Raw genomic sequence first — 57,671 nt, forward strand, 5'->3', positions numbered from 1 at the left:
CGATCAGCAGATGGCCCTCGGCGAGGAGCACCGTCAGGGACAGCCGCACCACCTCGGGCTTCCCCTCGATCACGCTCTCCACCGAACGGCGCACGCCGTCCGCGGTGGTGGTCAGATCGCTGAGGCTCACGTGTTCGTCATACGTCGTCACCCGGCCCATTCTTCATGGGTCGGCCGATTCCGTCACCGTGCGGGATCGATCAACCGTCCGGGAGCCGCCGTCCCGGGCACGGACGACGGCCCGTCCGGAGTCAGGCCGCGACCTCCCGCAGCCGCCCGGTGGCCACGTCGAAGACGAAGCCGCGGATGTCGTCGGTGTACGGCAGGAAGGGCGACCTGCGCAGCCGGTTGATCGACTGGCGCACCTCGTCGTCGAGGTCCTTGAACGCCTCCACGGACCAGGACGGACGCTGCCCGGACTCGGCCTGGAGTTCGTGCCGGAAGTCCTCGGTGATCGTCAGCATGCCGCAGCCGGTGTGGTGCACCACCACCACCGAACGGGTGCCGAGCGCCCGCTGGCTGATGGCCAGGGAACGGATCACGTCGTCGGTGATCACGCCTCCGGCGTTGCGCATGGTGTGGTGGTCGCCGAGTGCGAGACCGAGCGCCGCCGGCACGTCGATGCGGGCGTCCATGCAGGTGACGACCGCGACCTTGCGCGCGGGACGGGCCTCGAGGCCGGGGTCGGTGAACGCGGCCGCGTAACGGGCGTTGGCCTCGACGATGGCGTCGGTGACCCGGCCCTCCGGGGAAGCAGACATGGCGACGAGATTAGTCGCAGGCACTGTCGCGGCGCGCCGCGACCCCGCCTCCGGAACCCACGCCGGTCCCGCGGGAGACGCGCCTGACCAGTTCGTTGACCGGGGGATGCGGTGGACTAGAGTGACGCGCAGCGGGAGGCAGGAACACTCCCCGCATCCCGAATTCCCCCGCGTGCGCGGCGCGTACGTGCTCCCGGGAGCATGTGCGGCCGGCCGCGGAGACCGCCGGCCGGAGAGTGCACATGAACACGAACGAGCGTCATGTCCCGGTCATGCTGCGCCGTTGCCTGGACCTGCTCGCCCCCGCACTCGCCGAACCCGGCGCCGTCGTGGTCGACTGCACGCTCGGCATGGGCGGGCACAGCGAGGCCCTGCTGGAGACCTTCCCCGCCGCACGCCTGATCGGCCTGGACCGCGACCCGCAGGCCCTGGAACTCGCCGCGGAACGGCTCGCCCCCCACGGGGACCGGGCCACCCTGGTGCACGCCGTCTACGACGAACTGCCCGACGTCCTCGCCCGGCTCGGCACCCCCCGCGTGCAGGGCGTGCTCTTCGACCTCGGCGTGTCGTCCCTGCAACTGGACGAGGCCGAGCGTGGCTTCGCCTACGCCCAGGACGCTCCGCTGGACATGCGCATGGACCAGACCCGCGGCATCAGCGCGGCCGAGGTCCTCAACACCTACCCGCCCGGCGACCTGGTGCGCATCCTCCGCACCTACGGCGAGGAGAAGCAGGCCAGGCGCATCGTCGAAGCGGTCGTACGCGAACGCGACGCACAGCCGTTCGACCGCAGTGCCCGGCTGGTCGAGCTCATCCGCGACGCGCTGCCGCAGGCGGCCAAGCGCACCGGCGGCAACCCCGCGAAGCGCACCTTCCAGGCCCTGCGGATCGAGGTCAACGGTGAGCTGTCGGTGCTGGAACGCGCCGTCCCCGCGGCCGTCGACACGCTCGCCGTCGGTGGCCGGATCGGCGTGCTGTCCTACCACTCGCTGGAGGACCGCCTGGTCAAGAAGGTGCTGGCGGCCGGAGCGACCAGCACCGCGCCCCCCGGCCTGCCGGTGGTCCCCGAGCGGTACCAGCCCCGGCTGAAGCTCCTCACCCGCGGCGCCGAACTGCCCGCCGACGAGGAGATCGCCGCGAACCGCCGCGCCGCCCCCGCTCGGCTGCGCGGCGCGGAGCGCATCCGGGAGGTCCAGGAGTGAACGCCCAGCAGCGTCTCGCCCGCCTCACCCGGTCGGTCGGCGCCGGGCGCACGTCCACCGCCGCGCGCACGCCGTTCGTCCTGCTCGTCGTGGTGCTGCTCGGTTCGGGTCTGCTCGCCCTGCTGCTGCTGAACGCGTCCCTGAACAAGGGCTCCTTCCAGGTCACCCGGCTGGAGCAGCGGACCACCGAGCTGGGGGAGGAGGAGCAGGCGCTGGAGCAGGAGGTGGCGTCCTACTCCGACCCCGCCGGCCTGCGCGAACGTGCCCGCGAACTGGGCATGGTCCCCGGTGGCCCGCCCGCCTTCCTCGAACCGGACGGCACGGTCCGCGGCTCCCCGGAGCCCGCGACCGCACCGCCCGCGCCCCCGCCCGGGGAAGCCCCGGAGGAGGAGACGCCCGGACCACCCGCCGGGGCGGGGCCGTCCCCGGAGCCGGGAGCGTCCGGCGGGCCGCAGGAGCCCCAGCCGCGGGTGCAGCCGGAGGAGTCCGCGGGGGCCGCGCAGCAGCCCGTCCAGCCCGAGTAGTCGGAACAGGAGAACCGGTGAGCGAACGCAACGGGCCACCGCGCCGCGTACCCCGTCCCGGCACCGGCCGCACCCCGGGCCCCCGCGGGGGCCGCCCCCGCAAGGAGTCCCCGCGTGCCGGGGAACCCCGCAGGGACACCCCCCGGAAGCCCACCCCCCGGAAGGACACCCCGCGCAGGGAGGCGCGCAAGGAGGTGCGCAAGGAGGTGCCCCGCAAGGGCGCCGGGCCGTCCCGGCCGGACGCCGCGCGCAGGAAGTCGGGACGCGCCCCCACCGCCCCGCCGGCCCGCGGCACCCGCCGCACCCCCGGCGGGGCGCCCCCCTCCCGCTCCCGCCCCGCCGGCGCCGGGAGCCGCCCGGGCGGCAGACCGCTGCGCCTCGCCCGCCCCCAGCCCCGGCTCCGGCTGATCGGTGTCGCCGTCACCCTGGTGCTGCTGGTGTTCGCCGGCCGGCTGCTCCAGGTGCAGGCGGTCGACGCCGGCACGTTCGCCGAAGCCGCCGCGACCCACCGCTACGTCACCGTCTCGCTGGCCGCCGAACGCGGCACCATGACCGACCGCGACGGGGTGCCGCTGGCCACCACCGTCGACGCGTACGACATCACCGCCGACCCGCTGCTGTTCACCGAGGAGCACACGGACGTCGGCGACGCCCCCGCCCGCGCCGCCGAACTCCTCGCTCCCATCCTCGACGAGCCCGAGGCCGAGCTGGCCCGCAAGCTCTCCCGCGACGACACCCGCTACGTGCGGCTCGCCCGCCAGCGCACCCCGCAGGACTGGCGGCAGATCAAGGACCTCAAGAGCGCGCTGGCCGGCAAGGCGGCCGAGGGCGACGGCCCCAACGTGCTCGCCGGCGTCTTCTCCGACGCGCACGCCAAACGCGTCTATCCCGGCGACGAACTCGCCGCCGGCGTACTGGGCTTCGTCAACGCCGCGGGCGAGGGCTCCGGGGGCCTGGAGGCCAAGCTGGAGAAGAAGCTGTCCGGCCGGGACGGGCAGATCACCTACGCCCAGTCCGGCGGCCGCCGCATCCCCACCGCCGACGCCGAGGAGAAGCCCGCCGTCCCGGGCTCCGACGTCGAACTGACCCTGGACCGCGACATCCAGTGGGCCGCCCAGCGCGCCATCGGCGAGCAGGTGGAGAAGTCGCACGCCGACGGCGGCTACGTGGTCGTGCAGGACGTGCGCAGCGGCGAGATCCTCGCCATGGCCAACGCCCCCACCTTCGACCCCAACCACATCGCCCGCGCCGACAGCTCCACCCTCGGCAACGGCGCGCTCCAGGACGCCTACGAGCCCGGTTCGACGCTGAAGGCCGTCTCGATGGCCGCCGTGCTGGACAAGGGCGTCGCGACCCCGCGCACCCACGTGACCGTGCCCAACCGGCTGCCGCGCGCCGACCGCGCCTTCGCCGACGACATCGACCACCCCACCTGGTACCTCACCCTCAACGGGGCGCTCGCCAAGTCGAGCAACATCGGCACCATCCTGGCCACGGAGCAGCTCGCCGACTCCCGGTCGCAGACGAACAAGATCATGCACTCCTACCTGCGGAAGTTCGGTCTCGGGCAGAAGACCGGCCTCGACTTCCCCGGCGAGACGCCCGGCCTGCTCGCCGCTCCCGGCGACTGGTCGGCGTCCCAGCAGTACACGATCGCCTTCGGCCAGGGCGTGTCCCTCAACGCCGTCCAGGCCGCGTCGGTCTACTCGACCATCGCGAACGGCGGCGTGCGCACCGAGCCGACCCTGATCCGGGGCACCACCGGTCCGGACGGCGGCTTCACGGCGGCGGCCGAGCCCGACGCGCGCCGGGTGATCAAGGAGGAGACGGCGCGCACCCTGTCGAGGATGCTGGAGTCCGTCGTCTCCAGCGACGAGGGCACCGGCACCACCGCCCGCATCCCCGGATACCTCGTCGCCGGCAAGACCGGTACGTCCAACCGGGTGGATCCGCAGACCGGCCGCTACAACGGCTACACCTCGTCCTTCGCGGGTTTCGCGCCCGCGGACGCGCCCCGCGTCACCGTCTACTGCGCGGTGCAGAACCCGCGCAAGGGAAGCTATTTCGGCAGCGAGGTGTGCGGGCCCGTCTTCAAGGACGTCATGTCCTTCTCGCTCAAGTCGCTGGGAGTGCCGCCGAGCGGAGAGAAGCCCGCCGGCCTGCCCGTGTTCTTCGACCCGGAGCGCGAGAAGGACGACACTGGCCGGAAGGAGGGCGAGCAGGAGTAGCACCATCCGGGGGGATCGGCCCAGGGGCCGCCGCGACGGCCCAGCGAACGGAAGACCGGAGCTGTTACGTGGACACGATCACCGACGGCACGGGACGCCGCCCCGCACGGCGCCCGGCAAACCCCTCGCTTCGCGGCGACGACCGCTCGCCGGGTACGCTCACCGCCGTGCCACAAGCTGATCAGATCTCCTCCGCACCGCCTCGCCCGGCCCAGCTGAGCCCCGTACCTCTGAGCGAACTGGCCCGGCAGCTGGGTGTCGATGCGCCCGCCTCCGAAGCCGCGGCGACCGGTATCACCCACGACTCGCGCGCCGTGCTCCCCGGCGACGTCTACGCCGCGCTCTCCGGGGCCCGCTTCCACGGCGCCGACTTCGCCACCCAGGCGGCCAGCCTCGGCGCCGTCGCGGTGCTCACCGACCCCTCCGGCACCGAGCGGGCCGCCGCCACCGGGCTGCCCGTGCTCACCGTGCCCGACCCGCGGGCCCGGATGGGCGCCCTGGCCGCCTCGATCTACGGCGCCCCGGGCGACGGTCTGCTGCAGATCGGCATCACCGGCACCTCCGGCAAGACCACCACCAGCTACCTGGTCGAAGGCGGACTGCGCCGGGCCGCGGAGAAGGACGGCGGCGTCACCGGACTCATCGGCACCGTCGAGTCCCGCATCGGCGACGAGCGCCTGAAGTCCGAGCGCACCACGCCGGAGGCCACCGATCTCCAGGCGCTCTTCGCGGTCATGCGCGAACGCGGCGTCACCTCGGTCGCGATGGAGGTCTCCTCGCACGCCCTGGTGCTGGGCCGGGTGGACGGCTGCGTCTTCGACATCGCCGTCTTCACCAACCTCAGCCCGGAGCACCTGGACTTCCACCCGGACATGGAGGACTACTTCCAGGCCAAGCGGCAGCTCTTCACCAAGGCACGCTCCCGCGCCGGCGTGGTGAACCTCGACGACGAGTACGGCTTCCGGCTGATCACCGAGTCCGAGGTGCCCGTCACCACCTTCTCCGCCGAAGGCCACCCGGACGCCGACTGGCGCGCCGCCGACGTCGAGGTCGGTCCGCTCGGCTCCACCTTCACCGTGCACGGCCCGGACGGCCTCACCGTCCAGGCCGCCGCGCCGCTGCCCGGGCCGTTCAACGTCGCCAACGCGCTCGCCGCGATCGCCGCCCTCGTCGCCGCCGGCATCGACCCGCAGACGGCCGCCGACGGCGTCGCCGCGGTACCCGGCGTGCCCGGCCGCCTGGAGCGCGTCGACGCCGGCCAGGACTACCTCGCCGTCGTCGACTACGCCCACAAGCCGGACGCCGTGGAGTCGGTGCTCTACGCCATCCGCAAGGTCACCGACGGCCGGGTGCACGCCGTGCTCGGCTGCGGCGGTGACCGCGACCCGCACAAGCGCAACGCCATGGGCGCCGCGCTGGCCCGCCTGTGCGACACGGCCGTGCTGACCTCCGACAACCCGCGCACCGAGGACCCGCTCGCGATCCTCGCCACCATGCTCGCGGGCGCCGCCGAGGTGCCCGCTTACGAACGCGGGACCGTCCTGGTCGAGGAGGACCGGGCCGCCGCGATCGCCTCCGTCGTCGCCCACGCCGAGCCGGGGGACGCCGTCCTCGTGCTGGGCAAGGGCCACGAACTGGGCCAGGACATCGCCGGAGTGGTCCGCCCGTTCGACGACAAGCTGGTGCTGCGCGAGGCCATCGAGCGGACCCGTACCGCCGGTGCCCCGACCTCCCGGACAGACGACCAGATTTCATGATCCCCCTCTCTCTCGCCGAGATCGCCGCTGTCGTCTCCGGACAGCAGTGCGACATACCGGACCCCGACGTCCGTGTCACCGGTCCCGTGGTGAAGGACTCCCGCGAGGTCGAGACCGGGGCGCTCTTCGTCGCCTTCCCCGGCGCCCGGGCGGACGGCCACGACTTCGCGACCGGGGCCGTCGAGGCCGGTGCGGCCGCCGTGCTGGCCACCCGGCCGGTGGGCGTGCCCGCGATCGTCGTCGACGACGTGACGGCCGCCCTCGGAGCGCTCGCCCGCCATCTCGTGCGGACCCTGGGCGCCGAGGTCGTCGCCCTCACCGGCTCCGCCGGGAAGACCGGCACCAAGGACCTCATCGCCCAGCTGCTGGAACGCCTCGCCCCGACGGTCTATCCCGCGGGGAACCTCAACAACGAGATCGGGCTGCCGCTGACCGCGCTGCGCGCCGACGAACACACCCGGCACCTCGTACTGGAGATGGGCGCCCGCGGCATCGGCCACATCCGCTACCTCGCCGGCCTCACCCCGCCCCGTATCGGCGTCGTCCTCAACGTCGGCACCGCGCACCTCGGCGAGTTCGGCGGCCGCGAGCAGATCGCGCAGGCCAAGGGGGAGCTGGTCGAGGCGCTGCCGCCGGCCGACGCGGGCGGCGTGGCCGTCCTCAACGCCGACGACCCGCTGGTCCGCGCCATGTCCGCCCGCACCCGCGCACGCGTGGTGCTCTTCGGCGAGGCGGGCGAAGCGGACGTACGCGCCGAGAACGTGCACCTCGACGACCGCGGGCGGCCCGCTTTCACGCTTCACACACCCACCGGGTGCAGCGACGTGACCCTCCGCCTGTACGGTGAGCACCACGTGTCGAACGCGCTCGCCGCGGCGGCCGTGGCCCATGAACTGGGCATGCCCGCTTCCGAGATCGCCGCGGCACTCGGCGCGGCGGGCACGCTCTCGCGCTGGCGGATGGAGGTCAGCGAGCGCGCCGACGGAGTCACGGTCGTCAACGACGCCTACAACGCCAGTCCCGACTCCATGCGGGCCGCGCTCCGCGCGCTCGCGGCGATGGGCCGGGGGCGGCGGACCTGGGCGGTTCTCGGCGAGATGGCCGAGCTCGGCGACCAGGCACTCGCCGAGCACGACGCGGTCGGACGGCTCGCCGTCCGGCTCAACGTCCACAAGCTCGTGGCGGTGGGCGGCCGGGAGGCCGCCTGGCTCGACATGGGCGCCAAGAACGAGGGTTCGTGGGGTGAGGAGTCGGTGCACGTATCCGACGCTCAGGCGGCGATCGAGCTGCTGGGTGAGGAACTGCGTCCGGGGGATGTGGTCCTGGTGAAGGCGTCCCGGTCGGTCGGTCTGGAGCGTGTGGCGCTCGGCCTGCTCGAGGGCGAGGTTCCTGCTCGATGAGGCAGATCCTCTTCTCCGGGGTCATCGGTCTGTTTTTGTCGCTCATCGGGACCCCGCTGCTGATCAAGCTGCTCGCGTCCCGCGGCTACGGCCAGTTCATCCGCGACGACGGGCCGCAGAACCACCACAGCAAGCGCGGCACCCCCACCATGGGCGGTATCGCGTTCATCCTGGCGACGCTGATCGCGTACGCGGTCACCAAGCTGGTGACGGGCAGTGAGCCCACCTTCTCCGGCGTGCTGGTGCTGTTCCTCTTCGCCGGCATGGGTCTCGTCGGGTTCCTCGACGACTACATCAAGATCGTCAAGCAGCGCAGCCTCGGCCTGCGCGCCAAGGCGAAGATGGCCGGACAGCTGATCGTCGGCATCGGCTTCGCGATCCTGGCGCTGAACTTCCCCGACGAGCGCGGACTGAGCCCCGCTTCGACGAAGCTGTCCTTCACTCAGGACTTCGGCTGGTCGATCGGCCCGGTGCTGTTCGTGGTCTGGGCGCTGTTCATGATCCTGGCCATGTCCAACGGCGTGAACCTGACGGACGGTCTGGACGGCCTGGCCACCGGTGCGTCGGTGATGGTCTTCGGCGCCTACACCTTCATCGGCGTCTGGGAGTACCAGGAGTCCTGCGCCAACCCGGCCACCGCCGGCCCCGGCTGCTACGAGGTGCGCGACCCGCTCGACCTCGCCGTGGTCGCCGCCGCGCTGATGGGCGCCTGCTTCGGCTTCCTGTGGTGGAACACCTCACCCGCGAAGATCTTCATGGGCGACACCGGCTCGCTCGCCCTGGGCGGTGCCCTGGCGGGCCTGGCCATCTGCTCCCGCACGGAACTGCTGCTCGCCGTCCTCGGCGGCCTGTTCGTCCTCATCACCATGTCCGTGGTGATCCAGGTCGGCTCGTTCCGCCTCACCGGCAAACGCGTCTTCAAGATGGCGCCACTGCAACACCACTTCGAACTCAAGGGGTGGTCCGAAGTCCTTGTGGTGGTCCGCTTCTGGATCATCCAGGGCATGTGCGCGATCGTCGGCGTCGGCATCTTCTTCGCCGCCTGGGCGGCGGCGAAGTGACCGCCGCCCAGGGCCCGGAGGACTTCACCGGCCGGCGTGTCGTCGTGGCCGGGCTGGGCGTGAGCGGCGTCAGCGCCGCACGCGTCCTGGCCCGGCTCGGTGCCTGTGTCACCGTCGTCGACGGCGGTGACAGCGACGCGCACCGCGACCGTGCCGCCGCCCTCGGCGCGGACGACGTCGCCGTCCGCCTCGGCGACGGCGCCACCCTCCCCGAGGACACCGACCTGATCGTCACCTCGCCCGGGTGGAAGCCGGACAGTCCGCTGTTCGCCGCGGCCGCCGCGCACGACGTGCCGGTGTGGGGCGACGTCGAGCTGGCCTGGCGGCTGCGCGAGGGGCCCGGGCGGCACGCCGCGCCGTGGCTGGCCGTCACCGGCACCAACGGCAAGACGACCACGGTCCAGATGCTCGCCTCGATCCTGGAGGCCGCCGGGCTGCGCACCGCCGCAGTCGGCAACATCGGCACCCCGCTGCTGGACGTGGTGCTCTCCGAGGAGCACTACGACGTGCTCGCCGTCGAACTGTCCAGCTACCAGCTGCACTGGGCGCCCAGCGTCCACGCGCACTCCGCCGCCGTCCTCAACCTCGCCCCGGACCACCTCGACTGGCACGGCTCCATGGCGGCCTACGCCGCGGACAAGGGCCGCATCTACGCGGGCAACCAGGTCGCCTGCGTCTACAACGCCGCCGACCCGGCCACCGAGGAACTCGTCCGCGAGGCGGACGTCGTCGAGGGCTGCCGTGCCATCGGCTTCACCCTCGGCGCCCCCCGGCCCTCGGAGTTCGGCGTGGTCGACGGCGTCCTCGTGGACCGCGCCTTCGTGCCGGACCGGCAGCGGAACGCGCAGGAACTCGCCGAGGTCACCGACGTCGCCCCGGCCGCCCCCCACAACATCGCCAACGCGCTCGCCGCAGCCGCGCTGGCCCGCGCGTACGGCGTCGAGCCCGCAGCCGTACGCGAGGGCCTGCGGAGCTTCCGCCCCGACGCGCACCGCATCGAGCACGTCGCCGACGTCGGCGGCGTCGCCTACGTGGACGACTCCAAGGCCACCAACACCCACGCCGCCGAGGCGTCCCTGGCCGCCTACGACTCCATCGTCTGGATCGCGGGCGGCCTGGCCAAGGGCGCCACCTTCGACGACCTCGTCGCCCGCGCGGTGAAGCGTCTGCGCGGGGCCGTGCTGATCGGCGCCGACCGGGCCCTGATCGCCGAAGCCCTCGCGCGACACGCCCCGGATGTCCCGGTCGTCGACCTCGAACGGACGGACACTGGTGCGATGGCGGCCGCCGTCCGCGAGGCCACCCGCCTCGCCGGACCCGGCGACACGGTGCTGATGGCCCCGGCCTGCGCCTCCATGGACATGTTCACCAACTACAACACGCGCGGTGAGGCCTTCGCCGAGGCCGTCCACGCACTGGGCTCCGGCCCGGCGGCCGGCGACTGAGCCGCAGCCTCCCCGGGGCCGAGGACCGGGTGGGACGAAGGGGACGACGCGCATGACGGCCGACGCGACACCGCACCGCCCGGCGGGCACCACCCGTCGGCCGGGCCCGGAGGGGGCGCGGCAGGCCGCACGGGCCGCCGCCGGCGGCGGCCCCGCCACCGTCTACGCGGCAGGCGCCCGCACCCGCCGCCCGCCCGTGCCCCGCCGGGCACCCGCCACCAGCCGGCCCCCGCGCCTGCCGGGCGGTGAGGGAGGCCCCCTGGGCAGGGCGTACCGGCGCGCCCGCCGGGCGTGGGACCGCCCGCTCACGGCGTACTACCTGATCATGGGATCGGCGCTGCTGGTCACCGTGCTCGGACTCGTGATGGTCTTCTCCGCCTCGCAGATCGAGGCGCTGCGGTACGGGCTGTCGTCCACCTACTACTTCCAGAAGCAGGTCTTCGCCGCGCTCCTGGGCGCGATCCTGCTGCTGATCGCCGTGCGGATGCCCGTCGCGCTGCACCGCGCCTGCGCCTACCCGCTGCTCGCCGCCTCGGTGTTCCTCATGTGCCTGGTCCAGGTGCCCGGCATAGGAGTCGAGGTCAACGGCAACCAGAACTGGATCGGCCTCGGCGGCCCCTTCCAGCTCCAGCCCAGCGAGTTCGGCAAGCTGGCACTCGTCCTGTGGGGCGCCGACCTGCTCGCCCGCAAGCGGGAGAAGGGCCTGATGACGCAGTGGCGCCACCTGCTGGTGCCGCTGGTGCCCGTCGCCCTGCTGCTGCTCGGGCTCATCATGCTCGGCGGAGACATGGGCACCGCCATGATCGTCGCCGCCATCGCCCTCGGCCTGCTCTGGCTGGCCGGAGCCCCCACCCGCCTGTTCGCCTCGGTGCTCGGCGTCGGCGCGGTGCTGGCCGCCCTGCTCGTCTGGAGCAGCCCCAACCGGATGTCCCGGCTCCAGTGCCTGGGCGTGACCGACCCGGACGCCGGCGCGCTGGACCCCTGCTGGCAGGCCGTGCACGGCATCTACGCCCTCGCGTCGGGCGGCCTGTTCGGCTCCGGGCTCGGGGCGAGCGTGGAGAAATGGGGTCAACTGCCCGAACCTCACACCGACTTCATCTTCGCCGTGACCGGGGAGGAACTCGGACTGGCGGGGACGCTGTCGGTGCTCGCTCTCTTCGCGGCTCTAGGCTATGCGGGTATCCGCGTGGCCGGACGCACGGAGGACCCCTTCGTGAGGTATGCCGCGGGAGGTGTGACCACCTGGATCGCGGTGCAGGCCGGGATCAACATCGGTGCGGTGCTCGGCCTGCTGCCGATCGCCGGCGTCCCCCTCCCGCTGTTCTCCTACGGAGGCTCCGCCCTGCTGCCGACGATGTTCGCGGTCGGTCTGCTGATCGCGTTCGCGCGCAGCGATCCGGCCGCACGGGCGGCACTGGCCGCGCGGCAGCCCGCCCTCGGGGGACTCCTCCGCCGCGGCCGGGCTGGGCGTAAAGGGAAGACGATGAGACGGCGGTCCGGAAGGCCGCCGTCCGGAGAGCGGTGAATTTCGGTGCATGTCGTACTCGCCGGCGGGGGGACCGCCGGCCACATCGAGCCCGCGCTCGCCCTCGCGGACGCCCTGCGCAGGCAGGACCCCACCGTGGGCATCACGGCCCTCGGGACGGAGCGCGGACTCGAGACCCGGCTGGTGCCGGAGCGCGGCTACGAACTCGGCCTGATCCCGGCGGTGCCGCTGCCGCGCAAACCCACGCCCGAGCTCATCACCGTGCCCGGGCGGCTGCGCGGCACCATCAAGGCCGCCGAGCAGATCCTGGAGCGCACCAAGGCCGACTGCGTCGTCGGCTTCGGCGGCTACGTCGCCCTGCCCGGCTACCTCGCCGCCAAGCGGCTCGGCGTCCCCATCGTGGTGCACGAGGCCAACGCACGCCCCGGTCTCGCCAACAAGATCGGCTCCCGCTACACCCAGTACGTGGCCGTCTCCACGCCGGACAGCAAGCTGCGGCACGCCCGCTACGTGGGCATTCCGCTGCGCCGCTCCATCGCCACCCTGGACCGTCGTGCGGCGCGCCCGGAGGCGCGGGCCGCGTTCGGGCTGGACGCCAACCTGCCGACCCTGCTGGTCACCGGCGGCTCGCAGGGCGCCCGCCGGCTCAACGAGGTCGTGCAGTCCGTCGTCCCGCAGCTCCAGCGCGCCGGCATCCAGGTGCTGCACGCGGTCGGTCCGAAGAACGAACTGCCGCAGGTCGACCACATGCCCGGAATGCCGCCCTATGTGCCGGTACCGTATGTGGACCGCATGGACCTCGCGTACGCCGCGGCGGACATGATGCTCTGCCGCGCGGGCGCGATGACCGTCGCGGAGCTGTCGGCCGTCGGACTGCCGGCGGCGTACGTGCCCCTGCCGATCGGCAACGGCGAACAGCGGCTCAACGCCCAGCCGGTGGTCAAGGCGGGCGGCGGCCTGCTGGTCGACGACGCCGAGCTGTCGGCGGAGTGGATCCGGGACCACGTGCTCCCGGTCCTCTCCGACCCGCACCGGCTGCACCACATGGCCCGCGCCGCCGCCGAGTTCGGCCGCCCGGACGCGGACGACCTGCTGGTCGGCATGGTGCACGAGGCGATGTCGGCACGCCGTCAGGCGTAGGCACACCCGCCTCCGGGTGCGGTACCGCGCCCGGAGGCCGAGGAGAGGGCAGGGAGCGTGGCCGGACCCGCACAGGCCGCCGAGCGGCACACGGACGAGCGGCGGACGGGGGAGGACCCCACCGCGGACCCCGCCGAACCGTCCGTCCGGCGCCGCCTCCCCCGCCCCGGCCGCCGTGCCCTGCTGGTCCTCGTCGTCCTGGCGCTGCTACTGGGCGCCTTCGGCGTCTGGGCGCTCTACGGCTCCTCCTGGCTGCGCGTCGAGAAGGTCTCGGTCGACGGCACCCGCGTCCTGACGGAGCGCCGCGTGCTCGACGTCGCCGACGTTCCGCTCGGTGCTCCGCTCGCGTCCCTGGACGCGTCCGCCGTGGAACGCCGGGTACGGGAGGCGCTGCGCCGCGTCGACGAGGTCCGGGTGGTCCGCGCCTGGCCGCACGGCGTGGGCGTGCACGTGACCGAACGGCGCCCCGTGCTGCTGCTCCGCAAGAGCGGCGGCGACCCGGGGGAGGGCGCCCGGTACGTCGAAGTGGACGCCGAAGGTGTGCGCTTCGCGACCGTCGGCGAAGCTCCGGAAGGCGTTCCGCTTCTCGTCGTCGAACCGCGCGCCGACGCCCAGGCGCAGCAGCGCTTCAGCGCCCGGGCCCTGCGCCGGGCCGCGGCCGACGTCCTCGCCGGCCTGCCCGCCGGGGTACGCGAGGACGCCCGCACGGTCAGGGCCGCCTCCTACGACGCGCTCACCGTCGAACTGACCGGCGACCGCACGGTGCGGTGGGGGAGCGCCGAACGCGGCACGGCGAAGAACAGGGCGCTGCGCGCCCTGATGAAGGCTTCTCCCGACGCTGCGCACTTCGACGTCTCCGCCCCCACCGCCCCCGCGGCCTCCTCTTCGCGTCCTTCTCCGCCCTGACCCCTGACGCCCCCGCAGGCTGCCGCAGCCTCAACCGAGTTGACGTACATACCCGCAGGCCAGCACCCTGGTGGATCACCGGACGGCCTGATCACATAGGGTGAAAAGAAAAACGGGAGGTTCGGCGTGTTCGTTGAACACCCAGCACTTGTCGACTTAGTGTCCGTTGCGAAGAGTCCAGAGAAGTACGAGCACGGTTAACCCTAGACTTCAGGTTCGGGGTTGAGGTCGGCATTCGGACCGCCCAGCAGGGAAACGTAACTCGAGGCGAGAGGCCTTCGACGTGGCAGCACCGCAGAACTACCTCGCAGTCATCAAGGTCGTCGGTATCGGCGGCGGTGGCGTGAACGCCATCAACCGGATGATCGAGGTCGGTCTCAAGGGCGTCGAGTTCATCGCGATCAACACCGATGCGCAGGCCCTGTTGATGAGCGACGCCGACGTCAAGCTCGACGTGGGCCGCGAGCTCACCCGGGGGCTCGGCGCCGGGGCCAACCCCGACGTCGGCCGCAAGGCCGCCGAGGACCACCGCGAGGAGATCGAGGAGGTCCTCAAGGGGGCCGACATGGTCTTCGTCACCGCCGGCGAAGGCGGCGGCACCGGCACCGGCGGCGCGCCCGTCGTGGCCAACATCGCGCGTTCCCTCGGCGCCCTCACCATCGGCGTCGTCACCCGTCCGTTCACCTTCGAGGGCCGTCGCCGGGCGAACCAGGCCGAGGACGGCATCGCCGGCCTGCGGGACGAGGTCGACACCCTCATCGTGATCCCGAACGACCGGCTGCTGTCCATCTCGGACCGTCAGGTGAGCGTGCTCGACGCGTTCAAGTCGGCCGACCAGGTCCTGCTGTCCGGTGTGCAGGGCATCACCGACCTGATCACCACGCCCGGTCTGATCAACCTCGACTTCGCCGACGTCAAGTCCGTGATGTCCGAGGCGGGCTCCGCGCTGATGGGCATCGGCTCGGCCCGTGGCGACGACCGTGCGGTGGCCGCCGCCGAGATGGCGATCTCCTCGCCGCTGCTGGAGGCCTCCATCGACGGCGCCAGAGGCGTACTGCTGTCCATCTCCGGCGGCTCGGACCTCGGTCTCTTCGAGATCAACGAGGCCGCCCAGCTGGTCAGCGAGGCGGCCCACCCGGAGGCGAACATCATCTTCGGCGCGGTCATCGACGACGCCCTCGGCGACGAGGTGCGGGTCACCGTGATCGCCGCCGGCTTCGACGGGGGCCAGCCGCCGCCGAAGAACCGCGACAAGGTGCTCGGCGCCTACGGGTCCCGGGACGACTCCTCCTCTTCCTCCCGCACCTCCGACGAGGGCGGGGAGCGGCCCGCGCTCGGGGTGCTCACCCCGCGCGACGAGGAGACCCCCGCCCCGCAGCCGGCCGCCGGGGCCGACGTCCCGCCGCCGGCTCCCCAGGTGCCGCCCGCCCGTCCGTACCAGGACAGCCAGGCCGAAGAGCTGGACGTGCCGGACTTCCTGAAGTGATAGGCCTGCACGACACGCTGAGCGGCGCCCACTTCGCCTTCACCGACCGGTGGGGCGGGGTGAGCGCCGCTCCTCGTGACACCCTCAACCTCGGCGGAGCGGTCGGCGACGACCCCGCCGCGGTGCGGCGCAATCGCGCGCTGGCGGCCGGAAGTCTGGGGATCGACCCGGACCGGGTCGTCTGGATGAACCAGGTGCACGGCCGTGAGGTCGCGGTCGTGGACGAGCCCCCGCATCTCTCCGGACGCCCGGTGGCCGAGGTCGACGGCGTGGTCACCGCCCGCCGCGGCCTCGCACTCGCCGTACTCACCGCCGACTGCACCCCCGTGCTGCTCGCCGACCCCGAGGCCGGGGTGGCCGGTGCCGCCCATGCCGGACGCCCGGGGCTGCTGGCCGGCGTGGTGCCCGCGACGATCGAGGCCATGGTGCGCCTGGGTGCCGACACCTCCCGCATGATCGCGCGGACCGGTCCCGCGGTGTGCGGCCGCTGCTACGAGGTGCCGGAGGACATGCGTGCCGAGGTTGCGGCCGCCGTGCCGGCGGCGTACGCGGCCACCTCGTGGGGCACGCCGGCGGTCGACGTCGCGGCGGGGGTGCGCTCCCAGCTGCGTGCCGCCGGTGTCACGGCCCTGGAACAGTCCGCGGTCTGCACACTCGAGTCGGACGACCACTTCTCCTACCGCCGCGAGCGCGACACGGGCCGGCTCGGGAGCTACGTCTGGCTGGACGACTGAGGGAAAGATCACACCATGAACGACGACGCCTCCGTCCGCTCCGCGACCGGCGACCGGCGGGCCGAACTCGCCGCCGGCCTCGCCTCGGTGGAGGGGCGCATCGCGCGCGCCTGCGAGGCGGCCGGCCGTCCCCGGGACGCGGTGACCCTGGTCGTCGTCACCAAGACCTACCCGGCGAGCGACGTGCGGCTGCTGTGGGAGCTCGGTGTCCGGCACGTCGCCGAGAACCGCGACCAGGACGCCGCCCCGAAGGCGGCGCAGTGCACGGATCTGCCCCTGACCTGGCACTTCGTCGGCCAGTTGCAGACCAACAAGGCACGCTCGGTGGCCGGATATGCCGACTTCGTGCACTCCGTCGACCGCCTGCGCCTGGTGAGGTCCCTGGCCAACGCGGCCGCGCCGCGGGATCGCGAACTGGGCTGCCTGATCCAGGTCGGGCTGGACGCGGAGAGCGACGACGCCGGGCCGCGCGGCGGCGCCGCGCCGGACCGGGTCGCCGAACTGGCCGACGCCGTGGCTGAGGCCAGGGGGTTGCGTCTGGACGGAGTGATGACCGTGGCCCCGCTGGCGGGCCCATACGCCGGAAAGCCGGGTGAGGCGTTCGCGCGCCTGCGGGAAATCTCAACCTGCCTGCGCACGGCGCATCCTGCTGCGACGATGGTGTCCGCAGGGATGAGCGCGGACCTCGAGGAGGCGATTTCCGCCGGCGCGACACATGTCCGCGTCGGAAGCGCGGTACTCGGAGTCCGACCCCGGCTCCGGTAACGTCGCCAAGCAAGTCGGACCACAGCAGAAAATATGGTCATTCCGTCCTGGTGGACAGGCCGGCAGGCGGGAGGACCACGTGGATCCAAGGTCGCCGGCGACGGAGCCTTACGGCCTCCCCGCAGGAGGCAGGAGTGGGGTCTCCCGCCGAGGGCAGGGGAACCACCACAGAGCGGAGGATGCAGTCAATGGCCGGCGCGATGCGCAAGATGGCGGTCTACCTCGGCCTCGTGGAGGACGACGGTTACGACGGCCCGGGGTTCGACCCCGACGACGAGTTCGAGCCCGAGCCGGAGCCCGAGCGGGACCGGCGTCGGCACCAGGAATCCCCCCAGCATTCCCTGTCGCGGCACTCCCTGGAGAAGGCGGAACCCGAGGAGTCCCTCCGGGCCGTGCATCCGCCGGCCCAACGGGAGCGCGAGGCGTCGCCGACGCCCGTGGGCGCCGGCGAAAGCGGACGAGGCGGGAGAATTGCTCCCGTGTCATCCATCACACCTGAACGTCAGAACCTGGAGAAGAGCGCACCGGTGATCATGCCCAAGGTCGTGTCCGAGCGGGAGCCCTACCGGATCACCACGCTGCACCCGCGGACCTACAACGAGGCCCGTACCATCGGGGAACACTTCCGCGAGAGCACCCCGGTGATCATGAACCTGACCGAGATGGACGACACCGACGCGAAGCGACTTGTCGACTTTGCGGCCGGGCTGGTGTTCGGTCTGCACGGCAGTATCGAGCGGGTGACGCAGAAGGTCTTCCTCCTGTCTCCTGCTAACGTCGATGTAACGGCGGAGGACAAGGCCCGCATCGCAGAGGGCGGGTTCTTCAACCAGAGCTGAGACGCAGGACCGGAACACGCGGCCGGGAGGGCCGCACGAGCCAAGGGGAGAGGCACAGCAAGATGGCCGTCTGGCAGCAGGTGATCTACATCGCCTTGTGGTGCTTCATGCTCGTGCTGATCTTCCGGCTCGTGATGGACTACGTCTTCCAGTTCGCCCGCTCATGGCAACCCGGCAAGGCGATGGTGGTGGTCCTGGAGGCCACCTACACTGTCACTGATCCGCCACTCAAGCTCCTGCGGCGGTTCATCCCGCCGCTACGCTTCGGGGGCGTGGCGCTCGACCTGTCCTTCTTCGTGCTCATGATCATCGTCTACATCCTGATCAACGTCGTGGCCAGGCTGTGAACGATTCCTATGGTCTTGCCGATATGCCGACGAATACGTTGAGGTGAAGAGATGCCACTGACCCCCGAGGACGTGCGGAACAAGCAGTTCACGACCGTCCGTCTGCGAGAGGGCTACGACGAGGACGAGGTCGACGCCTTTCTCGACGAGGTCGAAGCCGAGCTGACCCGTCTGCTCCGTGAGAACGAGGACCTGCGCGCCAAGCTGGCCGCCGCGACCCGTGCCGCCCAGCAGAACCAGCAGCAGGGCCGCAAGCCTCCGGAGGGCCAGGAGCGTCCCGGCGGGGCGCCGGTGCCCGCCGCCATATCAGGACCGCAGCCGGTTCCCCCGGGCCAGCACGGCCCGGGCGGACACGGCCCCGGCGGCCCCGGCGGTCACGGCGGTCCGGGTGGACACGGCCCCGGCGGTCACGGCGGTCCGGGTGGCCCCGGTGGCCCCGGTGGACACGGTCCGCAGGGCGGCCCGCCCCAGCTTCCCGGCGGTCAGCCGCAGCTCCCGGCCGGTCCCGGCGGTCCCATGGGCCCCGGCGGACCCGGTGGACCCGGTGGACACGGACCGCAGGGCGGCCCCATGGGTCCCGGCGGCCCGCAGCTTCCCGGCGGCGGTCAGAACAACGACAGCGCCGCCCGGGTGCTCTCCCTCGCCCAGCAGACCGCGGACCAGGCGATCGCGGAGGCCCGGTCCGAGGCCAACAAGATCGTCGGCGAGGCCCGCAGCCGCGCCGAGGGCCTGGAGCGCGACGCCCGCGCCAAGGCGGACGCCCTGGAGCGGGACGCCCAGGAGAAGCACCGCGTCGCCATGGGCTCCCTGGAGTCCGCGCGCGCGACGCTGGAGCGCAAGGTCGAGGACCTGCGCGGCTTCGAGCGGGAGTACCGCACGCGCCTGAAGTCGTACCTGGAGAGCCAGCTCCGCCAGCTGGAGAACCAGGCCGACGACTCGCTGGCCCCGTCCCGGACGCCCGCGGCAGCTTCGCTGCCCCCGTCCCCGTCGATGGCCTCCGCGGGTGCACCCGGCGGCGGCACCATGGGAGGTCACCAGTCGATGGGCGGCGGCCAGCCCATGGGCGGCGGTGGCCAGGGCATGGGCGGTCACGGCGGCCCCGGGCACGGCGGCCACACGCAGGGCGGCGGTCAGAGCTACGGCGGCGGCCAGCAGCAGATGTCGCCCGCGATGACCCAGCCGATGGCGCCGGTCCGCCCGCAGGGCGGTCCGCAGGCGGCGCCCTCGCCGATGCGCGGCTTCCTCATCGACGAGGACGACAACTGACCGGCTGACACCTCACAGCCGACGACGACGGCGGCGGACCAGCGGAGGGCGATGCGGTCCGCGACGTCCAGCCCGGAGTTCTTCCGCGACTCCTGGATGAGCCGGATGGCGTCGCGCGCCAGCCCCGCCCGGCGCAGCTCGGGCGTGATCTCCAGGTCCAGGGCGACCGTGGCGCCGGAGTCGGAGGCCACGGACCATCCCTCACGCGGGGTCTCGGTGATGATGACCTCTTCCGGCGAGAGGGTCACCGTCTCACCGTCGACCTCCACCGAGGCCGTGCCCTCGCGCAGGGCGACGGACAGGGCCGCGGCGTCGGCCGCCGCGACGGCCTTGGCCACCGCCTGCGTGTTCTTGCCGAACCGCCGCCCCAGCGCACGGAAGTTGCCCTTGGCGCTGGTGTCGACCAGCGAGCCGCCGACGTCGGCGAGGGTGGCGATGTCGTAGACGTTGAGCTCCTCGGTGATCTGCCGCCGCAGATCCGGCGACAGCGTCGAGAAGCCCTGTGCCGCGACCAGCGCCCGGGACAGCGGCTGACGGGTCTTCACACCCGACTCCGCCCGCGTCGCCCGGCCCAGCTCGACGAGCCGCCGTACGAGAAGCATGTCGCCGGACAGCTCGGGGTCGATCGCGCCCAGGTCGGCCTCCGGCCACGTCGCGAGGTGCACCGAGTCCGGCGCGCCGGGCGTCACGGGCACCACGAGGTCCTGCCAGACCCGTTCGGAGATGAACGGCACCAGCGGGGCCATCAGCCGGGTCACCGTCTCCAGGGTGTCGTGCAGGGTGCGCAGCGCCGCCGGGTCCGCCTGCCAGAAGCGGCGGCGGGAGCGGCGCACGTACCAGTTCGACAGGTCGTCGACGAACGTGGACAGCAGCTTGCCGGCGCGCTGGGTGTCGTAGTTCTCCATCGCGGCGGTGACCTGGTCGGTCAGCGCGTGGAGTTCGCTGAGCAGCCAGCGGTCCAGCAGCGGGCGGTCGCCCGGCGCCGGGTCGGCCCCGCTCGGGGCCCACGCGCCGGTGCGGGCGTACAGGGCCTGGAAGGCGACCGTGTTCCAGTAGGTCAGCAGCGTCTTGCGGACGACCTCCTGGATGGTGCCGTGCCCGACGCGACGCGCCGCCCACGGCGAGCCGCCGGCCGCCATGAACCAGCGCACCGCGTCCGCGCCGTGCGCGTCCATCAGCGGGATGGGTTCGAGGATGTTGCCCAGGTGCTTGGACATCTTGCGCCCGTCCTCGGCCAGGATGTGGCCGAGGCAGACGACGTTCTCGTAGGAGGACCTGTCGAAGACGAGCGTGCCGACGGCCATCAGCGTGTAGAACCAGCCGCGGGTCTGGTCGATGGCCTCGGAGATGAACTGCGCCGGGTAGCGCTGCTCGAAGATCTCCTTGTTCTTGTACGGGTACCCCCACTGCGCGAACGGCATCGCGCCCGAGTCGTACCAGGCGTCGATGACCTCCGGCACGCGCGTGGACGTCCCGCCGCACGTCGGGCAGGGGAAGGTGACCTCGTCGATGTACGGGCGGTGCGGGTCCAGCGCGGACTGGTCGGCGCCGGTCAGCTCGCCCAGTTCGGCCCGGGAGCCCACGACGACCGTGTGCTCCTCCGCGCACCGCCACACCGGCAGCGGGGTGCCCCAGTAGCGGTTGCGGGACAGGGCCCAGTCGATGTTGTTGTTCAGCCAGTCGCCGAACCGGCCGTGCTTGACCGAGTCCGGGTACCAGTTGGTGCGCTCGTTCTCCCGCAGCAGCGCGTCCTTGACCTGCGTGGTGCGGATGTACCAGGAGGGCTGTGCGTAGTAGAGCAGCGCGGTGTGACAGCGCCAGCAGTGCGGGTAGCTGTGCTCGTAGGCGACGTGCCGGAACAGCCGGCCGCGCGCCTCGAGGTCGGCGACCAGCTTCTCGTCCGCCTTCTTGAAGAACGCGCCGCCGACCAGGCCGACGCCCTCCTCGAACGTGCCGTCCGCGCGCACCGGGTTGACCACCGGGAGACCGTAGCGGCGGCAGGTCGCCAGGTCGTCCTCGCCGAACGCGGGGGACTGGTGCACCAGGCCGGTGCCGTCCTCCGTGGTGACGTACTCGGCGTTGACGACGAAGTGGGCGTCCGGGACGTCCACCAGCGCGAAGGGCCGGTCGTACGCCCAGCGCTCCATCTCGGCGCCGGTGAAGCGCTGCCCGGTGGCCTCCCAGCCGTCGCCCAGGGCCTTCTCCAGCAGCGGTTCGGCGACGACCAGCTTCTCGTTCCCGTCCGTGGCGACCACGTACGTCACTTCGGGGTGCGCGGCGACGGCCGTGTTGGACACCAGGGTCCAGGGGGTCGTCGTCCACACCAGCAGCGCGGCCTCGCCGGCCAGCGGGCCGGAGGTCAGCGGGAAGCGGACGAAGACCGACGGGTCGACGACCGTCTCGTAGCCCTGCGCCAGCTCGTGGTCCGACAGCCCGGTGCCGCAGCGCGGGCACCAGGGGGCCACGCGGTGGTCCTGGACCAGCAGGCCCTTCGCGTGGATCTCCTTGAGCGACCACCACACGGACTCGACGTACTCCGGGTCCATGGTGCGGTAGGCGTCGTCCAGGTCCACCCAGTAGCCCATGCGGGTGGTGAGCTCGGCGAACGCGTCGGTGTGCCGGGTCACCGACTCGCGGCACTTCGCGTTGAACTCCGCGATGCCGTAGTTCTCGATGTCCTTCTTGCCGGAGAAGCCCAGCTCCTTCTCCACCGCCAGCTCGACCGGGAGGCCGTGGCAGTCCCAGCCGGCCTTGCGCGCCACGTGGTACCCCCGCATCGTGCGGAAGCGGGGGAAGACGTCCTTGAAGACGCGGGCCTCGATGTGGTGCGCGCCGGGCATCCCGTTCGCGGTGGGAGGGCCCTCGTAGAACACCCACTCGGGGCGGCCCTCGGACTGCTCAAGGGTGCGGGCGAAGACCTTGTGCTCGCGCCAGAAGTCGAGCACCGCGTGCTCGAGCGCGGGCAGGTCGACCTGGGCGGGCACCTGGTGGTACAGCGGCTTGTCGTGCTGCTGCGGCGATTCGGGACTCATCGTCGGTCGTCTTCCTCCGGCGGACTGGCGTGCTTCCGTCGGAGGGACGAGACGCGCCTGCAACGGCGCTCCCGCGGTACCACCCTCCTTGGCGGCGGTGTCGTGTCCGCCGCCCCCTCATTGGGGCCGCGCTGCCGGGTCTACTCGCCCGCACGCCTGGCGTGCGGACTTTCTTCCGGCGGCTCCGGGGTGATCTTCACGTCGCGCTCGTCCCCGGGCTCACACCGTCCCCGGGTCGCTCCTGACTGCCTGACGACGCTACTCGTCCCCATCCATGCCTTTCGCTGAACCCAGTGTACGGGCCGCCACGCTCGGCGCGGACCGGTTTTCCCCCGGCGGTGCGGGGCACAACGCCCTCGCAAGGCGTACGGAGACCGAGAGGACGGTCCGACCGGGCGACCGGAAGCGGCGCGTCCCGTTGCCGCCCACCCGAAGTCGATTTATCGTTCCGGTCACGATTCGCGAGCAAGATCACAGTATGTGAAGGGGTCGCGGCCATGGTGGCGAGGAAGACCGCCGCGAAGAAGTCTTCCGGCAGGAAGCCGGCGGCGAAGCGCGCGTCCGCGAAGTCGGCTGCGCCCGGGAAGACGGCGGCGCGGAAGACGGCGTCCCGGCGCACCGCGACCGACGAGGCCGTCTCCGGCGCGACCCCGGCGCGGAAGACGGCGGCCCCCCGGAAGGCCGCGCCGAAGAAGGCGGCGGGGGAGAAGGCGGCGGGGGCGGCGAAGAGCGCGGGGAAGAAGACCGCCGCGAAGAAGGCTGCTCCGAAGAAGGCGGCCGCGAAGAAGACCGCCCCCACCACGGCGGCCAGGAAGGCCGCGGCGAAGAAGACGACCTCCCCCGGAAAGACGACGGCGACGAAGGCCGCGGCGAAGAAGACCACGGCGGCGAAGAAGGCTGCTCCGAAGACCGCCGCCAAGAAGACCGCCGCCAAGAAGACCACCACGAAGAAGGCGACCGCCGAGAGGACGAAGACCGCGTCCAGGAAGACGTCCGCCCGGAAAGCCCCGGCCCAGCCCGCTCCTGCCGGCAAGAAGACCGCCCGGAAGATCCCCGCCAAGAAGACAGGAGCCCAGAAGGTGGCTGCGAAGAAGACTCCGGCGAAGGCCGCGGCGGTTCCCACCGCCCGTTCGGCCCAGGCCGCGCCCCTCACACCCGGTGAGCTGCCCGTGCGCCCCGGGGAGGACCCCTGGACTCCGGCAGAGGTCGAGGAGGCCCGCACCAACCTCGAGGACGAGGCGGGGCGGCTGCGGGACGAGATCCAGGCCTCCGAGGAGGCACTGAGCGGACTGCTGCGGGACGCGGGCGACACGGCCGGTGATGACGACGCCGACACCGGGACCCGGAACATCACGCGCGAGCACGAGATGTCCCTGGCCGCGAACGCCCGGGAGAGCCTCTACCAGACGGACCGCGCCCTGGAGCGCATCGAGGCCGGTACGTACGGCCTGTGCGAGAACTGCGGCAAGCCGATCGGCAAGGCGCGGATGCAGGCGTTCCCGCGCGCGACCCTCTGCGTGGAGTGCAAGCAGAAGCAGGAGCGACGCTGAAGCGGCGGTCGGGCGCACGGGTGACGGGGTGCGTACCGCTGTGTCGTACCCTCGTCACGTGAACGAGGTGGAGCGGGCGATCGAGACCCCGGACGAGGACGAGGCCGCGAGAGACCGGTCCGAGCCCACGGCCGACGGGCCGGAGGGCGCCGGGCACGCGGACGGCGCGTCGAACGACGCCGGACCCGCCGAGTCGGCCGAGGACACGGCGCAGACCGGCCCCAGGGGGCCGCGCCGCATTCCGATGCTGCTCGGCGTGGCCGCCGTGGCCTACGTCCTCGACCTGGTCACCAAGCTGATCGTGGTCGCGTACCTGGAGCACCGCGCGCCGATCGAGCTGATCGGCGAGTGGCTGCAGTTCGAGGTGGTGCGCAACCGCGGTGCCGCCTTCGGCATCGGCGAGGCGCTCACCATCGTCCTGACCGCCATCGCCGTCGTCGTGATCGTGGTGATCGCCCGTCTGGCCCGGAGGCTCTACAGCACGCCGTGGGCCGTGGCGCTCGGCCTGCTGCTCGGCGGCGCCTTCGGCAACCTCACCGACCGGCTGTTCCGCTCGCCGGGCGTCTTCCAGGGCGCGGTGGTCGACTTCATCGCCCCCCGGCACTTCGCCGTGTTCAACCTCGCCGACTCCGCCATCGTCTGCGGCGGCATCCTGATCGTGCTGCTCTCCTTCCGCGGCCTCGACCCGGACGGCACCGTCCACAAGGACTGACCGCCCGCGAGGACCGCGCCCGCGAGGACCGACCGCCCGGCGGACGGCCCGCAGCGTTCCGTCAGGGCCTGGTGACCCGCACCTGGTACCGGCCGCCGTGGTGCCCGGTGACCGCGACGGTGACGCCGCTCGCGAACGTGTGGCGCTCCCCGGGCCGCAGCGGCGCGTCACCCAGCTCGGCGAGTTCCTCCGGCGAACGGCCGGTGCACGCGGGCCCGCCGCGGCTGGCCGGGCGGCCGTCCACCACCCGCACCGGGCCCTGCCCGGTGGGCACCCGGGAGTCGACGGTGTAGAGCAGCACGCCCTCCGCGCAGATGCCGCGGTCCAGGCCGACCCGTGTGCGGGCTTCGGCCACGATCGCCGAGTGCTCGCCGGTCTTCACCACCGCCATCGTCGCCCCGTCCGGCGAGCCGACGGGCTTCAGCGTGTGCGTGGCCGAGCGGTCGGTGACGCAGGCGACCTGGTCGTCCGTGATCCACCCGAACTTCCACTTGTGCCAGCCCAGCAGGTCGGAGATGCCGGCCATGCTCATCGTGTCCCAGCCGCCCGCGTACTCCACCGAGGCGCCGCGCTCGACGTTGTACAGGTCGGGCAGGCCGTAGAGGTGGTTGGCCTCGTGCACGAAGTTGCCGCGCTGCCACAGGGCCGAGTCGTTGCTGCGTCCGAAGACCAGCGCGGCCGCACGGAGGGTGTGTCCGCCCGCGCGCAGCCCGTCGAAGGTGTTGGCCTGGGAGACCGTCGGGCGGGCCGGCACGTTGTCGTCGGCGACGACGTACACGAAGTCGGCACCGGCGAAGTCGGTGCCGCGTGCGACGGCGGCGTCGACGGCGTCCTGCACGTAGGCGCGCATCACCTCGGAGCCGATGCCGCGCTCGACGCCGTACGCCGACCAGGGTTTCGGCATCCGCACCCAGCCGCGGGTCGGTTCCAGTTCCAGCCGGTACCTGCCGTACGAGGCGAGGTCCAGGTACCGGTCGCCGTAGTCGGCGAAGAACGCGGCCCGCTCCCGAGCGGAGCCGGCCGCCGGGATGTCCTCGAAGTCGACCATGATCAAGATCGCCTTCTTGTGCCCGGTGGGATGGATGAAGTCCTCCGTCATCGGCCCCTCGCTGAAGCCGGCCGACCCGGCGATCGCGCAGTCCCCGGAGATGGCCGGAGCCGCGGAACCGTGCTGCGGGTCCAGTGCCATGACCACCGCGGTCAGGGCGGTTGCGGTGGCCACCGCGATGGATCTGCTGCCGGGTATCCGTCTGTGGCCGGCCGCTGCGGACATGGAGAGGCTCCCTCCGGGAGAGGTGTCCCGACGTAGTCACACGGTCACGAAGAGGTGGCGTCGGCGCATGCGGAGGGGGGCCGCCCGGGTGAGGTCCGGCCGCAGGCCGCGGACGGGCGGTCCGGCATACTCGAGCAGGTGAGTACGCTTCCCGAGATCCGCACCCTGCCCGTACCGAACGGCCTGGAGGGCGAGCGCGTCGACGCCGCGCTGGCCCGCATGTTCGGCTTCTCCCGCACCAAGGCGGCCGAGCTCGCGGCCGGAGGCAAGGTGCGGCTGGACGGTTCGGCGGCCGGCAAGTCCGACCGCGTCAGCGGCGGGGCCTGGATCGAGGTCGAGATGCCCGCTCCTGCCGCTCCGGTGCAGGTGGTCGCGGAGCCCGTGGAGGGCATGGACATCGTGCACGACGACGAGCACGTCGTCGTCGTCGCCAAGCCGGTCGGCGTGGCCGCCCACCCCAGCCCCGGCTGGACCGGGCCCACCGTCATCGGCGGTCTCGCCGCGGCCGGCTACACCATCACCACCTCCGGCGCGGCCGAGCGCCAGGGCGTCGTGCACCGGCTGGACGTCGGCACGTCCGGGCTCATGGCCGTCGCCAAGTCGGAGCGGGCGTACACCCTGCTCAAGCAGCAGTTCCGGGAACGCACCGTCGACAAGCGCTACCACGCGCTCGTCCAGGGCCACCCCGACCCGCTCAGCGGCACCATCGACGCGCCGATCGGCCGCCACCCGCAGCACGACTACAAGTGGGCCGTGACCGCCGAGGGCAAGCCGTCGGTCACGCACTACGACCTGATCGAGGCGTTCCGCGCCGCCAGCCTCCTCGACATCAAGCTGGAGACCGGCCGCACCCACCAGATCCGCGTGCACATGTCCGCCCACCGCCACCCCTGCGTCGGCGACCTCACCTACGGCGCCGACCCCACCCTCGCCAAGCGGCTGCGGCTGGGCCGCCAGTGGCTGCACGCGGTGCGGCTCGGCTTCACGCACCCGGCGGACGGCCGCTGGGTGGAGTTCGAGAGCGACTACCCGGACGATCTCGCGCAGGCGCTGGAGACCGTGAGGGCGGAGAGCTCGTAGGGGTGGACCAACTCGCCCTGATCTTCGCCCTGCTGCTCGGGGCGGTCGTCATGGTGCCGGTGTGGCCGAACGGCTCAGCGTCCCCTCGCCGTCGTGCCGGCCACCCTGCTGGTGCAGGGCCTCGATGAGCCCGGAGCCGGCCCGGAGGTCGTCGACCGCGTCCTCCACCAGCTCGACGTCCGCAGCTTCCGCGACCACCGCGGCGGGCGCGCTACGCGCGCCCGCCGGGCCGCCGGGCCGGGGTTCAGCCCTCGGGGGAGCCGTCGCCGTCCGGGGATCCGCCGCGTGCCCCCTGCGCCGGTACGGTGTGGCGGGCCCCGGTCCCGGCTGGGCCCCGGTGCCCGGCTCCCAGGGCCGGGGCGGTCGCGATCCGCGGCAGGGCGTACGGGTGCTCGCGCCGCACCCACTCCAGCAGCTCCTCCCGCACCCCGCACTGCAGCGTCCACCAGTCGTCGGTGTCCCTCGCCGACATCGCGGCCCGCACCTGGATCGTCGTGGGCGTGGAGTCCGTGACGACGAGGCTCCACGTACGCCGGTCCCAGTCGTCGCGGGTCTCCAGCAGTTCCCGCAGGTACTCCCGGAGGGCCTTGACCGGTGTCGCGTGATCGAGGTGCAGGTAGACCGTGCAGGTCAGTTCCGTGCCGCCGCGCGACCAGTTCTCGTACGGCTTGCTGTTGAAGTACGAGACCGGCATGGTCAGCCGGCGGTCGTCCCAGATGCGTACGGTCAGGAAGGCCAGGCTGATCTCCTCCACGACGCCCCACTCGCCCTCGACGACCACGGTGTCGCCGATCTTCACCGACGAGCCGAAAGCGACCTGGAGCCCGGCGAAGAGGTTGCCCAGCATCGACTGTGCGGCGACACCGGCGACGATGCCGATGACGCCCGCCGAGGCGAGCAGCGACGCGCCGAGCGTCCGCATGCCGGGGAAGAGCGCCAGGATCGCGACGGACCCCGCGACGACCGCGATCAGGAACGTCGCCACCCGCTGGATCATCGTGAGCTGGGTGCGGAAGCGGCGGATGCGCCGAGGGTCCCGCGTGTTGGCGGCGAACCGGGTCAGCGAGGTCTCGGCGATCGCGGAGGCGATGCGCACCGCGAGCCACACGGTGCCGGCCACGGTCACCAGCGCCAGGCACTTGAGGACGACCTTGTCATGGTCGGTGTCGATGCCCGACCAGCTGTAGGTGGCCTGGAAGACGCCGGTGACCAGCACCACCTGGAGCGGGATGCGGCAGCCGCGCAGCAGCCCCCACAGCGGCGTCTCGGGATGTCTGCGGTCCGCGGCGTGCAGCAGGCGGTCGACGACCCAGCCGACCAGCAGGGTCAGCGCGACCGTGCAGCCGATCACGATGAGCGGACGCAGCAGGGCCTCCATGAAGGACGCAGCTCCTCTCCTCGGCGGACTCGGACGGTTCGGGCCGGGCGCCCGCAGGGCGGGCCGACCGTCGTCCCGACGGACGAAACGCTAGCTGGCAGGATGAGAATGTACGAAGTCGCATGCCTGTGGGAAGAGACACGATCGTGGCAACCGTCCTGCTGTTCCACTCCGTCTACGGGCTGCGGCCCGCCGTTCATGCCGCCGCGGACCGGCTGCGTGAGGCCGGTCACACGGTGCACGTCCCGGACCTGTACGACGGCCGGGTCGCCGGAAGCGTCGAGGACGGGCGCGACATCGAGGAAGCGATCGGCCACGAGGAACTGCTGAAGCGGGCCGTGGCCGCCGCCGCGCCGCACTCCGAGGACGGTCTCGTCTATGCCGGGTTCTCGCTCGGCGCGGCCCTCGCCCAGAACCTCGCGCTCGCCGACGCGAAAGCCCGCGGCCTGCTCCTCCTGCACGGCACCTCCGACCTCACCGACGACGCGGCGGTCGACGACCTGCCCGTGCAGCTGCACGTCGCCGACCCCGACCCCTTCGAGACGCACGACTGGCTGAACGCCTGGTACCTGCGGATGCGGCGGGCCGGGGCCGACGTCGAGGTGTTCCGCCACCGCGGCGCCGGGCACCTCTACACCGATCCCGAGCTGCCCGACCACGACGCGGAGGCGGCCGAGGCGACGTGGCGCACCGCCCTGGGTTTCCTGGCGGACGTCTCCCCGGCCTGATCCCGCTGCCGGCGGTGTCAGGCCACCGGGTCGTCCGTACGCTCCAGGCGTCCGCCGCCCGCCGGCTTGCGGTACGAGCGCAGGTGCTGCGTCCCGGTGCCGGCGTCCGTCTTGTCGCCGATCGCGTAGTAGTCCATCTGCGCCCGCTCGGCGGTCAGGTCGAGCACGCCGTACCCGTGCGAGTCCATGTCCACCCACCGCACGTGCCGGTTGGCGGCCTTGACCGCCACCTCGGCGACCGTGGAGACGGTGTGCGGCGGGGCGTGCACGATGTCGTCGACGTTGTCCGAGGTCACCGAGGACACGACGAACTCGGCGGCCACCGGCTCGTCCCACGGGTAGGTCGCGGCCTCCACGGGCACGTCGTTGGCGAGGTGCATGTGGATGTCGCCGGTGAGGAACACCGTGCCGTCGATGCCGTTGTCGCGGAGGTGGGCGAGGAGCTCGCGGCGGTCGTCCGTGTAGCCGTCCCACTGGTCGACGTTCACCGCGAGCCCGCCCGCCGGGATGCCGAGCAGCTGCGCCAGCGGGCGCAGCAGGTAGGCGGGCACCGACCCGAAGGCGATGGGGGAGACCATCACGGAGGTGCCGACCATCCGCCAGGTCGCCTCGGACGCGCTGAGCCCGGACTTCAGCCAGTCCAGCTGCCGCCGCCCGGTCATCGTGCGGTCCGGGTCGTCGATGACGTCGCCGTCGCCCAGGGACGGCTGCGCGTCCCGGAACGACCGCAGGTCCAGCAGGTGCAGGTCGGCCAGCCGGCCGAAGCGCAGCCGCCGGTAGGTGGTGCCCTCGGTGGCCGGACGCACCGGCATCCACTCGAAGTACGCCTGCTTGGCGGCCCGTACGCGTGCCGCCCAGTCGCCCTCCGCTCCGGGCGTGTGGTTCTCCGCGCCTCCGGACCAGGCGTCATTGGCGAACTCGTGGTCGTCCCAGATGGCGATGAGCGGGTGCGCGGCGTGCATCGCCTGGAGGTCGGCGTCGGTCTTGTAGTGCCCGTGGCGGGCCCGGTAGTCGGAGAGGCTCTGCACCTCGTGGGTGGGGAAGATCTCGCGGATCTTGTCCTCTTCGAGCGGGTACTCGCCGGTGCCGTACTCGTAGACGTAGTCGCCGAGGTGGACCACGGCGTTCAGGTCGTTGCGGGCGGCCAGGTGCCGGTAGGCAGCGAACCAGCCGCTCTCCCAGTTGGCGCACGAGACCGTGGCGAAGCGGAGGTTGCCCGCGGTGACGTCGGCCGCGGGCGCGGTGCGGGTGCGGCCGGCGGCTGAGGTGACGCCCCCGGCGGTGAAGCGGAACCAGTAGGTGGTGTCCGGGCGGAGGCCGCGTACGTCGGCCTTGACGGTGTGGTCGGTGGCGGCGGACGTGGTCGCCGAACCTTCGGCCGCCAGGGAGGCGAAGGCGTCGTCCTCGGCGACCTGCCACCGCACCTCGGTGGCCGCGCCGCGTCCGGAGCCCGGTGTCGCGTCGGGGGAGGGGGTCAGCCGGGTCCACAGCAGTACACCGTCGGGCAGCGGGTCGCCGGAGGCGACACCGTGCCGGAAGGCGGGACCCTCGGCCGCCCGGGCCGGCCCGGATATGCCGAGCCCGAGGGGCAGCAGCGCGGCGGAGGCCGCACCCGCGGCGACGACGGTACGCCGCCGGGGTGCGTGCGCGCGGGATGCAACGGATCTGCGGGGAGTGGTGCTCTCTGCGTCAGTCACGCCCGCAGACGTTACCGTCCGGTACGGCCAACGGGCAGGCCGCCTTGAGAAGTTGGCCTGCCCGTCACCGTCACGTCAGGGTCGGCGACGCTGCTCCTCCGCCGTCAGTGGCTGTGGTCGTGGCCGTCGCCGTGGCTGTGACCGTCCCCGTGGTCGTGGCCGTCACCGCCGCCGTCACCGCCACCGTCACCGCCACCGAGCTTCTCCTCGATCAGCGAGGTGAACTGCTGCGGCATCATGGGCGGGCTCTGGCCGTCGACGGTCAGCTTCTTGCCGTCCAGCTTCAGGGTCGGGGTGCCCTGGATCTTCTCGTCCTGGAACTGCTGCGAGATCTTCATGGCCCAGGCGTCGTAGGTGCCGTTCTCGACGGCCTTCTCGAACTCCTTGTTGCCCTTCAGTCCGTCGACGTCCTTCGCCAGCTTGATCAGGTAGGCGTCGTCGCCGAACTTGTCGTCGGCCTCCTCCGGGTGGCCGTCCTTGGAGAACAGGACCTCCTTGTAGGCCATGAAGGCCTCCGGGCTCTCGTTCAGCGCCGCGCCCAGGGCGCTCAGGGAGTTCTTCGAGCCGGTGCCGCTGAAGGTCGGGTTGTCGTCGATGAAGGTGCCGAAGGTGTACGAGACCTTGTAGTCCCCGTCCTCCATGCCCTTCTTCACCGTCTCGCCGACGTTCTGCTCGAAGCCTGCGCAGACCGGGCAGCGCATGTCCTCGTAGATGGCGAGGGTGTGCTCGGCGGACTCGTCGCCGATGACGATGTCGGTGCCGCCTGCGCCCAAGGTGTTCTCGGGCGCCTTGTAGGTCACGCCGTCGGCGGAGGCGCCGGGGCCTTCCTTGGCGACCTGGGCCGCCGTCTCCCAGCGGCCCTCGCCACCGGTGAGGTTGGTGACGGCCCAGCCGATGCCGCCGGCCAGCGCGAGCACGGCCACGATGCCGCCGCTGATCGCCAGCGTGCGCCGCATCTTCTCCTTCTTGGCCTGCTTCTCGCGCTCGATGCGCAGCCGCTCGCGGGCGGCGCGCTTGGCTTCCTGGCTGTTGCGCTTGCTCATGTCGGGTTCTCCGTGCGTGGTGGGGGTGGTTGCGGACGTGCGCCGGTCAGGCCGCGAGGGCCGGAGCGACGGGCGGTCCGCGCCGCAGCACGGAGTGGAGGAGCAGGGGGAGCGGACGCGATGCGGGTACGGCGGCCGTGTGCCGCGGGCGTGCGGGAGCGGCCGGCGGCACCGGACGGGCCCGGACGGCCAGCAGCAGCGGCCGGAACGCGGTGGCCGCCGCCGCGCGCAGCAGCCGCGCCACCGCGGCCTCGCCGCGGCGCAGCCAGCCGGCGGCGGCGAGGCCGACGGCGACGTGCGCGGCGAGCAGCAGCCAGGGAGAGCCCTGCTGGAGTGTCCCGCCGAGGCCGGTGCCGCCGGAGGCCGCCACCTGGGCCAGCGGAGTGCCGACCTCGCCCCCCGCGCACAGCACGTCGATCCCGACCGAACGCAGCGGGCCGGTCACCGGCCCGCCGCCGGGGCCGTAACAGGCGTGCCGGCCGTTGGTGAAGACGGTGTCGGCGAACAGCTCCAGCGGGATCAGCAGCGCTGCGATGCGCCAGAAGCCGCGTTCCCGGCCGGCGAGGGCGAAGGCGACCAGGAACACCGCGACGCCGATCACGCCGAGGGTCACCGGCGGTACGGGGGAGCCGGACAGCAGCACGTGGGCGCCGCTGGACAGCGCGACGCACAACGCGGTGAAGACCGCGGCGCGCGTGGCGCGGAGGCCCGTCGTCGTCCCTGTGGTCGCCATGTCCATCGCGGCCCGAGTGTGCCACGCCGGGGCGTAAAGCGGCACTAAGAGAAGGACCCGATTGCGGATCGTGAGGTAAGGGGCAGGCCCACGGCGGGCGGACGGCCCGATTCACGCGCGTGTGCACGCGGCGCATGCCAACCCGGCGGGCCGGGCGCAGGGGCCCGGCCCGCCGGAACTGCGGTGGCTAGAGAGCCGTCTTGCTGGTCTCCTTCGACCACCAGACCGCGGCTACGGTGACGGCGGAGGCGAGAGCGGTGTACGCGGCGACCGCGTATCCGCTGTCGAACCGGCTGAGCAGGGCGACCCCGATCAGCGGCGCGACGCTGCCGCCGACGACGCCGGCGAGCTGGTACCCGACGGAGGAGCCGCTGTAGCGGACGGGAGTGGGGAAGAGTTCGGCGATGTAGGCGGCCATGGGGCCGTACATCGCTGCCTGCCCGATCAGTCCGACGGTGATCGCCAGAGCGGCGGCACCGGCTGACTCGGTGTCCAGCAGGGGGAAGAAGGCGAAGCCCCAGACGCCGACGATGACTGCTCCGGCAAGGTAGACGGGCCGGCGACCGACGCGGTCGGACAGCACGGCGAAGGCCGGGATCGCCAGGAGCTGGACGGCTGAGGCGATGATGACGCCGTTGAGCACGAGGGAGCGGTCCGCGCCGAGTTGCTGGGTCACGTAGGTGATGGAGAACAGGGCGAAGGTGTAGTAGGAGACGTCCGAAGCGATCCGCATGCCGATCGTGATCAGCAGCGGCCTGCGGTGATCGCGGAAGACGTCCCGCAGGGGATGGCGTTCGGGCGCCTGTTGCATGCTCTCCCGGAAGAGCGGCGACTCCTCCACGGCCTTCCGGATCCACAGACCGACCAGGATCAGCACGGCGCTGAGCAGGAACGGAACGCGCCAGCCCCAGGAGTCGAACTGCTCCTCGGACAGGACGGTGCCGACGAGTGCCAGGGCGCCCACCGCGAGGAGGTTGCCCATGGGCACGCCGATCTGGGGCCAGCTGGCGTAGAAGCCGCGACGCCTGGCGCCTCCGCTGGCCTCACCGTGTTCGGCGACGATGGCCACGGCGCCGCCCCACTCGCCGCCGAGGCCGAGCCCCTGGCAGAAGCGGAGGACCACGAGCAGCACGGGTGCGGCGACGCCCAGCGTGTCGTACCCGGGCAGCACGCCCATCAGGAAGGTGGACAGCCCCATCAGCATCAGCGTGGCCATGAGGGTGGACTTGCGGCCGTACCGGTCGCCCATGTGACCGAAGAGGACGCCGCCGAGCGGGCGGGCCAGGAAGGCGACGGAATACGTCGCGAACGCGAGCAGGGTGCCGGTCAGGGGGTCGAAGTCGGGGAAGAAGACCTTGTTGAAGATGAGCGCTGCGGCCGACCCGTAGAGGAAGAAGTCGTACCACTCGATGGTGGTGCCGACGAAGCTGCCCAGGATGGCCTTCCGGAGCCCTCCGGTACGGCCGTAGGAGGCGGGGCCCTTCCCGGGGGTGAGCGCCGTAGTGGGCTCTTTCATCGGACGTCTCCTTCGCACAGGACGGCGGCCAGCTGCTCGATGGCCCAGTTCAGGTCGTTCGGGTCCGCGACGAGTGGTGGGGCGAGGCGGATGGTCGCGCCGTGCGTCTCCTTGGCGAGGACACCACGGCGCAGAAGGGACGCGCAGACCTGGCGCCCGGTCGCCACGGCCGGGTCGATGTCCACGCCGGCCCACAGGCCGCGGGTACGGACCGCCGTCACACCCCTGCCGACCAGGGGCCTGAGCCGGCGAGCCATGTGCTCCCCGAGGTCGTGCGCGCGTCGCTGCGGTGCGCCGTCGCGCAGCAGGGCGATCACCGCGCGGGCGACGGCTGCGGCGAGGGGATTGCCTCCGAAGGTGCTGCCGTGCTGCCCGGGCTGGAGCACCCCCATCACGGCCCAGCTCCCCACGACGGCGGAGACGGGCACGATGCCGCCGCCGAGTGCCTTTCCGAGCAGCATCAGATCGGGACGAACGCCCTCGTGGTCGCAGGCGAAGGTGCGACCGGTGCGGGCGAGACCGCTCTGGATCTCGTCGGCGAGGAACAGCACGTTGTCGGCGTCGCACACGGCCCGGACGTCGGTGAGGTATCCGTCCGGCGGGACGATCACCCCGGCTTCGCCTTGTATCGGCTCTATCAGCACGGCGACGGTGGTGGCGTCGACGGCGGAGGCGAGGGCCGCGGCGTCGCCGAACGGCACCGAACGAAAACCGGGCGTGTAGGGACCGAAGCCGGTGGTGGCGTCCTTGTCGCCGGAGAAGGAGATGATGCTCGTGGTCCGGCCGTGGAAGTTGCCGTCGGCGACGACGATCGTGGCCTGGTTCTCCGGCACCCCCTTCACCTCGTAGCCCCACTTGCGGGCGATCTTGAGCGCGCTCTCGACCGCTTCCGCGCCGGTGTTCATGGGAAGGACGGCTTCAGTCCCCGTCAGCTCGGCGAGTTCGTGGCAGAAGGCTCCGAGCTGGTCGTGGTGAAAGGCCCTGCTGGTGAGCGTGACCCGAGCGAGCTGCTCGGTCGCCGCGCGGACGAGTGCAGGGTGGCGGTGTCCGAAGTTCAGGGCCGAATAGCCGGCCAGACAGTCGAAGTAGCGGCAGCCCGCGGTGTCGGTGACCCAGGCGCCCCCGGCTTCCGCGACGACGACCGGAAGCGGGGCGTAATTGCGGGCGGTGTGCGCCCGTTCCAGTTCCAGGGCGACGTGGCCGCTGTTGCTCGTGAGCATGTCAGCCCACCACCGTCAGCTCGTGGGGCAGTCGGTGCAGCACCTCGTGGCCGTCCCTCGTGACCAGGACGAGGTCCTCGATCATGATCGCTCCGGTGTCGGAGGAGTAGGCGGGAGTCTCCACGGCCAGCACCATTCCGGCTTCCAGCGGACGGCCCTCGTCGGAGCCGAGGTAGGGAGGCTCCTCGTGGAAGGTGTCGATACCGACGGAGTGACCGTAGTGGCCGCGGGTGAAGGAGGGGTATCCGCCGGCCCGGATGTGCTGCTCCGCGGTGCGGAAGACCTCCCGGACCGGGGTGCCGGGACGGATGACGGCGCGGGCTTTCTCGTGGGCGTCGAGCAGGACGTCGTAGAGGCGGCGTGTCTCCGGGCGGATCGTGCGGTACGCGAAGGTGCGGCCTCCGTCACCGCGATAGCCGCCGACGGTGGTGCCGCAGTCGAACTTGATCAGGTCGCCCTCGGCCAGGCCGCCGCCGCTCTCGGAGTCGACTCCGATCTTCGTCGAGGAGCCCACCGCCGGCAGTACCCACTGATCGGTGTAGTCCGCGTAGCGGGTGTCGGCCATGGCGGCGGCCAGAACGCCCTGCTGGTAGCGATGCCGCATGTCCAGGGCGGTGAGTCCGGGGCGCAGGTCGGTGACGGCGTGGGTCATGCCGGCCTCGGACAGCTCCGTGGCCCTGCGCAGCCTGTCGATCTCGAAGTCGTACTTCACGCTGCGCAGCGCGTACAGGTCCTCGGTCATGTCCGCCCAGGACAGCGCGGGTGCGAAGCCGGCGACCCGACGGACGGTGTCGTGGAGGACGTAGCGCAGGTCGGTGCCGATCCGCCCGTCGAGCAGACCGCGGTCGGCGAGGACGGAGCGCAGCACCGCGTCCTGTTCCGCCGTGTCGTACTGCGCCGGCCGCGTCTCCGGGGCGGCAGAGGCGGGTGCGGAGCCGGCGAGGTCGGCTGCGTCGCGCAGTTCGACCCACACCCGGAAGGAGCGGACGTCGTCGAAGCCGCTGACTTCGCGGGCCTGCACGGCCTCGAAGTCGCTGACCACCAGGGCGGGCGGCTGCGCCGGGTCTGCCGGGACTACGGCGACGACGGTGCCCAGCATCCGCCACCATTCCATGAGGAAGAAGCTCTGGAAGCCGGTGACGTAGAAGACGTTCGAGGGCGTGTAGGCGACGTATGCGTCCAGGCCACGGGCCTGCAACCGTTGACGGATCGCGTCGATGATCTGAGTGCGCATGGGTGTCCTGGGGGAGAGGGTGGCGGCCGTCACGGGCGGGCCGCCGAAGACCTTCCCACCGTGCGCGGTGGATCTGTGATATGTCCAATACGTACTTGGCTCCCCTGTGAGACGTGTGAGATATCAGAGCGATGGAGATCAGACAGCTTCGGTACTTCGTGACCGTGGCGGAGGAACTGCATTTCGGCCGGGCCGCCGCCCGTCTGCACATGTCGCAGCCGCCGCTCAGCCAGCAGATCCAGCGGCTCGAGCGCCACCTGGGGTTCCCGCTCTTCGAACGCACCCGGCGCTCCGTGCACCTCACCCGGGCGGGTGAGGTGCTGCTGCAGGAGGCGCAGCGCGCCCTCGCCCAGGCCGACCGTGCCGAGGAGGTCGCAGGGCTGATCCGAAGCGGCACAGCGGGCACCGTACGGATCGGCTTCGTCGGCTCCGCCCTGTACGGGGTCCTTCCCCACGCTCTGCGGAGCCTCCGCAGCCGGCTCCCGGACGTGCACTTCACCGCCCGTGAGATGGAGTCCAACGATCAGCTGCGGGCGCTCGAGGAGGACGTGATCGACCTCGGCCTCACCCGCCCACCGTTGCCCCTCGGAGACCTCGCGGTGCGGGACATCCACGAGGAGGCGCTGGTGGCGGCGCTGCCCGAGGGCCACCCGCTGGAAGGGCGCGGCCGACCGGTGGCGCTGCGGGAGCTGGCCGCGGAACCGTTCGTCCTCTTCTCCCCGGAGCACGGCAGCGGCTTCTGGGCCACGTTGGCGCGCGCTTGCGACGACGCGGGCTTCTCGCCCGAGGTGACCTACCGCGCGGAGCACATCCACACCATGATCGGCATGGTCGCCGCGGGCCTCGGCGTGTCACTCGTCCCCGCCTCGGCCGCTCAGCTACGGCTCGGCCAGGTGCGCTACCTGCCTCTCGCCGGGCCGCCCGTCATGCTCCGCCTCAGCCTCATCTGGGACGGCCGCCGCACGCTACCCGCCCTGGAACGCGTCACCGCGGTGCTCGCGGAAGCCGCGCGCACCTACGCCGCGACACGCGACGGGGCGGGCGAAGCGGACGGTGTTCCACCCCCCGACGAGCCGCGAGGGTAGCGGCTGCGCATCCCTCGCGGCTCCGGCTACAGGCCCGGAATCCGTCCGTTACGGAACAGGTCGACGAAGATCGCGTGGTCACGGCGCGTACGCGCGCCGTAGTCGTGGGCGAAGTCCACGAGCATCTGCGCGAAGCCCTCCCCGTCCGAGCCGATCACGGCGTCGATGGCGCGCTCGGTGGAGAAGGGGACGAGGGAGTGGCCGGACTCGTCGACGTCCGCCGCGGCGTGCATCGCGGCGGTGGAGGCGCCCAGATCGGTGACCACGCGCGCGATCTCCTCGGGCGAGTCCAGGTCCGACCAGTCCAGGTCGACGGCGTACGGGGAGACCTCGGCCACCAGCTGGCCGGTGCCGTCGAGTTCCGTCCAGCCGAGCCAGGGGTCGGAGTTGGCCTGCAGGGCGCGCTGCGAGATCACCGTGCGGTGGCCCTCGTGCGTGAAGTAGCCGCGGATCTCCGGGTCGGTGATGTGCCGGGACACGGCCGGGGTCTGCGCCTGCTTCATGTAGATCACCAGGTCGTTCTCCAGCGCGTCGCTGTGGCCCTCCAGCAGCACGTTGAACGAGGGGAGGCCGGCGCTGCCGATGCCGACCCCCCGGCGCCCGACCACGTCCTTGACCCGGTAGGCGTCCGGCCGGAAGTGCATGCCGGGCGGCAGGGTGTCCAGGTACCGGTCGAATGCCTCCAGGACCCGGGAGCGGGTCGCCGAGTCCAGCGCGACCGCGCCGCCGCCGGGGGCGAACCGGCGCTCGTGGTCGCGGATCTCGGTCATGGTGTCCAGCAGGCCGAAGCGGGTGTTCGCGCGGGCCGCGTGCAGCGCGGCCAGGACCGGTCCTTCGGCGGTGTCCAGGGTGAGGGAGGGGACGTCCTCGTCCTTGGCACCGGTGGCCAGGGCGTGCGTCCGCTCCCGGTACGCGCGGGCGTACGTCCGTACCAGCTCCGTGATCTGCTCGTCGCTGAGTGCCTTGGCGTAGCCGAGCAGCGCCGCCGAGGCGGCGAAGCGCTTCACGTCCCAGGTGAAGGGGCCGACGAAGGCCTCGTCGAAGTCGTTGACGTTGAAGACCAGCCGGCCGTTGGCGTCCATGTAGGTGCCGAAGTTCTCGGCGTGCAGGTCGCCGTGGATCCACACCCGGCTCGTCCGCTCGTCCAGGAACGGGCCGCTGTCCTTCTCCCCGTCGAGGTCGGCGTAGAAGAGGCAGGCGGTGCCCCGGTAGAACGCGAACGCGGATCCGGCCATCTTGCGGAACTTGACCTGGAAGGCCGCCGGGTCCGCGGCGAGCAGCTCCCCGAACGCCGCGTCGAAGACCTCGAGGATCCGCTCGCCGCGTGCCTCGTCGTCCGGGCCGATCTGCTGGCTTGTCATGTCACTCGCCCCTTCTGCTGCGCGCGCCGTGTCGGCGGTGTCCTCGTGCGAGCGTAGGCGTGGCGGCCCGCTCCCGTCCCGGAGACCCGGGCGCCTTCCGCGTCGCGTCGGGCGTTGTCAGTGGCGGCCCGTAGACTCCTCAATCGCCCCAGAAGACCCGCCCAGGAACCGCGCCGGAGGTGGCCCGCCCCGTGTCAGAGCAGCCGTTCACCCATCTGCATGTGCACACGCAGTACTCGCTCCTGGACGGCGCCGCGCGTCTGAAGGACATGTTCTCGGCGTGCAACGAGATGAACATGTCGCACATCGCGATCACCGACCACGGCAACCTGCACGGCTCGTACGACTTCTTCCACCAGGCGCAGGCCGCCGGCGTCACCCCCGTGATGGGCATCGAGGCATACCTGGCCCCGGAGTCGCGGCGGAACCTGCGTCCGGTGAAGTGGGGCACCCCGCACCAGAAGCGGGACGACGTCTCCGGTAACGGCGCCTACACCCACATGACCATGTGGGCGCGGAACAGCACGGGCCTCTACAACCTCTTCCGCGCCCAGTCCCGGGCCGGTCTGGAGGGTTTCTTCCGCAAACCACGGATGGACCGCGAGCTGCTGGCCGAGTACGCGGACGGCCTGATGGCCACGACCGGCTGCCCGTCGGGCGAGGTGAGCACCCGTATCCGTCTCGGACAGATGGACGAGGCGCTGAAGGCGGCCGGCGAGTACCAGGACATCTTCGGCAAGGAGAACTTCTTCGTCGAGCTGATGGACCACGGCATCGACATCGACAAGCGGGCGCGGGCCGGCCTGGAGGAGATCGCCCGCAAGCTCGACGCGCCCTTCGTGGTCACCAACGACTCGCACTACACCTACGAGCGGGAGGCCAGCGCGCACGACACGCTGCTGTGCATCCAGACCGGCTCCAACCTCTCCGACCCGGACCGGTTCAGCTTCGACGGGGCGGGCTACTACCTGAAGTCCGCCGCCGAGATGTACGCGATCGACAACTCTGACGCCTGGCAGCAGGGCTGCCTCAACACGCAGCGGCTCATCGCCGACCGGGTGGACACCACCGGCATGTTCGCCAAGCGCGACCTGATGCCCCGGTTCGACGTGCCGCAGGGGTACGACGAGGTCTCCTGGTTCCAGGAGGAGGTCCGCCGCGGCATGGCCCGCCGCTACCCGTCCGGCGTTCCCGAGGACCGCCAGGCCCAGGCGGACTACGAGATGAAGGTCGTCATCGACATGGGCTTCCCCGGGTACTTCCTGGTGGTCGCCGACTTCATCATGTGGGCCAAGAACAACGGCATCGCCGTCGGCCCCGGCCGCGGCTCCGCGGCCGGCTCGATCGTGTCCTACGCCATGGGCATCACCGACCTCGACCCGATCGAGCACGGGCTGATCTTCGAGCGGTTCCTCAACCCCGAGCGCGTCACCATGCCCGACGTCGACATCGACTTCGACGAGCGCAGGCGCGGCGACGTGATCCGCTACGTCACCGAGAAGTACGGCGCCGACAAGGTGTCCATGATCGGCACCTACGGCACCATCAAGGCGAAGGCCGCCATCAAGGACGCCTCCCGTGTGCTGGGCTACCCGTACGCGATGGGCGACCGCATCACCAAGGCGATGCCGGCCGACGTGCTGGGCAAGGGCATCCCGCTCTCCGGCATCACCGACAAGGACCACCCGCGCTACAGCGAGGCCGGCGAGGTCCGCGGGATGTACGAGAACGAGCCGGACGTCACCAAGGTCATCGACGCCGCCCGGGGCATCGAGGGCCTGGTCCGGCAGATGGGCGTGCACGCCGCGGGCGTCATCATGTCCAGCGAACGCCTCATCGACCACGTCCCGGTGTTCTCCCCGAAGAACGACGGGACGGTCGTCACCCAGTGGGACTACCCCAGCTGTGAGGCCCTCGGCCTGCTCAAGATGGACTTCCTGGGCCTGCGGAACCTGACGATCATGGACGACGCCGTCAAGCTCATCAAGAAGAACAAGGGCGTCGAACTCACCCTGCTCGACCTGACGCTGGACGACCCCAAGACCTTCGAACTGCTCTGCCGCGGCGACACGCTCGGCGTCTTCCAGTTCGACGGCGGGCCGATGCGGTCGCTGCTGCGGCTGATGAAGCCGGACAACTTCGAGGACATCTCCGCCGTCTCGGCCCTCTACCGGCCCGGACCCATGGGCATGAACTCGCACATCAACTACGCCCTGCGGAAGAACGGCCAGCAGGAGATCACCCCGATCCACCCGGAGCTGGAGGAACCTCTCAAGGAGGTCCTCGGCATCACCTACGGCCTGATCGTCTACCAGGAGCAGGTGCAGAAGGCCGCCCAGGTCCTCGCCGGCTATTCCCTCGGACAGGCCGACCTGCTGCGCCGCGCCATGGGCAAGAAGAAGCAGGAGGTCCTGGACGCCGAGTTCGTCAACTTCCAGAAGGGCGCCCGGGACAAGGGCTACTCCGATGAGGCGATCCAGGCCGTGTGGGACGTGCTGGTCCCCTTCGCCGGCTACGCCTTCAACAAGGCCCACTCCTCGGCGTACGGGCTGGTCACCTACTGGACGGCGTACCTCAAGGCCAACTACCCGGCCGAGTACATGGCGGCGCTGCTCACCTCGGTGCGCGACGACAAGGACAAGTCGGCGATCTACCTCAACGAGTGCCGCAAGATGGGCATCAAGGTGCTCCCGCCGGACGTCAACGAGTCCGACGCCAACTTCACGCCGCAGGGTGACGACACCATCGTCTTCGGCCTCACGGCCGTGCGGAACGTCGGCAACAACGTCGTCGACTCGATCGTGCGGTGCCGGAAGTCGAAGGGCAAGTACTCCTCCTTCCCCGACTTCCTCGACAAGGTCGAGGCCGTGGTGTGCAACAAGCGCACCGTCGAATCGCTCATCAAGGCCGGGGCGTTCGACGAGATGGGTCACACCCGGAAGGGCCTCACGGCCCACTTCGAAACCATGATCGACAACGTGGTGCAGGTGAAGCGGAAGGAGGCGGAGGGCCAGTTCGACCTCTTCGGCGGCATGGGCGACGACACCGCCGACGACACCCCCGCCTTCGGCCTGGACGTGGAGTTCTCCGACATCGAGTGGGACAAGACCTACCTGCTCGCCCAGGAGCGGGAGATGCTCGGCCTGTACGTCTCCGACCACCCCCTCTTCGGTCTGGAGCACGTCCTCAACGACAAGGCCGACGCCGCCATCGCCCAGCTCACCGGCGGCGACTACTCCGACGGCTCGATCGTCACCATCGGCGGCATCATCTCCGGTCTCCAGCGGAAGATGACCAAGCAGGGCAACGCGTGGGCCATCGCGACGGTCGAGGACCTGGCCGGCTCCCTCGACTGCATGTTCTTCCCCGCGACGTACCAGCTCGTCTCGACCCAGCTCGTCGAGGACGCCGTGGTCTTCGTCAAGGGCCGCCTCGACAAACGGGAGGACGTCCCCCGGCTGGTGGCGATGGAGCTGATGATCCCCGACCTGAGCGAGGCCTCCGCCAACGCGCCGGTGACCCTCACCATCCCCACGGTGAAGATCACACCTCCGCTGGTCGAGAAACTGGGCGAGGTGCTGACCCACCACCGCGGCCACACCGAGGTCCGGGTCCGCCTCCAGGGCGCCCGCAAGACCACGGTCCTGCGCCTGGACCGCCACCGCGTCACCGTCGACCCCGCCCTCTTCGGCGACCTCAAGCAACTCCTGGGCCCCGCCTGCCTCACAGGCTGACGTCTTTCCCGGCGCGCCGGCCGTGCGGCGCGCATGGGCTCTCACTCTCCTCGCGCGAACGTGCCCGTAGGGCGACCATCCGGTCGCCCTACGGGCACGTTCGTGTGCTCACCGTCGCCGTAAGGGCTTCTCTGCGTCCGTTCCCTTGACCGGCGCAGGGGTGCGCGATACCAATTCAGGACCGCAGGGTGGTACGTGCGTTTCATCAGATGAATCAGCCGGTGAGGTCAGCAGCCTCGAACGCCTGAGAGAAGGTCCCCAGCATGCAGCGGTTCCGCCTGCTTCGCTCCCTGACAGTCGCCGCCTGCTGTCTCGCGGCCGCCGCGTGCGGCACCACGAAGGCCGCGCCGGACGGTGAAACCCTCGTGATCGCCGACCTCTACTCGCCGACCCACTCCATCAGCGAAGCCGGCATCCAGCCGTTCATGAAAGAAGTGCGCGAGGCGTCCGACGGCCGCATCGACTTCGACTACCGCTCCTCCGAGCAGCTCGTCGCGGCGGAGGACAACCACTGGGCGCTCCGGGCCGGAGCGGCCGACGCCGGAAACATCCTGTACATGGACAGCCAGATGTCCCTGATGTACGTACCGCAGCTGCCCGGACTCTTCACGGACCGGGAGGTGGTCGGAGCGTCCCGGGCCTTCTGGGAGTTCGTGCAGACCAACCCGCAGATCCAGGCGGACTTCCGCGAGTGGAACATGCGGCCGCTGTTCTGCTTCACCACCACCAACTACCAGATGCAGTTCTCCGACCGGTCCGTCTCCGGCCTGTCAGGCATCGAGGGCAAACAGGTGCGTGCGGCCGGGAGCATCCTCCCGCACACGATCGAGGCGACCGGAGCCGTGTCGACCGACATCAACGCGGCGGAGGCGTACGACGCCTTCAACCGGGGCGTCGTCGAAGGGCTGAGCCTGTCGGTCACCAGCATGCGGGACTACTCCTTCTACGAACTCATCGAGTCGGCCGTCATCGGCCTCGACCTCGGCGGGTTCCCGGTCTGCTACGCGATCAGCAGCGAACGGTGGAATCAGCTGTCCGACGAGGAACAGCGCGTCCTCCGCAAGGCCGGCGAGCAGTCCGTGGTGGCCTCGGCGACCACGCTGCGGGACCAGGTCGAGGCGGAGATCGACCAGTGGAGGCGAGACGGGATCGACGTGCACGTCGCCGACCGGACCCCGGGCTTCGAGAAGCACCTCGACCAGGTCGAGGACTCCTGGGTGGACCAGTTGGTGGGCGACGGAGCGGACCGGAAGACGGTCGAAGGCGCCATCGCCCAGTGGAAGCGGCTGCTCGCCAAACACACCGGTAAGTGACGCAGCCCGCTGAGCCGGAACAGACTCGGAAAGAGGAACCATGGCAGGTCGGGAAAGCCCTCGGCGCGGCGGTCGCGCCGCGCTCGACGGCATCCACCACATCGCGGCGAACCTCGCCGGCGCGGTATTGATCCTCATCACCCTCATCGTCCTCGCCGGTGTCGGCTCCCGTCTCTTCTTCGGGCAGCCACTTCCGGCGGCGAACGACCTCATCGGCAGCTGCCTGATGGTGGCCCTCACCTACCTGGCGCTCTCCTCGTCCCTTCCCATCCGCATCACGGTGGTGACCCGGAGGCTGCCGAAGCGCGTCGCGCGGGGCGTCGACGGTTGCGTCGTCGCGGTCTGCGCGACCGGCGTGGCGCTCGCCGTCTGGGCCGCGCTCGCCATCGCGGTCAACGCGTTCCGCACCGGTGAGTCGACCGTGGGGCTCTACACCTTCGACATCGCTCCGTTCCGCTTTCTCATCGTCGTCGGACTCCTCCTGCTCCTGCTGCGCATCGTCCGGTCCGGGGGTGCCTGGCTGGCGGGCGAAGGCGAGGACGAGGACGAGGAGGCGACGGACGGAACGTCGTCCGGCGCCCCGGCCGGCACGGGCGACGCCGGCGCGTACCCGCGGGGTGGCGCCGCGCCCGACGGCCGCTCCGGTTCCTCCCCCCTGACCGCCGACTCCCCGAAGGACGGCTGACATGGTGACCGTCGGAATCCTGGCCGGGCTGCTGGGCCTGGTGCTGTTGCTCGCCATCGGCACGCCGACCGGCCTGGCCATGCTGATCTCGGGCAGCTGCGGCCTGCTGATCGTGTACGGCCCCGACGCGATGGTGATGTACCTGGGCACCTCCATGTACCGGGAGGCGGCCAACTTCGTCCTGCTGGCGATCCCGCTTTTCGTCTTCATGGGCGCCCTGGGAAGCCAGGGGCGCTTGTGGGAGAGACTCTTCGCCTGGGCCTACGCCCTGGTGGGGCGCATCGGAGGCGGCCTCGGCATGGCCATCGTCGGGGCGGGGGCGGTGCTCGGCGCCGCGTCCGGGTCCTCCACCGCCAACGCCGCCGCGCTGGGCAAGGTGGCCATCAAGGAGTCGCAGAAGTACGGCTACGAGCGGCGCACCGTCCTGGCGTGCATCGCGTCCTCCGCGACCATCGCCGTGATGATCCCGCCCAGCATCACGCTCATCGTGTACGCACTGCTCACCGAGACCTCGGTGGCCCGCCTCTTCGCGGCCGGTGTGGTGCCCGGCCTCCTCACCGCGGTTCTCCTCATCGGGGTCGTCGCCGTGCTGGCCCGGATGCGGCCTGAGGGCCTGCCCAAGGGCCCGAAGTTCAGCCTGCGTCAGCAGGCGGCCGCCACCGGGGAGGTCGCCCCGATCCTCGGGGTCATCGGTCTGGTCATCGTCGGCATCTACGCCGGTCTCTACACGCCCACCGAAGCGGCGGCCGTGGGGGTGCTGGGCATCGGGACACTCGCCCTGATCCTCGGCCGGATCAAGATGCCCCAGCTCTTCGCCGCAGCACGCGAGGCCGCCCGGACCACCGGCATGATCTTCCTGATCATCGTGGGTGCCTTTGTCTTCGGCCGCTTCATGTCCGCCACCCAGATCCCGCAGGACTTCACCGAGGCGGTGTCCTCGCTGCCGCTGGGGCCGTACCCCATCCTCGTCATCCTGCTGGCCGTCTACATCGTCCTCGGCACCTTCATGGACCAGCTGGCGATCCAGGTGCTCACCATTCCGATCGTCTTCCCGCTCATCGAGGCGTTCGGCTTCGACCCGTACTGGTTCGCGATCATCTTCGTGAAGACCGTGGAGATCGGGTTGCTCACCCCGCCACTGGGACTGAACATCTACGTCGTCAGCGGACTGGCCAAGGTGCCGGTGCACGAGGCGTTCCGCGGTATAGGGCCCTTCCTGGCCGCCGACTTCCTGTTGCTGACCGGGCTGGTGGCCTTCCCCGAGCTGTCCCTGTGGCTGCCCGACCTGCTGCTGGGGGCGGCATGACGATGCATCTCGCCGTCGCTCTGCACGGCGGCACCGAGTCCGGCGGGGCGGAGCTGGCCCGGGACGCGGTCCGCACCGCGCGGACCGCACGGGACCTGGGCTACTCCGGGGTGGTGGCCGGCCAGCACTTCTTCACCGCTCCGCAGGGCTATCTCCAGCCGCTGCCGCTGCTGTCCCGGCTGGTCCCGGAGACCGGTGACATGCGACTGGTCGCGGGCGTCCTGTTGCTGCCGCTGCTCCATCCGCTGCAACTGGCCGAGGAGCTGGCCACGATCGACGCGCTCTCCGGCGGGCGGCTCGTGGTGGGCGCCGGCCAGGGGTACCGGGACGCGGAGTTCGCCGCCTTCGGCGTCCGCAAGAAGGACCGGCTCGGTGCCCAGCTGCGCGCCCTGGACGGCATGGTGGCCTGGTGGGGCGGCGCGGTCGTCGAGGAGGCGGGCACCGGCCTCGCCATGCGGCCGGTGAGCAGGCCGCACCCGCCGATCTGGTACGCGGCGGGCAACCGGCGGTCCTTCACCCGGGCCGCGGAGCGTGGCTGGACGCCGTTCATCGGGCCGCAGGCGACTCCGTCGGTGATCACCGGGCTGCTCGCCGGGGAACCGCGCGCCGCTTCCGTGGCGCTGCGCCGCGATGTGCTGGTCACCGACGTGATCGGGACGGCGGCCGCCGAGCGCGCGCTGCAGGCGCGCACCGCCGCGTACGGGGCGTGGGGGTACGGCGAGGCGGGCGCGGCCGAGCAGCCGTATCTGGTCGGTACCGCCCGCGAGTGCCGGGACCGGATGGCCCACCTCGCTGCGGCCGGCGTGACCGACCTGGTGATCCGTACCAACTGGCCGGGCATCGAGCACGCCGCGAGCCTCGAGATGCTCGCGGCCGTCGCCGGGCCCGTCGAGCCCGCGGGGGCATGACGCGACCATCCGGGCTGATGTGCCGCCTGGTGGAACGTTTGATTCGTACAATGAAACGCTGTTAGGGTGGGCCCCTCTTCACCGTGGGGCGCCGACAGGAGGAGATCGCCCTGGATATCGCGTACTTGCTGCGCCGGGCCGCGCGGATGTTCCCCGGCACGGTCGCGGTGGACGACGGCCACGTGGCCTGGACGGCGGAACAGCTACTGTCCCGAGGCGAACGGCTCGCCAACGCTCTCGACGCGCTCGGCGTACCGCAGGGCGCGACGGTCGGTGTGCTCTCGCACAACCGGTCGGCCTACCTGGAGGCGGACACCGCCATCGCGCTCGGGCGCCGGGTGCGCGTCGCGCTCAACGCCCGCCTGCACCTGGAGGACTTCCGCTACATCGCCGGCGACGCCGAGCTGGCCGCCCTCTTCTACTCCGCCGAGTTCGAGGAACAGGCGACCTCCCTGCGGGAGGCGTTCGGCCTGGTCCTGATCGCGCTCGACGGCCCCGGCGCCGCAGGGGCCGGGATCGAGGACCTGGTGGAGCAGTCGTCCGGCGAGGTGCGCCTGCGCGCGTCCGACCCGGAGGAGCCGGCCTGGATCGCGTACACCTCCGGCACTACGGGCCGGCCCAAGGGGGTGGTGCTCTCCCACCGCGCAGTCCGCGAGGTCGCCTACAACCTGCTGCTGGAGGTCGGCCCGGTCGTCCCGGGTGAACGCATCGTCCTCACCCAGCCGCTCTCGCACGGCGCCGGCTACTTCACGTTGCCGTACCTGCTCAGCGGCGCCGGTGTACAGGTGCAGCAGAAGTTCGACGCGGAGGAGGTCTGGGCCCTCTCCCGGCGCCCGGAGATCCGCACGCTCAAGGCCGTCCCCGCCATGCTGGAGCCCATCCTTGCCGCAGAGTCCGGCGAGTGGGGCTACGAGACGATCGTCTATGGCGCCTCCAGTATTCCGGCGCCCGTGCTGGACCGGTGTCTGGACCGCTTCGGTCCCACACTCATCCAGGACTACGGGCAGTCCGAGGCGCCCATGACGCTCACCTGCCTGCAGAAGACGGACCATCTGGACCCGGCCGTACGGCTCTCCGCCGGACGTCCCTGGAAGACCGTGGCCGTGGAGGTGCGCGACGACGACGGCTTCGTGGCCGGTCCGGGCGAAACCGGTGAACTGTACGTGCGCGGCCCGCACCTGATGACGCACTACCGCAACAAGCCCGAGGCGACCGCGGCCGTGCTGCAGGACGGCTGGCTGCGCACCAAGGACATGGCCGTGATGGACGACCGCGGCTTCGTGCACCTGCGCGGCCGCCGCGACGAGATGATCAACTCGGGCGGCTTCAACATCTCGCCGCGCGAAGTGGAGGACGTGCTCAGCGCCCACCACGGTGTCGACGAGGCCGTCGTGCTGGGCATCCCGGACGCCCGCTGGGGCGAAGCCGTCACCGCGGTCGTCCGTCCCGCCGCCGGCGCAGCGCTGACCGAGGCCGAGGTGCTGGCCTTCGCCCGGCCCCGGCTCAGGATGCGCACCCCCAAGAGGGTCCTGCTGTGGACCGACATCCCGCGCAACTCCTACGGCAAGGTCGACCGGCTCGGCATCAAGTCGCAACTCGAACGGGAGGTCGGCTGTGAGTGACGATGTGGTGATCGCGGGGGTCGGCATGCACCCCTTCGGTCGTTTCCCCGAACTGTCGCTGAAGGATCTGGCGCGTGTCGCGAGCATCCGTGCGCTCGTCGACGCGGGAATCGGTGTCAAGGACGTCCAGGCCGCCTACGCGGCCAACGCCATGGGCGGCCTGCTCCAGGGGCAGGAGATGGTGCGCGGGCAGACCGTGCTGCGCGAGATCGGCATCGACCGCATTCCGGTGGTCAACGTGGAGAACGCTTGTGCCGGCGGGTCGAGCGCACTGGCCCAGGCCGTGCTCACGGTCCGGGCCGGCGCGGCCGACGTCGTCCTCGCGGTGGGCTTCGAGAAGATGTTCGTCGCCGAACTCGCCCGTACGCTCGACGCGCTGGAGTCGGCCGCCGACCTCGACGTGGTGCGCGGGCTCGGTATCCAGTTCACCGCGATCTACGCCATGCGGCTGCGGCGCCTGATCGCCGAGGGAACGCTGAGTATGGACGACATCGTGGAAGTGTCGGTCAAGAGCCACGCCAACGGCGCGCTCAACCCCTACGCGCAGCACCGCAAGGAGGTCACCGCGGAACAGGTACGCGGCGCGCGGCCGATCGCCGACCCGCTGACCCTGCTCATGTGCAGCTCCATCTGCGACGGGGCGGCCGCCGCCGTCGTCGCACGGCGTGGGGCGCTGGAGACCGCCGGCCGCCCCACGGTCCGGGTGGTCGCCTCTCAGGGCGCCTCCGGCTTCACCGCACGCCCGGAAGGGGAGACGACCCTGTCCACCCTGTGCGCACGTAAGGCCTACGACGAGTCCGGTTGGGGCCCCGCGGACGTCGACGTCGCGGAGGTGCACGACGCCATGGCGCCCGCGGAACTGCTGTACGCCGAACACCTCGGCTTCTGCCCCCCGGGCGGTGTCTCGGAGTTCTTCCGCAGCGGCGCCACCCGCCTGGACGGCTCCCTGCCGATGAACCCCAGTGGCGGGCTGTCCTCGCGCGGCCACCCGGTGGGCGCCACCGGCCTCGCCCAGATCGCGGAACTGGTCTGGCAGTTGCGCGGCGAGGCGGGCCCCCGGCAGGTGGCGCGGCCGCGGGTCGCCCTGGCCCAGAACAGTGGCGGGTGGCTCGAGGGCGAGTCGGCGGCCGGCAACGTCCACATCCTGGAGAGGACCGAAGCATGGGACTAGAGCAGGCTCTCGACCGGTCTCCGACGGGGGAGCGCCCCCGCTTCGACCTGGCCCGCGGCGTACTGGTCGGCGGCCGGTGCGCGCAGTGCGCGACGGCGGTGTGGCCGTCGCGCGCCGTCTGCCACCACTGCGGCGGCTGGGACGTGCGGGAGGCGCCCTTCGCGCGCACCGCGCGGCTGCTCACCTTCACCGACGTGCACGTGCCCCGTCCCGGAGTGGAGGTGCCGTACACCCTCGGGCAGGTGGCGGTGGACGAGTCGGGGCCGCTGCTCTTCGGCCGGGTGCGCGGGCCGGTCCCGGAGGTGGCCGAACTGCCCTGCCCGGTGCGCATCGTGGTGCGGCCGGCGAAGGACGGTACGGGGACGTACTGGTTCGAACCGGCCACCGCCGTGCCGGAGGAGGCGCGGGGCCGAGGCGGGTGAGACGTCCGGTGACGAACGGCCGGACAGGGGGCGCGGGAGCCCGGAAGCGGGGGCCGTCCGTCAGATCGGCGGCATGCGACCGGTGATCCGCTCTGCGGTCTCCCGCACCAGCTGCGCGAAGTCCGTGAGGCGGTCCGGGGTGATGCGCGCCTCCGGGCCGAGGACGCTCAGGGCGGCGATCACCGCGCCGCTGCCGTCGAAGACCGGGGCGCTCACCCCCACGGCCCCCGCCACGCGCTCACCCGTGCTGAACGCCGTTCCGCGCTCGGCGACCTCGTCGAGCTGCCGACGGAGTTCGTCGGCGTCGGTGACCGTCGTGGCGGTCATCGGGCGTAGCTCCAGTGAGGACAGCAGCGCTTCGCGTTCGGCGCGGTCCAGGTAGGCCAGCAGGACCTTGCCCGCGGAACCGACGTGGATCCCCGCACTTGCTCCGAGCCCGGCGGTGTAACGGATCGTCTGCGGGCTGGGCAGCTCCTGGATGCAGATGCGCGAGAGCCCCGCGCGCACGTGCACCGTCACGGTCTCCTGGGTGCGGTCGCGCAGCGACTCCAAGTCGCGGCCGGCGTCGAAGGGGAAGCCGGCGTGCCCGCTGACGACGCACGACATGACGTGGAAGCAGGCCGGCCCGAGGCGGTAGCTGCCGTCGGTCTCGTCCTGGAGGACCATGCCCTTGTGGCGCAGGGTGGAGAGGATGCGGTAGGCGGTGGTCTTCGACAGAACCGCTTCCTCGCTGACCTCGGCGAGCCGACGGGGGCCCCTGCCGAGGGCGAGCAGCACGTCCACCGCGCGGGCCACCGAACGGACCGGTGCCGCCCCCGACGGCGACTCGACTTCTGGCTCCACTGGTTTCGCGACCCTCCTGCAGTCCGGCGCCTCAATGTAGCAAGCGGGCTTCGTGGCACGGCCGTACGCCTGTCGCCCCCAGCGGCACGACCGCGCGTCAGGCCAGTGCCGAGCGAACGGCCTCCACCACGTCCTCCCGCGCCGCGCCCGGCCCCAGGTAGGACCGCACCCCCGACGCGAGCATCTGCTCGACCTCGGACGGTTCGTCGATGCCACCCGCGATCACCGGGATGTCGACGCCCTCCTCCGCGAGCCGTTCGACGACCCTGCGGGCGAAGTGGCCCAGCCCGCCGCTCAGACAGCTCAGCCCGATGCAGTCCGCGTCCTCGTCGATCGCCGTGCCGACGATGTGGTCGGTGGACACCCGCTTGCCGAGGTAGATCACCTCGTAGCCGGCGTCGACGAGAGCCCGGGCGACCAGGTTGACGCCCACGTCGTGTCCGTCCAGCCCTGCCTTGGCCAGCACGACGCGTCGCCGGGTCGTGTGCCCCGCGGCGAGGGACTCGTGAACGGTGTGGGGCTGAGCCGTGGGCCCCTGGGCCGTGCGTCCCCGAGCGGTCATCGCGCGAACCCCGTCCTGGTCGCCCCGACGATCTCCTGCGCGGTCGCCCCTGAGAGCAGCGCGGCTCTCGTGGGCGGCAGAAGGTTGGCGGTTCCCGCCGCGGCCTCCTCCACCTCCCGCAGCGCTCCCCGTACGGCGGTCTCGTCACGCTTCTCCTTGTGCGCGCGCAGCCGGTCGCGGGCGTCGCGCTCGACCGCCGCGAAGTCCACCTCTCCGGCGCTGCTGCCGGCGAACAGATGCCGGTGGCGGGGACTCGCCAGGACGTTCGCGCCGACCATCGGGCGTACTCCTTCCTCCAGTTGGCGTTGCCGGGTGCCGCGTCCCTCGTCGATGCGGCGGGTGATCCAGCCGTTGCGCAGCGCCTCGAGGGCGCCGCCGTTGTCCTCGATGCGCTGCAGCTCGGAGGTCACCCGCTCGGCCAGCTCCGCATCGAGCCGGTTCAGCTTGGCGCTGCCCGCGAACGGGTCGAGCGAGGCCATGGCCCCGTGCTCGTAGCCGACGACCTGCATCGTCCGCAGAGCGAGCGCGGCGGCGTCGGCGGAGGGGATGCGCAGCGCCTCGTCGTAGCCGGTGGCGCAGAGGTAGTCCACACCGCCCGCCATCGAGGCGAGCACGCTGAGCGTGACGCGGGGGATGTTCACCAGCGGCTCGTCGGCCGACTCCAGTCCGTGGGCGTACCCCATCAGCGACATCACCGGCTGCTCCGCGACGGGAAGGCCGTACCGGTCGGCCACCAGGTCGGCCCAGATGCCGCGCGCGGTCCGGAAGAGCGACGCCCCGACGTAGAGGTCGCTGCGCTCATTGAGGAAGAACATCATCCTGCGCAGCACGTCGGCGGGGGCGTAGCCGCGTGCCACCAGTTCGTCGACGTAGACGGTGGCGTTGGCGAAGGCGAGCGCCACGGCGAGGACGGGGCCGGCGCCGGCGACGTCGTAGTGGTTGGAGCACACAGTGAGGGCGGCGCCGGGAAGATCCTCGTCGATCGCGTACGCCACGCAGTCGCAGGCGATCCGCACCGCTTGCTCCGGCTCGTGCACTTCGGTACCCCGGGCGGTGAATTCCTTGAGCGGGTCGTTCTGCATCACCAGGCGCACGCCGGTGGCGCCGCGGTCCCGCAGGACGGACGTCACCATCGCGAGCCCGATGTGTCCGACGGAGTTGGCGAGCATGCCCACGCTGTCCGCGGACTCCAGGTCGAGGCCGGAGCAGATGGTGGCGAAGTCCTCCAGTGTGGCGCAGCTGACCCCTGCCCGGCCGACCTGGGCAAAAGCCAGCTCGTGGTCGGGGTCGTACCCGAGCTGGGAGGGGAGGTCGGCGGCGAGCAGGAACGATTCCGCGCCGAGTTCCTGCAGCAGCGCGAGCCGCCGGGCGGTCATCTCGGGGGAGCCGAGGCCGGAGTAGACCATGAAGCGCGGACGGTAGGGGCCGGGAGCGGCGGTGCGCTGCTCGGCCCAGGCGCGGAGGGCGGCGTCTTCGGGCGCGTCGTAGGACGCGTAGCGGCGGGCCACGGGAACCTCGGCGTCGTTCGCGCGCGCCGGGTCGTTCCCGGGTACCTCCTGCTGTGGTGCCGACATCCGTGCGTCACGCTCCCTGGACGGCCTTCGCTCCCCGACGAGTTTCGCAGAATGGCACACCCATTTCAATGAGTGGTTTCATGTGGGCCGGGTGTTGGCCTCCGTGGTCGTGCCCGCCGTGCTGTCCGCCGCCGTGTCCGTGTCCGCCGCCGCGTCCGTGCCGGTCGTGGCTGTACCAGAGGTGGGCGCGTCGGCCGTGCCTCCGGCGACCGTGGCGTAGGTGGCCTCCAGGCCGGCGACGAGCGAGCTGAGCGCGAGCTCGAAGCTCTGCTGGTCGATCTCCGCGGCGTGGGCCGGGATCAGATGGGCCTGCACGAGGTGGGGGTGGCGGTCGAGATAGACCCGTGTGTCGTCGGCGAAGCCGCTGGCGAACGGTGTGGTGGCCGCTCCGATCACCAGGTACTTCACCGAAGCGGCGATCATGGTGGCGTAGCGGGGTGGCCAGCCCGCGCTGAGCAGGCCGCCGTGGACGGCGTTGGCCATGGCCAGGAAGTCCTCGCGCCGCCCCGTGCCGGCGGCCACCACCGGAGCCGCGCGGGGGTGGGCCCGCAACGCCGCGTGGTAGGAGCGGCCCCAGCGTTCCAGTCCGGTGCGCCAGTCGTGCGCGAAACCCGCGGTGTCGACCTGCCGGGTGAGCAGGTTGGCCACCGCGTCCAGTACGGCGTCCTTGTTGGGGAAGTGGCTGTAGAGCGAGGGGGCCTGGACGCCCAGCTCGCGCGCCAGGCTCCGCATGGAGAGGGCGTCGAGGCCGTGAGTGTCGATCAGTGCCAGCGCCGTGTCGCGGATGCGCGGGCGGCTCAGCAGGGGGGTGCGGGGACGAGGCAAGGGGTCACAGTCCTTGGTCAAACTTACAGCGTCAGGTTAGTGTACGCAGGACGATAACTAACGCTGTTCGGTAAGGAAGGTGCCCCCATGGCCGCCCCGCCCCCCCGAAGCCCCCTGGAGCTCCTCGGCGCGGACGCGCCCATCGGCGAGGAGGAGCGCGCCATCCGCGACACCGTGCGCCGCTACGTCGACGACAAGCTTCGACCGCACGTCGCCGACTGGTACGAGAAGGCCTCGATCCCCGCCCGTGAACTCGCCGCCGAACTCGGCTCCCTGGGAGTGCTCGGCATGCACCTGGAGGGCTACGGCTGCGCGGGCACCAGCGCCACCGCGTACGGCCTGGCCTGCATGGAGCTGGAGGCCGGCGACTCGGGACTGCGCTCCCTGGTCTCCGTCCAGGGCTCCCTCGCGATGTACGCCATCTGGAAGCACGGCAGCGAGGAGCAGAAGCAGGAGTGGCTACCGCGCATGGCCGCCGGCGAGGCCATCGGCTGCTTCGGGCTCACCGAGCCCGACTTCGGCTCCAACCCGGCCGCCATGCGCACCCACGCGGTTCGCGACGGCTCCGACTGGGTGCTGAACGGCACCAAGATGTGGATCACCAACGGCTCCGTCTCGGACGTCGCGGTGGTGTGGGCGCAGACGGACGACCGGGTGCGCGGCTTTCTCGTCCCGGCCGACACGCCCGGGTTCTCCGCGCCCGAGATCGAGCGGAAGATGTCGCTGCGGGCCTCCGTGACCTCCGAACTGGTACTCGACGACGTGCGGCTGCCCGCCTCCGCGGCCCTGCCGGAGGCGGCCGGTCTCTCCGGGCCGCTCTCCTGCCTCAACGAGGCCCGCTTCGGCATCGTGTTCGGTGCGCTCGGTGCCGCCCGCGACTGCCTGGACACCGCGCTCGCCTACACCCGGGAGCGGGACATCTTCGACAAGCCGCTCGCCGCGTACCAGCTCACCCAGGCCAAGCTGGCCGACATGTCGCTCGAGCTGTGCAAGGGCATGTTGCTGGCTCTCCACCTCGGCCGCCTCAAGGACGAGGGCGCGCTGCGCCCCGAGCAGATCAGCCTGGGGAAGCTCAACAACGTGCGGGAGGCCATCGCCGTCGCCCGGGAGTGCCGGACCCTGCTCGGCGCGGCGGGTATCACGCTGGAGTACCCGATCATGCGTCACGCCAACAACCTCGAGTCCGTCCTCACCTACGAGGGCACCTCCGAGGTGCACCAGCTGGTGATCGGGCAGGCACTCACCGGGGAGTCGGCCTTCCGCTGACGTCCCGCGAGCCGGGTGCCGGCCGCGCGGGCGGCACCGGGACCCTGCGCCCAGTCCACAGGCCGGCGGCGACCAACAGCAGACCGGCCGCGAGCACCCAGGGCAGCGGTCCCCTCGGAAGCTCGGCCGCTCCCGGCCCGGCCAGCGCGCCGGCACCCTGCAGCGACAGGGATTGGAACGACAGCGCGGTGGCGCGGCCGGCGCTGTCCACCCGGCGGTGCAGCAGGGCGTTCTTGTTCGGCCCCGAGGCCCCGATCCCCACGTACATCAGCCCGTAGCCCACCGCGGCCAGGGCAGGCGAGGTCCAGCCGCCCCACGACGCGGTCGCCCCGAGCAGGAGCAGACCAGCCGCGCTGGTCAGGATTCCCGCCCGGACCGCCCGCACCTCGCTACCGCCCAGCATCCCGGCGATCCGCGGTGCGAGCGCGCTGCCGGCGGCCGTGGAGGCGAAGCCGGCACAGGCGAGACCCGCGAAGAGCAGAGCACCGGACGCGGGCGTGCCCGCGACGGCGGCGGCACGACCCGGCGTGAGCAGTTCCACCGTCACCAGTGCGGCGCCGGCTGCGCCGGCGGACAGCAGCAACCGCCGCACCAGGGCGTCGCCCACGCCCAGCCGCAGGCCCCGCCGGACGGTGACCGGCACACCGCGCAGCACTTCCCCGAAGGTGACCGGCGCTCGCGGCGGCTCCGGCAACGCGAAGGCCACGTGGAGCAGGTAGACGACCTGCACGACCGCACCCAGAAGCATGGGAACCGCGAGCGGGATCACCGCGCCCCCGGTGAGGTCGACCAGCCGGGTGCCCAGGTCGGGGCCCAGTCCCAGCAGCCACGGCACCGCGCCACCGCACGAGGTTCCAGCGGCCAGCGCCAGCGCCAGCGCGGTGCTGCCCCGGGCCAGCCCGACCCGCAGCTCCGAGGCCAGGTCTCCGGCGCCGGCGTCCGAAGAGACGTGCGCCTGCACGGTGTCGACATACCAGGCCTCCGCCGGGCCGCTGGCCAGCGCCCGGGCGGTGCCTGCCAGGAGCATCGCCGCGACGAACGTGGAGAACCCGGTGCCCAGCGCGAGAAGCGTCAGCGCCCCGGCCAACAGGGCGCCCGCAGCGGCCAGCACACCCCGGCGCCCCAGCACGTCGGAGAGTCCGCCCGTCGGCAGTTCCAGCGCGGCCACGGTGAACGAGTGCACGGCGAACAGCGCGCCGACCGCCTCCAGCCCCATCCCACGCTCCGTCAGCAGGAGCACCTGGGAGGGGATGTACAGCCCGATCGGGAACCAGAAAAGGAACGTCACGCGAACGAAGCGCCGCTGCGCGGTCGCCGGGGCGAGTCGCGGCGTCACGTCTGGATCTCCGGATCAGCACCGGGTCGTCCGTCCGCACCGTTCCCACCGCCCGTGTCGTCCCTCGTGGCGTCTCGGTCCGCCAAGGGAACCCCTGCGGCAAGCACGACGACCTGCCTGGTCTCCTCCGCGCGCTGGTCCCGGATCGTCAGCTCCTCCAGCTTGGCCGCGAAGCACGCCCACAGTTCCGCCAACGAGTCGGCCGTGAGCCGGGGCACCCGGTCGCTGACCGCGGCCACCTCTCGCCACTCCGGGGAAAGCCGTCCCGCGGCCAGGTCCGCCTCGTGCTGAGCGAGTGACCGCTCCAGATGGTCCAGCTGCGCCCGCCGCGTCACATCCACGCGCGCGCGCCGCTCGGGCGTCGCCCCCATCGCGGTGTTGCTCCACGCCGTGACGTCGTCCACCGCCTGCCAGCGACGCTCCCGGCCGTCCCGGTGCTCCGCCTCCGCCACGAAGTCGTACTTGGCCAGCACGCGGAGGTGATAGCTGGTCGATGCCGACGACTCGCCGGTGAGCCCGGCCAGTTCGGTGGCCGTGGCCGCTCCGTGCTGCCGCAGCAACCCCAGCAGCCGGATCCGCAGCGGATGCGTCAGCGCCTTGAGCGCCGCCCCGTCCCGCTCCGGATCCAGCACCCTTTTTCGCTCTGGGCCACTCATGCCGGCGAGCGTAGAACCAGCACAGAACTCTGCCAACCATTTTTTGCAGAATGTTCTTGGGTAAAGACCCGGCGGTGTTGTCGGGTGGCGCGCAGTCGTCCGATCAAGCGTGGGCGGCGAAGGGGCCGGTGGGGGTGAAGGCGTGGTGGGCGAAGCGTTCGCCGATGAGCCGGTGGGTGGCGGCGTCGGGGTGGAGGCCGTCCGGCAGGGGGTGGGTGGCGGCGTCGGACGCGCCGTACAGGGCGAGGCCGTCGAGGTGGTGCAGGTGGGGGTCCTCGGCGGCGCGTTGCCGCACGATGCCGGCCAGTTCGTCGCGGATGACGCGCAGCGTCAGCTTCCCGTCCGCGACCTCGGCGGAGTCGCCCGTCGACACGAAGGCGAGGCGCCCTTCGGTGAGCGCCGCGAGGTCGAAGGCGCCCGGCCCCGGCGTGTCCTCGTGCATCGGGCAGTGCAGCGGCG

General features: G+C 71.8%; 49 protein-coding genes and 1 pseudogene (2 of these 50 cut by a window edge). 30 read left to right on the top strand and 20 right to left on the bottom strand.

Annotation, left to right across the window (positions count from 1 at the left end; translation table 11 throughout):
* Positions 1 to 151 carry the beginning of an AAA family ATPase gene (locus tag RM572_RS20090; protein ID WP_311674756.1) on the bottom strand. The gene continues 869 nt to the left of window position 1, outside the view, so 151 of the gene's 1,020 nt are visible here — the first part of the coding sequence; its start codon is at positions 149 to 151; the stop codon falls past the left edge of the window.
* A gap of 100 nt (positions 152 to 251) precedes the next feature.
* Positions 252 to 761: a beta-class carbonic anhydrase gene (locus tag RM572_RS20095; RefSeq protein WP_136184574.1), complete on the bottom strand. Its 510-nt coding sequence runs from the start codon at positions 759 to 761 to the stop codon at positions 252 to 254.
* Positions 762 to 1,003: 242 nt separating this feature from the next.
* Here RM572_RS20095 and rsmH point away from each other — a divergent pair, with 242 nt between their 5' ends.
* From rsmH to RM572_RS20175, 16 genes and pseudogenes are all read left to right on the top strand, one after another.
* Positions 1,004 to 1,963, top strand: coding sequence for a 16S rRNA (cytosine(1402)-N(4))-methyltransferase RsmH (gene rsmH / locus RM572_RS20100; protein ID WP_311674757.1), 960 nt, complete (start codon positions 1,004 to 1,006; stop codon positions 1,961 to 1,963).
* Positions 1,960 to 2,487, top strand: a complete 528-nt coding sequence (locus RM572_RS20105) for a hypothetical protein (protein ID WP_311674758.1) — start codon at positions 1,960 to 1,962, stop codon at positions 2,485 to 2,487. The genes rsmH and RM572_RS20105 overlap by 4 nt, the downstream gene beginning before the upstream one ends.
* Positions 2,488 to 2,681: 194 nt before the next feature.
* Positions 2,682 to 4,715, top strand: a complete 2,034-nt coding sequence (locus tag RM572_RS20110) for a peptidoglycan D,D-transpeptidase FtsI family protein (RefSeq protein WP_394813659.1) — start codon at positions 2,682 to 2,684, stop codon at positions 4,713 to 4,715.
* A 68-nt stretch (positions 4,716 to 4,783) separates the two neighbouring features.
* Positions 4,784 to 6,472 (top strand): UDP-N-acetylmuramoyl-L-alanyl-D-glutamate--2,6-diaminopimelate ligase, encoded by a 1,689-nt coding sequence (locus tag RM572_RS20115; RefSeq protein ID WP_394813656.1) that lies wholly within the window; start codon positions 4,784 to 4,786, stop codon positions 6,470 to 6,472.
* Positions 6,469 to 7,872, top strand: coding sequence for a UDP-N-acetylmuramoyl-tripeptide--D-alanyl-D-alanine ligase (locus tag RM572_RS20120; protein WP_311674761.1), 1,404 nt, complete (start codon positions 6,469 to 6,471; stop codon positions 7,870 to 7,872). The genes RM572_RS20115 and RM572_RS20120 overlap by 4 nt, the downstream gene beginning before the upstream one ends.
* Positions 7,869 to 8,933 (top strand): phospho-N-acetylmuramoyl-pentapeptide-transferase, encoded by a 1,065-nt coding sequence (mraY, locus tag RM572_RS20125; RefSeq protein ID WP_027762549.1) that lies wholly within the window; start codon positions 7,869 to 7,871, stop codon positions 8,931 to 8,933. The genes RM572_RS20120 and mraY overlap by 4 nt, the downstream gene beginning before the upstream one ends.
* A complete protein-coding gene (gene murD / locus RM572_RS20130) occupies positions 8,930 to 10,378 on the top strand; it encodes a UDP-N-acetylmuramoyl-L-alanine--D-glutamate ligase (RefSeq protein WP_311674762.1) in 1,449 nt (482 codons plus the stop codon). Before mraY ends, murD begins: the two co-directional genes overlap by 4 nt.
* 52 nt (positions 10,379 to 10,430) lie before the next feature.
* The gene (ftsW, locus tag RM572_RS20135) at positions 10,431 to 11,903 is read left to right on the top strand and encodes a putative lipid II flippase FtsW (protein WP_311674763.1); all 1,473 of its coding nucleotides are present in this window, start codon (positions 10,431 to 10,433) and stop codon (positions 11,901 to 11,903) included.
* A 6-nt stretch (positions 11,904 to 11,909) separates the two neighbouring features.
* Entirely contained in the window at positions 11,910 to 13,004 is a 1,095-nt protein-coding gene (murG, locus tag RM572_RS20140; RefSeq protein WP_136184581.1) for an undecaprenyldiphospho-muramoylpentapeptide beta-N-acetylglucosaminyltransferase, read from the top strand.
* A gap of 57 nt (positions 13,005 to 13,061) precedes the next feature.
* Positions 13,062 to 13,910 (top strand): cell division protein FtsQ/DivIB, encoded by an 849-nt coding sequence (locus RM572_RS20145; protein ID WP_311674764.1) that lies wholly within the window; start codon positions 13,062 to 13,064, stop codon positions 13,908 to 13,910.
* Between the two features lie 283 nt (positions 13,911 to 14,193).
* Positions 14,194 to 15,396, top strand: coding sequence for a cell division protein FtsZ (ftsZ, locus tag RM572_RS20150; protein ID WP_311674765.1), 1,203 nt, complete (start codon positions 14,194 to 14,196; stop codon positions 15,394 to 15,396).
* Entirely contained in the window at positions 15,393 to 16,130 is a 738-nt protein-coding gene (gene pgeF / locus RM572_RS20155) for a peptidoglycan editing factor PgeF (protein WP_311674767.1), read from the top strand. The genes ftsZ and pgeF overlap by 4 nt, the downstream gene beginning before the upstream one ends.
* A 15-nt stretch (positions 16,131 to 16,145) precedes the next feature.
* Positions 16,146 to 16,895: a YggS family pyridoxal phosphate-dependent enzyme gene (locus RM572_RS20160; protein WP_311674768.1), complete on the top strand. Its 750-nt coding sequence runs from the start codon at positions 16,146 to 16,148 to the stop codon at positions 16,893 to 16,895.
* 188 nt (positions 16,896 to 17,083) lie between these two features.
* Positions 17,084 to 17,734: a cell division protein SepF gene (locus tag RM572_RS20165; RefSeq protein ID WP_311674769.1), complete on the top strand. Its 651-nt coding sequence runs from the start codon at positions 17,084 to 17,086 to the stop codon at positions 17,732 to 17,734.
* A gap of 62 nt (positions 17,735 to 17,796) precedes the next feature.
* On the top strand, positions 17,797 to 18,081 hold the full coding sequence (locus RM572_RS20170; RefSeq protein WP_027762541.1) for a YggT family protein: 285 nt from the start codon (positions 17,797 to 17,799) through the stop codon (positions 18,079 to 18,081).
* Positions 18,082 to 18,132: 51 nt separating this feature from the next.
* Positions 18,133 to 18,264, top strand: a pseudogene (locus RM572_RS20175) (DivIVA domain-containing protein); the annotation flags it as partial.
* 953 nt (positions 18,265 to 19,217) lie between these two features.
* On the opposite strand, the gene ileS reads toward RM572_RS20175, so the two are convergent.
* The gene (gene ileS / locus RM572_RS20180; RefSeq protein WP_311674770.1) at positions 19,218 to 22,379 is read right to left on the bottom strand and encodes an isoleucine--tRNA ligase; all 3,162 of its coding nucleotides are present in this window, start codon (positions 22,377 to 22,379) and stop codon (positions 19,218 to 19,220) included.
* A gap of 497 nt (positions 22,380 to 22,876) precedes the next feature.
* Here ileS and RM572_RS20185 point away from each other — a divergent pair, with 497 nt between their 5' ends.
* Both RM572_RS20185 and lspA read left to right on the top strand, forming a co-directional pair.
* Positions 22,877 to 23,929: a TraR/DksA family transcriptional regulator gene (locus RM572_RS20185; RefSeq protein ID WP_311674771.1), complete on the top strand. Its 1,053-nt coding sequence runs from the start codon at positions 22,877 to 22,879 to the stop codon at positions 23,927 to 23,929.
* 58 nt (positions 23,930 to 23,987) lie between these two features.
* Positions 23,988 to 24,641: a signal peptidase II gene (gene lspA / locus RM572_RS20190; protein WP_311674772.1), complete on the top strand. Its 654-nt coding sequence runs from the start codon at positions 23,988 to 23,990 to the stop codon at positions 24,639 to 24,641.
* A gap of 61 nt (positions 24,642 to 24,702) precedes the next feature.
* Here the strand turns inward: lspA and RM572_RS20195 are convergent, their stop codons facing one another.
* Positions 24,703 to 25,914 carry a metallopeptidase domain-containing protein gene (locus RM572_RS20195; protein ID WP_311674773.1) on the bottom strand — a complete coding sequence of 404 codons (1,212 nt, stop codon included), beginning with the start codon at positions 25,912 to 25,914 and terminating at the stop codon, positions 24,703 to 24,705.
* Between the two features lie 138 nt (positions 25,915 to 26,052).
* Between RM572_RS20195 and RM572_RS20200 the strand changes: the two genes are divergently transcribed.
* Complete coding sequence (locus RM572_RS20200; protein WP_311674774.1) at positions 26,053 to 26,994, top strand: RluA family pseudouridine synthase; 942 nt, start codon at positions 26,053 to 26,055, stop codon at positions 26,992 to 26,994.
* Between the two features lie 48 nt (positions 26,995 to 27,042).
* Here RM572_RS20200 and RM572_RS20205 read toward each other — a convergent pair whose 3' ends face one another.
* Positions 27,043 to 27,192 carry a hypothetical protein gene (locus RM572_RS20205; RefSeq protein ID WP_311674775.1) on the bottom strand — a complete coding sequence of 50 codons (150 nt, stop codon included), beginning with the start codon at positions 27,190 to 27,192 and terminating at the stop codon, positions 27,043 to 27,045.
* 46 nt (positions 27,193 to 27,238) lie between these two features.
* Positions 27,239 to 28,372, bottom strand: coding sequence for a mechanosensitive ion channel family protein (locus RM572_RS20210; protein ID WP_311674776.1), 1,134 nt, complete (start codon positions 28,370 to 28,372; stop codon positions 27,239 to 27,241).
* Positions 28,373 to 28,494: 122 nt separating this feature from the next.
* Here RM572_RS20210 and RM572_RS20215 point away from each other — a divergent pair, with 122 nt between their 5' ends.
* Entirely contained in the window at positions 28,495 to 29,100 is a 606-nt protein-coding gene (locus tag RM572_RS20215) for a dienelactone hydrolase family protein (protein WP_311674777.1), read from the top strand.
* 17 nt (positions 29,101 to 29,117) lie between these two features.
* On the opposite strand, the gene RM572_RS20220 is transcribed toward RM572_RS20215, so the two are convergent.
* From RM572_RS20220 to RM572_RS20245, 6 genes are all read right to left on the bottom strand, one after another.
* Positions 29,118 to 30,797 carry an alkaline phosphatase D family protein gene (locus RM572_RS20220; protein WP_311674779.1) on the bottom strand — a complete coding sequence of 560 codons (1,680 nt, stop codon included), beginning with the start codon at positions 30,795 to 30,797 and terminating at the stop codon, positions 29,118 to 29,120.
* 104 nt (positions 30,798 to 30,901) lie between these two features.
* Positions 30,902 to 31,840 (bottom strand): thioredoxin domain-containing protein, encoded by a 939-nt coding sequence (locus RM572_RS20225; protein ID WP_311674780.1) that lies wholly within the window; start codon positions 31,838 to 31,840, stop codon positions 30,902 to 30,904.
* A 46-nt stretch (positions 31,841 to 31,886) separates the two neighbouring features.
* Complete coding sequence (locus RM572_RS20230; RefSeq protein ID WP_311674781.1) at positions 31,887 to 32,579, bottom strand: hypothetical protein; 693 nt, start codon at positions 32,577 to 32,579, stop codon at positions 31,887 to 31,889.
* 181 nt (positions 32,580 to 32,760) lie between these two features.
* The gene (locus tag RM572_RS20235) at positions 32,761 to 34,089 is read right to left on the bottom strand and encodes an MFS transporter (protein WP_311674783.1); all 1,329 of its coding nucleotides are present in this window, start codon (positions 34,087 to 34,089) and stop codon (positions 32,761 to 32,763) included.
* A complete protein-coding gene (rocD, locus tag RM572_RS20240; protein WP_311674784.1) occupies positions 34,086 to 35,309 on the bottom strand; it encodes an ornithine--oxo-acid transaminase in 1,224 nt (407 codons plus the stop codon). The genes RM572_RS20235 and rocD overlap by 4 nt, the downstream gene beginning before the upstream one ends.
* A 1-nt stretch (position 35,310) precedes the next feature.
* Positions 35,311 to 36,543, bottom strand: coding sequence for a Xaa-Pro peptidase family protein (locus RM572_RS20245; protein ID WP_311674785.1), 1,233 nt, complete (start codon positions 36,541 to 36,543; stop codon positions 35,311 to 35,313).
* Between the two features lie 131 nt (positions 36,544 to 36,674).
* On the opposite strand from RM572_RS20245, the gene RM572_RS20250 reads away from it, so the two are divergent.
* The gene (locus RM572_RS20250) at positions 36,675 to 37,628 is read left to right on the top strand and encodes a LysR substrate-binding domain-containing protein (protein ID WP_311674786.1); all 954 of its coding nucleotides are present in this window, start codon (positions 36,675 to 36,677) and stop codon (positions 37,626 to 37,628) included.
* Between the two features lie 26 nt (positions 37,629 to 37,654).
* Here RM572_RS20250 and RM572_RS20255 read toward each other — a convergent pair whose 3' ends face one another.
* Positions 37,655 to 38,989, bottom strand: coding sequence for a DUF2252 domain-containing protein (locus tag RM572_RS20255; protein WP_311674787.1), 1,335 nt, complete (start codon positions 38,987 to 38,989; stop codon positions 37,655 to 37,657).
* A gap of 191 nt (positions 38,990 to 39,180) precedes the next feature.
* Between RM572_RS20255 and dnaE the strand changes: the two genes are divergently transcribed.
* The 8 genes from dnaE to RM572_RS20295 all read left to right on the top strand — a co-directional run bounded on the left by dnaE (position 39,181) and on the right by RM572_RS20295 (position 50,150).
* A complete protein-coding gene (gene dnaE / locus RM572_RS20260) occupies positions 39,181 to 42,723 on the top strand; it encodes a DNA polymerase III subunit alpha (protein ID WP_311674788.1) in 3,543 nt (1,180 codons plus the stop codon).
* Positions 42,724 to 42,986: 263 nt separating this feature from the next.
* Positions 42,987 to 44,036, top strand: coding sequence for a TRAP transporter substrate-binding protein DctP (gene dctP / locus RM572_RS20265; protein WP_311674789.1), 1,050 nt, complete (start codon positions 42,987 to 42,989; stop codon positions 44,034 to 44,036).
* A 40-nt stretch (positions 44,037 to 44,076) separates the two neighbouring features.
* On the top strand, positions 44,077 to 44,721 hold the full coding sequence (locus tag RM572_RS20270) for a TRAP transporter small permease (protein ID WP_311674790.1): 645 nt from the start codon (positions 44,077 to 44,079) through the stop codon (positions 44,719 to 44,721).
* A gap of 1 nt (position 44,722) precedes the next feature.
* Positions 44,723 to 46,027: a TRAP transporter large permease gene (locus RM572_RS20275; protein WP_311674791.1), complete on the top strand. Its 1,305-nt coding sequence runs from the start codon at positions 44,723 to 44,725 to the stop codon at positions 46,025 to 46,027.
* On the top strand, positions 46,024 to 46,935 hold the full coding sequence (locus tag RM572_RS20280) for an LLM class flavin-dependent oxidoreductase (protein ID WP_311674792.1): 912 nt from the start codon (positions 46,024 to 46,026) through the stop codon (positions 46,933 to 46,935). Before RM572_RS20275 ends, RM572_RS20280 begins: the two co-directional genes overlap by 4 nt.
* 83 nt (positions 46,936 to 47,018) lie before the next feature.
* Positions 47,019 to 48,557: an AMP-binding protein gene (locus tag RM572_RS20285; RefSeq protein WP_311674793.1), complete on the top strand. Its 1,539-nt coding sequence runs from the start codon at positions 47,019 to 47,021 to the stop codon at positions 48,555 to 48,557.
* Positions 48,550 to 49,728: a thiolase family protein gene (locus RM572_RS20290; RefSeq protein WP_311674794.1), complete on the top strand. Its 1,179-nt coding sequence runs from the start codon at positions 48,550 to 48,552 to the stop codon at positions 49,726 to 49,728. Before RM572_RS20285 ends, RM572_RS20290 begins: the two co-directional genes overlap by 8 nt.
* Positions 49,719 to 50,150 (top strand): Zn-ribbon domain-containing OB-fold protein, encoded by a 432-nt coding sequence (locus tag RM572_RS20295; protein WP_311674795.1) that lies wholly within the window; start codon positions 49,719 to 49,721, stop codon positions 50,148 to 50,150. Before RM572_RS20290 ends, RM572_RS20295 begins: the two co-directional genes overlap by 10 nt.
* Before the next feature lie 60 nt (positions 50,151 to 50,210).
* Here the strand turns inward: RM572_RS20295 and RM572_RS20300 are convergent, their stop codons facing one another.
* The 4 genes from RM572_RS20300 to RM572_RS20315 all read right to left on the bottom strand — a co-directional run bounded on the left by RM572_RS20300 (position 50,211) and on the right by RM572_RS20315 (position 53,954).
* Positions 50,211 to 50,993: an IclR family transcriptional regulator gene (locus tag RM572_RS20300; RefSeq protein ID WP_311674796.1), complete on the bottom strand. Its 783-nt coding sequence runs from the start codon at positions 50,991 to 50,993 to the stop codon at positions 50,211 to 50,213.
* 97 nt (positions 50,994 to 51,090) lie between these two features.
* Positions 51,091 to 51,555 (bottom strand): cobalamin B12-binding domain-containing protein, encoded by a 465-nt coding sequence (locus RM572_RS20305; RefSeq protein ID WP_311674797.1) that lies wholly within the window; start codon positions 51,553 to 51,555, stop codon positions 51,091 to 51,093.
* Positions 51,552 to 53,129 carry a methylmalonyl-CoA mutase family protein gene (locus RM572_RS20310; RefSeq protein ID WP_311674798.1) on the bottom strand — a complete coding sequence of 526 codons (1,578 nt, stop codon included), beginning with the start codon at positions 53,127 to 53,129 and terminating at the stop codon, positions 51,552 to 51,554. Before RM572_RS20310 ends, RM572_RS20305 begins: the two co-directional genes overlap by 4 nt.
* 78 nt (positions 53,130 to 53,207) lie before the next feature.
* A complete protein-coding gene (locus RM572_RS20315) occupies positions 53,208 to 53,954 on the bottom strand; it encodes a TetR/AcrR family transcriptional regulator (protein WP_311674799.1) in 747 nt (248 codons plus the stop codon).
* Positions 53,955 to 54,041: 87 nt separating this feature from the next.
* Between RM572_RS20315 and RM572_RS20320 the strand changes: the two genes are divergently transcribed.
* Positions 54,042 to 55,220, top strand: a complete 1,179-nt coding sequence (locus RM572_RS20320; protein WP_311674800.1) for an acyl-CoA dehydrogenase family protein — start codon at positions 54,042 to 54,044, stop codon at positions 55,218 to 55,220.
* Here the strand turns inward: RM572_RS20320 and RM572_RS20325 are convergent.
* The 3 genes from RM572_RS20325 to RM572_RS20335 form a co-directional block, all read right to left on the bottom strand.
* Entirely contained in the window at positions 55,195 to 56,556 is a 1,362-nt protein-coding gene (locus RM572_RS20325) for an MFS transporter (protein ID WP_311674801.1), read from the bottom strand. The two genes, RM572_RS20320 and RM572_RS20325, sit on opposite strands and share 26 nt — an antisense overlap.
* On the bottom strand, positions 56,553 to 57,212 hold the full coding sequence (locus RM572_RS20330; protein ID WP_311674802.1) for a winged helix-turn-helix domain-containing protein: 660 nt from the start codon (positions 57,210 to 57,212) through the stop codon (positions 56,553 to 56,555). The genes RM572_RS20325 and RM572_RS20330 overlap by 4 nt, the downstream gene beginning before the upstream one ends.
* Before the next feature lie 103 nt (positions 57,213 to 57,315).
* Positions 57,316 to 57,671: the 3' portion of a GDSL-type esterase/lipase family protein gene (locus RM572_RS20335; protein ID WP_311674803.1), read on the bottom strand. 826 nt of this gene lie beyond the right edge of the window; only the last 356 of its 1,182 coding nucleotides appear in the window; its start codon lies beyond the right edge, outside the window; it ends in the stop codon at positions 57,316 to 57,318.

Source organism: Streptomyces hazeniae (assembly GCF_031845485.1).
Taxonomy (GTDB): Bacteria; Actinomycetota; Actinomycetes; order Streptomycetales; family Streptomycetaceae; genus Streptomyces; species Streptomyces hazeniae.

Excerpts from the sequence above, each read along its gene's own strand:
- RM572_RS20095 (WP_136184574.1), bottom strand. The coding sequence starts at position 761 with ATGTCTGCTTCCCCGGAGGGCCGGGTCACCGACGCCATCGTCGAGGCC.
- rsmH (WP_311674757.1), top strand. The coding sequence starts at position 1,004 with ATGAACACGAACGAGCGTCATGTCCCGGTCATGCTGCGCCGTTGCCTG.
- RM572_RS20120 (WP_311674761.1), top strand. The coding sequence starts at position 6,469 with ATGATCCCCCTCTCTCTCGCCGAGATCGCCGCTGTCGTCTCCGGACAG.
- mraY (WP_027762549.1), top strand. The coding sequence starts at position 7,869 with ATGAGGCAGATCCTCTTCTCCGGGGTCATCGGTCTGTTTTTGTCGCTC.
- ftsW (WP_311674763.1), top strand. The coding sequence starts at position 10,431 with ATGACGGCCGACGCGACACCGCACCGCCCGGCGGGCACCACCCGTCGG.
- RM572_RS20160 (WP_311674768.1), top strand. The coding sequence starts at position 16,146 with ATGAACGACGACGCCTCCGTCCGCTCCGCGACCGGCGACCGGCGGGCC.
- RM572_RS20165 (WP_311674769.1), top strand. The coding sequence starts at position 17,084 with ATGGCCGGCGCGATGCGCAAGATGGCGGTCTACCTCGGCCTCGTGGAG.
- RM572_RS20170 (WP_027762541.1), top strand. The coding sequence starts at position 17,797 with ATGGCCGTCTGGCAGCAGGTGATCTACATCGCCTTGTGGTGCTTCATG.
- ileS (WP_311674770.1), bottom strand. The coding sequence starts at position 22,379 with ATGAGTCCCGAATCGCCGCAGCAGCACGACAAGCCGCTGTACCACCAG.
- RM572_RS20185 (WP_311674771.1), top strand. The coding sequence starts at position 22,877 with ATGGTGGCGAGGAAGACCGCCGCGAAGAAGTCTTCCGGCAGGAAGCCG.
- RM572_RS20195 (WP_311674773.1), bottom strand. The coding sequence starts at position 25,914 with ATGTCCGCAGCGGCCGGCCACAGACGGATACCCGGCAGCAGATCCATC.
- RM572_RS20210 (WP_311674776.1), bottom strand. The coding sequence starts at position 28,372 with ATGGAGGCCCTGCTGCGTCCGCTCATCGTGATCGGCTGCACGGTCGCG.
- RM572_RS20215 (WP_311674777.1), top strand. The coding sequence starts at position 28,495 with ATGCCTGTGGGAAGAGACACGATCGTGGCAACCGTCCTGCTGTTCCAC.
- RM572_RS20225 (WP_311674780.1), bottom strand. The coding sequence starts at position 31,840 with ATGAGCAAGCGCAACAGCCAGGAAGCCAAGCGCGCCGCCCGCGAGCGG.
- RM572_RS20230 (WP_311674781.1), bottom strand. The coding sequence starts at position 32,579 with ATGGACATGGCGACCACAGGGACGACGACGGGCCTCCGCGCCACGCGC.
- RM572_RS20235 (WP_311674783.1), bottom strand. The coding sequence starts at position 34,089 with ATGAAAGAGCCCACTACGGCGCTCACCCCCGGGAAGGGCCCCGCCTCC.
- rocD (WP_311674784.1), bottom strand. The coding sequence starts at position 35,309 with ATGCTCACGAGCAACAGCGGCCACGTCGCCCTGGAACTGGAACGGGCG.
- RM572_RS20245 (WP_311674785.1), bottom strand. The coding sequence starts at position 36,543 with ATGCGCACTCAGATCATCGACGCGATCCGTCAACGGTTGCAGGCCCGT.
- RM572_RS20250 (WP_311674786.1), top strand. The coding sequence starts at position 36,675 with ATGGAGATCAGACAGCTTCGGTACTTCGTGACCGTGGCGGAGGAACTG.
- RM572_RS20255 (WP_311674787.1), bottom strand. The coding sequence starts at position 38,989 with ATGACAAGCCAGCAGATCGGCCCGGACGACGAGGCACGCGGCGAGCGG.
- dctP (WP_311674789.1), top strand. The coding sequence starts at position 42,987 with ATGCAGCGGTTCCGCCTGCTTCGCTCCCTGACAGTCGCCGCCTGCTGT.
- RM572_RS20270 (WP_311674790.1), top strand. The coding sequence starts at position 44,077 with ATGGCAGGTCGGGAAAGCCCTCGGCGCGGCGGTCGCGCCGCGCTCGAC.
- RM572_RS20275 (WP_311674791.1), top strand. The coding sequence starts at position 44,723 with ATGGTGACCGTCGGAATCCTGGCCGGGCTGCTGGGCCTGGTGCTGTTG.
- RM572_RS20280 (WP_311674792.1), top strand. The coding sequence starts at position 46,024 with ATGACGATGCATCTCGCCGTCGCTCTGCACGGCGGCACCGAGTCCGGC.
- RM572_RS20295 (WP_311674795.1), top strand. The coding sequence starts at position 49,719 with ATGGGACTAGAGCAGGCTCTCGACCGGTCTCCGACGGGGGAGCGCCCC.
- RM572_RS20305 (WP_311674797.1), bottom strand. The coding sequence starts at position 51,555 with ATGACCGCTCGGGGACGCACGGCCCAGGGGCCCACGGCTCAGCCCCAC.
- RM572_RS20310 (WP_311674798.1), bottom strand. The coding sequence starts at position 53,129 with ATGTCGGCACCACAGCAGGAGGTACCCGGGAACGACCCGGCGCGCGCG.
- RM572_RS20320 (WP_311674800.1), top strand. The coding sequence starts at position 54,042 with ATGGCCGCCCCGCCCCCCCGAAGCCCCCTGGAGCTCCTCGGCGCGGAC.
- RM572_RS20330 (WP_311674802.1), bottom strand. The coding sequence starts at position 57,212 with ATGAGTGGCCCAGAGCGAAAAAGGGTGCTGGATCCGGAGCGGGACGGG.